This is a genomic window from Veillonella parvula, assembly GCF_018378075.1.
Lineage (GTDB): Bacteria > Bacillota > Negativicutes > Veillonellales > Veillonellaceae > Veillonella > Veillonella parvula_K.
Genome location: NZ_JAGZYE010000001.1, coordinates 519,045 through 576,715, shown reverse-complemented (window position 1 = coordinate 576,715; position 57,671 = coordinate 519,045). Strand labels below are relative to the sequence as shown.

59 protein-coding genes (1 of these 59 only partly in view) are annotated in these 57,671 nt (G+C 38.3%); 53 read left to right on the top strand and 6 right to left on the bottom strand.

What is annotated here, in order from left to right; genetic code table 11:
• Nucleotides 1-170 precede the first annotated feature (170 nt).
• Nucleotides 171-1,214 (top strand): AEC family transporter, encoded by a 1,044-nt coding sequence (locus tag KH286_RS02760; RefSeq protein ID WP_278617561.1) that lies wholly within the window; start codon nucleotides 171-173, stop codon nucleotides 1,212-1,214.
• A 96-nt stretch (nucleotides 1,215-1,310) separates the two neighbouring features.
• Here the strand turns inward: KH286_RS02760 and KH286_RS02755 are convergent, their stop codons facing one another.
• From KH286_RS02755 to KH286_RS02745, 3 genes are all read right to left on the bottom strand, one after another.
• A complete protein-coding gene (locus KH286_RS02755; RefSeq protein ID WP_105086621.1) occupies nucleotides 1,311-2,867 on the bottom strand; it encodes a putative polysaccharide biosynthesis protein in 1,557 nt (518 codons plus the stop codon).
• A 3-nt stretch (nucleotides 2,868-2,870) separates the two neighbouring features.
• A complete protein-coding gene (gene fba, locus KH286_RS02750; protein ID WP_195394676.1) occupies nucleotides 2,871-3,800 on the bottom strand; it encodes a class II fructose-1,6-bisphosphate aldolase in 930 nt (309 codons plus the stop codon).
• 244 nt (nucleotides 3,801-4,044) lie between these two features.
• Nucleotides 4,045-5,019 (bottom strand): RluA family pseudouridine synthase, encoded by a 975-nt coding sequence (locus KH286_RS02745; protein ID WP_278457159.1) that lies wholly within the window; start codon nucleotides 5,017-5,019, stop codon nucleotides 4,045-4,047.
• A 224-nt stretch (nucleotides 5,020-5,243) separates the two neighbouring features.
• Here KH286_RS02745 and KH286_RS02740 point away from each other — a divergent pair, with 224 nt between their 5' ends.
• The 12 genes from KH286_RS02740 to KH286_RS02685 all read left to right on the top strand — a co-directional run bounded on the left by KH286_RS02740 (nucleotide 5,244) and on the right by KH286_RS02685 (nucleotide 16,169).
• Nucleotides 5,244-6,839 carry a WG repeat-containing protein gene (locus tag KH286_RS02740; protein ID WP_278457158.1) on the top strand — a complete coding sequence of 532 codons (1,596 nt, stop codon included), beginning with the start codon at nucleotides 5,244-5,246 and terminating at the stop codon, nucleotides 6,837-6,839.
• Between the two features lie 413 nt (nucleotides 6,840-7,252).
• Nucleotides 7,253-7,747, top strand: a complete 495-nt coding sequence (locus KH286_RS02735) for a YajQ family cyclic di-GMP-binding protein (RefSeq protein WP_004696277.1) — start codon at nucleotides 7,253-7,255, stop codon at nucleotides 7,745-7,747.
• A 71-nt stretch (nucleotides 7,748-7,818) separates the two neighbouring features.
• Entirely contained in the window at nucleotides 7,819-8,937 is a 1,119-nt protein-coding gene (gene cbiD, locus KH286_RS02730; RefSeq protein ID WP_278457157.1) for a cobalt-precorrin-5B (C(1))-methyltransferase CbiD, read from the top strand.
• Entirely contained in the window at nucleotides 8,913-9,539 is a 627-nt protein-coding gene (gene cbiE / locus KH286_RS02725; protein WP_004696273.1) for a precorrin-6y C5,15-methyltransferase (decarboxylating) subunit CbiE, read from the top strand. The genes cbiD and cbiE overlap by 25 nt, the downstream gene beginning before the upstream one ends.
• Nucleotides 9,536-10,123: a precorrin-6Y C5,15-methyltransferase (decarboxylating) subunit CbiT gene (gene cbiT, locus KH286_RS02720; RefSeq protein WP_009351736.1), complete on the top strand. Its 588-nt coding sequence runs from the start codon at nucleotides 9,536-9,538 to the stop codon at nucleotides 10,121-10,123. Before cbiE ends, cbiT begins: the two co-directional genes overlap by 4 nt.
• A gap of 1 nt (nucleotide 10,124) precedes the next feature.
• On the top strand, nucleotides 10,125-10,886 hold the full coding sequence (gene cobM, locus KH286_RS02715) for a precorrin-4 C(11)-methyltransferase (RefSeq protein WP_004696269.1): 762 nt from the start codon (nucleotides 10,125-10,127) through the stop codon (nucleotides 10,884-10,886).
• Between the two features lie 4 nt (nucleotides 10,887-10,890).
• A complete protein-coding gene (locus KH286_RS02710) occupies nucleotides 10,891-12,036 on the top strand; it encodes a cobalt-precorrin 5A hydrolase (protein ID WP_278618161.1) in 1,146 nt (381 codons plus the stop codon).
• Between the two features lie 29 nt (nucleotides 12,037-12,065).
• Nucleotides 12,066-12,755, top strand: coding sequence for a precorrin-3B C(17)-methyltransferase (gene cobJ, locus KH286_RS02705; RefSeq protein ID WP_004696265.1), 690 nt, complete (start codon nucleotides 12,066-12,068; stop codon nucleotides 12,753-12,755).
• Complete coding sequence (cobK, locus tag KH286_RS02700) at nucleotides 12,752-13,540, top strand: precorrin-6A reductase (protein ID WP_278457147.1); 789 nt, start codon at nucleotides 12,752-12,754, stop codon at nucleotides 13,538-13,540. The genes cobJ and cobK overlap by 4 nt, the downstream gene beginning before the upstream one ends.
• A complete protein-coding gene (locus KH286_RS02695) occupies nucleotides 13,527-14,192 on the top strand; it encodes a precorrin-8X methylmutase (protein ID WP_004696261.1) in 666 nt (221 codons plus the stop codon). Before cobK ends, KH286_RS02695 begins: the two co-directional genes overlap by 14 nt.
• A 199-nt stretch (nucleotides 14,193-14,391) precedes the next feature.
• Entirely contained in the window at nucleotides 14,392-15,387 is a 996-nt protein-coding gene (locus KH286_RS02690) for a FecCD family ABC transporter permease (RefSeq protein ID WP_021148283.1), read from the top strand.
• Nucleotides 15,387-16,169 carry an ABC transporter ATP-binding protein gene (locus tag KH286_RS02685; protein WP_278457145.1) on the top strand — a complete coding sequence of 261 codons (783 nt, stop codon included), beginning with the start codon at nucleotides 15,387-15,389 and terminating at the stop codon, nucleotides 16,167-16,169. The genes KH286_RS02690 and KH286_RS02685 overlap by 1 nt, the downstream gene beginning before the upstream one ends.
• Before the next feature lie 68 nt (nucleotides 16,170-16,237).
• Here the strand turns inward: KH286_RS02685 and KH286_RS02680 are convergent, their stop codons facing one another.
• Nucleotides 16,238-17,179: an ABC transporter substrate-binding protein gene (locus KH286_RS02680; protein WP_012864524.1), complete on the bottom strand. Its 942-nt coding sequence runs from the start codon at nucleotides 17,177-17,179 to the stop codon at nucleotides 16,238-16,240.
• A 51-nt stretch (nucleotides 17,180-17,230) separates the two neighbouring features.
• Nucleotides 17,231-18,220 (bottom strand): sirohydrochlorin cobaltochelatase, encoded by a 990-nt coding sequence (locus KH286_RS02675; protein ID WP_012864523.1) that lies wholly within the window; start codon nucleotides 18,218-18,220, stop codon nucleotides 17,231-17,233.
• A 1,192-nt stretch (nucleotides 18,221-19,412) separates the two neighbouring features.
• Between KH286_RS02675 and KH286_RS02670 the strand changes: the two genes are divergently transcribed.
• The 29 genes from KH286_RS02670 to KH286_RS02530 all read left to right on the top strand — a co-directional run bounded on the left by KH286_RS02670 (nucleotide 19,413) and on the right by KH286_RS02530 (nucleotide 49,257).
• A complete protein-coding gene (locus KH286_RS02670) occupies nucleotides 19,413-20,417 on the top strand; it encodes a DUF805 domain-containing protein (protein ID WP_278457142.1) in 1,005 nt (334 codons plus the stop codon).
• 412 nt (nucleotides 20,418-20,829) lie between these two features.
• Nucleotides 20,830-21,711, top strand: coding sequence for a sirohydrochlorin cobaltochelatase (locus KH286_RS02665; protein WP_278457141.1), 882 nt, complete (start codon nucleotides 20,830-20,832; stop codon nucleotides 21,709-21,711).
• Between the two features lie 206 nt (nucleotides 21,712-21,917).
• On the top strand, nucleotides 21,918-22,772 hold the full coding sequence (locus KH286_RS02660) for a sirohydrochlorin cobaltochelatase (protein ID WP_120055323.1): 855 nt from the start codon (nucleotides 21,918-21,920) through the stop codon (nucleotides 22,770-22,772).
• Between the two features lie 86 nt (nucleotides 22,773-22,858).
• Nucleotides 22,859-23,566, top strand: coding sequence for a precorrin-2 C(20)-methyltransferase (gene cobI, locus KH286_RS02655; protein WP_012864519.1), 708 nt, complete (start codon nucleotides 22,859-22,861; stop codon nucleotides 23,564-23,566).
• 29 nt (nucleotides 23,567-23,595) lie between these two features.
• Nucleotides 23,596-24,972 (top strand): cobyrinate a,c-diamide synthase, encoded by a 1,377-nt coding sequence (locus KH286_RS02650; protein ID WP_021148280.1) that lies wholly within the window; start codon nucleotides 23,596-23,598, stop codon nucleotides 24,970-24,972.
• Between the two features lie 88 nt (nucleotides 24,973-25,060).
• Entirely contained in the window at nucleotides 25,061-25,603 is a 543-nt protein-coding gene (gene cobO, locus KH286_RS02645) for a cob(I)yrinic acid a,c-diamide adenosyltransferase (RefSeq protein ID WP_008714156.1), read from the top strand.
• A 139-nt stretch (nucleotides 25,604-25,742) separates the two neighbouring features.
• The gene (locus tag KH286_RS02640; protein WP_004696242.1) at nucleotides 25,743-26,132 is read left to right on the top strand and encodes a class II SORL domain-containing protein; all 390 of its coding nucleotides are present in this window, start codon (nucleotides 25,743-25,745) and stop codon (nucleotides 26,130-26,132) included.
• A 319-nt stretch (nucleotides 26,133-26,451) separates the two neighbouring features.
• Nucleotides 26,452-27,681 carry an aspartate kinase gene (locus tag KH286_RS02635; protein WP_004696945.1) on the top strand — a complete coding sequence of 410 codons (1,230 nt, stop codon included), beginning with the start codon at nucleotides 26,452-26,454 and terminating at the stop codon, nucleotides 27,679-27,681.
• Between the two features lie 7 nt (nucleotides 27,682-27,688).
• Nucleotides 27,689-28,006: a hypothetical protein gene (locus KH286_RS02630; RefSeq protein WP_004696238.1), complete on the top strand. Its 318-nt coding sequence runs from the start codon at nucleotides 27,689-27,691 to the stop codon at nucleotides 28,004-28,006.
• A gap of 140 nt (nucleotides 28,007-28,146) precedes the next feature.
• Nucleotides 28,147-31,056 (top strand): insulinase family protein, encoded by a 2,910-nt coding sequence (locus KH286_RS02625; RefSeq protein WP_278617560.1) that lies wholly within the window; start codon nucleotides 28,147-28,149, stop codon nucleotides 31,054-31,056.
• Between the two features lie 82 nt (nucleotides 31,057-31,138).
• On the top strand, nucleotides 31,139-32,113 hold the full coding sequence (gluQRS, locus tag KH286_RS02620; protein WP_278451675.1) for a tRNA glutamyl-Q(34) synthetase GluQRS: 975 nt from the start codon (nucleotides 31,139-31,141) through the stop codon (nucleotides 32,111-32,113).
• Nucleotides 32,114-32,245: 132 nt separating this feature from the next.
• Nucleotides 32,246-32,620 (top strand): CoA-binding protein, encoded by a 375-nt coding sequence (locus KH286_RS02615; protein ID WP_021148278.1) that lies wholly within the window; start codon nucleotides 32,246-32,248, stop codon nucleotides 32,618-32,620.
• A gap of 9 nt (nucleotides 32,621-32,629) precedes the next feature.
• Nucleotides 32,630-32,950 carry a thioredoxin gene (gene trxA / locus KH286_RS02610; RefSeq protein ID WP_004696229.1) on the top strand — a complete coding sequence of 107 codons (321 nt, stop codon included), beginning with the start codon at nucleotides 32,630-32,632 and terminating at the stop codon, nucleotides 32,948-32,950.
• 403 nt (nucleotides 32,951-33,353) lie between these two features.
• Nucleotides 33,354-33,785 carry a division/cell wall cluster transcriptional repressor MraZ gene (gene mraZ / locus KH286_RS02605; RefSeq protein ID WP_118091313.1) on the top strand — a complete coding sequence of 144 codons (432 nt, stop codon included), beginning with the start codon at nucleotides 33,354-33,356 and terminating at the stop codon, nucleotides 33,783-33,785.
• Nucleotides 33,786-33,794: 9 nt separating this feature from the next.
• Complete coding sequence (gene rsmH / locus KH286_RS02600; protein ID WP_278451674.1) at nucleotides 33,795-34,727, top strand: 16S rRNA (cytosine(1402)-N(4))-methyltransferase RsmH; 933 nt, start codon at nucleotides 33,795-33,797, stop codon at nucleotides 34,725-34,727.
• Between the two features lie 21 nt (nucleotides 34,728-34,748).
• The gene (ftsL, locus tag KH286_RS02595; protein WP_004697156.1) at nucleotides 34,749-35,153 is read left to right on the top strand and encodes a cell division protein FtsL; all 405 of its coding nucleotides are present in this window, start codon (nucleotides 34,749-34,751) and stop codon (nucleotides 35,151-35,153) included.
• Nucleotides 35,154-35,208: 55 nt separating this feature from the next.
• The gene (locus KH286_RS02590) at nucleotides 35,209-36,693 is read left to right on the top strand and encodes a UDP-N-acetylmuramoyl-L-alanyl-D-glutamate--2,6-diaminopimelate ligase (protein ID WP_278471713.1); all 1,485 of its coding nucleotides are present in this window, start codon (nucleotides 35,209-35,211) and stop codon (nucleotides 36,691-36,693) included.
• Nucleotide 36,694: 1 nt separating this feature from the next.
• Nucleotides 36,695-38,053: a UDP-N-acetylmuramoyl-tripeptide--D-alanyl-D-alanine ligase gene (locus tag KH286_RS02585; protein WP_278451672.1), complete on the top strand. Its 1,359-nt coding sequence runs from the start codon at nucleotides 36,695-36,697 to the stop codon at nucleotides 38,051-38,053.
• Between the two features lie 56 nt (nucleotides 38,054-38,109).
• A complete protein-coding gene (mraY, locus tag KH286_RS02580; RefSeq protein WP_004697364.1) occupies nucleotides 38,110-39,096 on the top strand; it encodes a phospho-N-acetylmuramoyl-pentapeptide-transferase in 987 nt (328 codons plus the stop codon).
• An 83-nt stretch (nucleotides 39,097-39,179) separates the two neighbouring features.
• Complete coding sequence (gene murD, locus KH286_RS02575; RefSeq protein WP_004697412.1) at nucleotides 39,180-40,550, top strand: UDP-N-acetylmuramoyl-L-alanine--D-glutamate ligase; 1,371 nt, start codon at nucleotides 39,180-39,182, stop codon at nucleotides 40,548-40,550.
• Nucleotides 40,550-41,659 carry an undecaprenyldiphospho-muramoylpentapeptide beta-N-acetylglucosaminyltransferase gene (gene murG / locus KH286_RS02570; protein WP_004697093.1) on the top strand — a complete coding sequence of 370 codons (1,110 nt, stop codon included), beginning with the start codon at nucleotides 40,550-40,552 and terminating at the stop codon, nucleotides 41,657-41,659. The genes murD and murG overlap by 1 nt, the downstream gene beginning before the upstream one ends.
• Before the next feature lie 14 nt (nucleotides 41,660-41,673).
• A complete protein-coding gene (gene murC / locus KH286_RS02565) occupies nucleotides 41,674-43,056 on the top strand; it encodes a UDP-N-acetylmuramate--L-alanine ligase (RefSeq protein ID WP_004697353.1) in 1,383 nt (460 codons plus the stop codon).
• Nucleotides 43,053-43,985 (top strand): D-alanine--D-alanine ligase family protein, encoded by a 933-nt coding sequence (locus tag KH286_RS02560; protein ID WP_004696208.1) that lies wholly within the window; start codon nucleotides 43,053-43,055, stop codon nucleotides 43,983-43,985. Before murC ends, KH286_RS02560 begins: the two co-directional genes overlap by 4 nt.
• 28 nt (nucleotides 43,986-44,013) lie before the next feature.
• On the top strand, nucleotides 44,014-44,895 hold the full coding sequence (locus KH286_RS02555; RefSeq protein ID WP_004697214.1) for a cell division protein FtsQ/DivIB: 882 nt from the start codon (nucleotides 44,014-44,016) through the stop codon (nucleotides 44,893-44,895).
• Nucleotides 44,896-45,591: a DUF881 domain-containing protein gene (locus KH286_RS02550; RefSeq protein ID WP_004697175.1), complete on the top strand. Its 696-nt coding sequence runs from the start codon at nucleotides 44,896-44,898 to the stop codon at nucleotides 45,589-45,591.
• Nucleotides 45,588-45,932, top strand: a complete 345-nt coding sequence (locus KH286_RS02545; protein WP_004696202.1) for a small basic family protein — start codon at nucleotides 45,588-45,590, stop codon at nucleotides 45,930-45,932. The genes KH286_RS02550 and KH286_RS02545 overlap by 4 nt, the downstream gene beginning before the upstream one ends.
• Before the next feature lie 138 nt (nucleotides 45,933-46,070).
• Nucleotides 46,071-47,111 (top strand): cell division protein FtsZ, encoded by a 1,041-nt coding sequence (gene ftsZ / locus KH286_RS02540; protein WP_004697140.1) that lies wholly within the window; start codon nucleotides 46,071-46,073, stop codon nucleotides 47,109-47,111.
• Between the two features lie 80 nt (nucleotides 47,112-47,191).
• Nucleotides 47,192-47,761 (top strand): outer membrane beta-barrel protein, encoded by a 570-nt coding sequence (locus tag KH286_RS02535; RefSeq protein ID WP_004696198.1) that lies wholly within the window; start codon nucleotides 47,192-47,194, stop codon nucleotides 47,759-47,761.
• A 248-nt stretch (nucleotides 47,762-48,009) separates the two neighbouring features.
• Entirely contained in the window at nucleotides 48,010-49,257 is a 1,248-nt protein-coding gene (locus tag KH286_RS02530) for an aminotransferase class I/II-fold pyridoxal phosphate-dependent enzyme (protein WP_004696196.1), read from the top strand.
• A 129-nt stretch (nucleotides 49,258-49,386) separates the two neighbouring features.
• Here KH286_RS02530 and KH286_RS02525 read toward each other — a convergent pair whose 3' ends face one another.
• Nucleotides 49,387-49,656, bottom strand: coding sequence for a DUF896 domain-containing protein (locus KH286_RS02525; RefSeq protein WP_004697346.1), 270 nt, complete (start codon nucleotides 49,654-49,656; stop codon nucleotides 49,387-49,389).
• Nucleotides 49,657-49,779: 123 nt separating this feature from the next.
• Here KH286_RS02525 and nth point away from each other — a divergent pair, with 123 nt between their 5' ends.
• The 11 genes from nth to glyA all read left to right on the top strand — a co-directional run.
• A complete protein-coding gene (nth, locus tag KH286_RS02520; protein WP_004696192.1) occupies nucleotides 49,780-50,415 on the top strand; it encodes an endonuclease III in 636 nt (211 codons plus the stop codon).
• A gap of 1 nt (nucleotide 50,416) precedes the next feature.
• Nucleotides 50,417-51,862 (top strand): hypothetical protein, encoded by a 1,446-nt coding sequence (locus KH286_RS02515; protein ID WP_278617559.1) that lies wholly within the window; start codon nucleotides 50,417-50,419, stop codon nucleotides 51,860-51,862.
• 104 nt (nucleotides 51,863-51,966) lie between these two features.
• Nucleotides 51,967-52,236 carry a YdbC family protein gene (locus KH286_RS02510; RefSeq protein ID WP_004696187.1) on the top strand — a complete coding sequence of 90 codons (270 nt, stop codon included), beginning with the start codon at nucleotides 51,967-51,969 and terminating at the stop codon, nucleotides 52,234-52,236.
• 79 nt (nucleotides 52,237-52,315) lie between these two features.
• Nucleotides 52,316-52,513 (top strand): 50S ribosomal protein L31, encoded by a 198-nt coding sequence (gene rpmE / locus KH286_RS02505; RefSeq protein WP_004696185.1) that lies wholly within the window; start codon nucleotides 52,316-52,318, stop codon nucleotides 52,511-52,513.
• 57 nt (nucleotides 52,514-52,570) lie between these two features.
• Nucleotides 52,571-53,476: a DUF1385 domain-containing protein gene (locus KH286_RS02500; protein WP_008601206.1), complete on the top strand. Its 906-nt coding sequence runs from the start codon at nucleotides 52,571-52,573 to the stop codon at nucleotides 53,474-53,476.
• A gap of 2 nt (nucleotides 53,477-53,478) precedes the next feature.
• Nucleotides 53,479-54,561, top strand: coding sequence for a peptide chain release factor 1 (gene prfA / locus KH286_RS02495; protein ID WP_004697261.1), 1,083 nt, complete (start codon nucleotides 53,479-53,481; stop codon nucleotides 54,559-54,561).
• Nucleotides 54,554-55,423: a peptide chain release factor N(5)-glutamine methyltransferase gene (prmC, locus tag KH286_RS02490; protein WP_004697198.1), complete on the top strand. Its 870-nt coding sequence runs from the start codon at nucleotides 54,554-54,556 to the stop codon at nucleotides 55,421-55,423. Before prfA ends, prmC begins: the two co-directional genes overlap by 8 nt.
• A gap of 1 nt (nucleotide 55,424) precedes the next feature.
• Complete coding sequence (locus KH286_RS02485) at nucleotides 55,425-56,456, top strand: L-threonylcarbamoyladenylate synthase (protein ID WP_004697150.1); 1,032 nt, start codon at nucleotides 55,425-55,427, stop codon at nucleotides 56,454-56,456.
• Between the two features lie 112 nt (nucleotides 56,457-56,568).
• On the top strand, nucleotides 56,569-57,015 hold the full coding sequence (locus KH286_RS02480; RefSeq protein ID WP_004697098.1) for a low molecular weight protein arginine phosphatase: 447 nt from the start codon (nucleotides 56,569-56,571) through the stop codon (nucleotides 57,013-57,015).
• An 11-nt stretch (nucleotides 57,016-57,026) separates the two neighbouring features.
• Entirely contained in the window at nucleotides 57,027-57,464 is a 438-nt protein-coding gene (rpiB, locus tag KH286_RS02475; protein WP_004696955.1) for a ribose 5-phosphate isomerase B, read from the top strand.
• 46 nt (nucleotides 57,465-57,510) lie between these two features.
• Nucleotides 57,511-57,671, top strand: the 5' end (the start) of a protein-coding gene (gene glyA, locus KH286_RS02470; protein WP_004697326.1) for a serine hydroxymethyltransferase. The gene runs 1,072 nt beyond the window's last position; only the first 161 of its 1,233 coding nucleotides appear in the window; its start codon is at nucleotides 57,511-57,513; its stop codon lies off the right edge, out of view.

Here is a 57,671-nt window from a genome sequence, read left to right as displayed (position 1 = left end):
AGATTTTATGGATAAAAACACTACTAATAGATATAATTATAAGACTTATAATAGAGAAAATATGTTAAAGTTGATACATTTTATTATATTTTCTTTCAAGATATAGTTGTATCTGTTTATTGCGAAACATGGTATGATAGACTACGAATAAACTGTGCGGGAGGCTTACTATGGTTTTTCTAACATCCTTACAAAGTATCATACCAATTGTGCTACTTATTTTGTTAGGATATATATTAAAAGAGCGGGGCATGTTTAATCCTACCTTTAGCGGTAATTTATCGCGATTTATCATGTCGGTTGCATTACCAGCGGGAGTATTTGTATCTGTATTACATCACCTACATACTTCTGATATATGGAATTTACGATATGGCATGTTAGTGGTTGTCCTAACATATGTTATCGCATATATCGTAGCGTTTATTATGATGAAAATGTTGAAAGTTCCTAAAGGACGACGTGGTATTTTTATCAATATGGTAGTAAATGATAACTGCTTGTTTATTGGGTTACCAGTGCAAATTGCACTCTTTGGTCAAGATGCGCTGCCGTATTTCCTGTTATATTACATCGGTAACACTATTTCCGTATGGATGGTGGGAGTATTCCTTATAGAATTAGATCCACTGCCAAATTCTGAAGTAGATTTTAATAATGGCTCCTATAAGATTGATAGTATAAATAATAGTTCAGAATCTACTGAAGGTAAAAGCAAGAAACCTAAATTTGATTGGAAGAAGTTATTACCACCACCATTGATAGTTTTTTTTGTGGCCTTAATCTTCTTGTTTTTTGAAATTCCTTTACTTCCAATTTTGCATACTACCTTGAATTACTTAGGTGATATGGTAACCCCATTATCCTTGATTTATATAGGTATTGTACTTCATGATGCGGGCTTAAAAAGCATGCGTTTAAATAAAGACTCCATCGGTGGGATTGTAGGACGATTTGTCATTTCCCCGATTATCATGTTCTGTTTGATTATGGCTTTACAATATGGAGCAGGCATAGTTCTAGAACCAATTGCAATCATTACCTTTGTTGTACAATCAGCAGGACCTGTCATTGCAGTATTGCCAATCGTAGCTAATGAATCAAAAGCTGATTTGCCATTTGCTACAGGTCTAATTATGATTAGTACCATATTATTTGTTGTAGTAATTCCAATCATAATGGAAATTTTAACAATGATAGGTATACAAGCTTAAAATAAGAAAAAGATTAAAATAAGTAAATAAAAAATAGGTTCCTAATGGTCATATAGGTGACTATTAGGAACCTATTTTTATGTAAGTATATACAGCTTATCTAAAGAATCTACCAACGAGTGGCATGCTAGCACCATCGTTTTTATTAAGGCCTTTTAAAAGAACCATGATAATTACGTATAGTAGTAATCCTTCAATACCTGTGAGTATAAAGTTAGCCCACATTGGTAGGATGTCTATTAAGTAATGGTAACTCATGAAAATAAGTATACCCATAACACCGGCACTGACCACGTTTTTCCAAAGCAGGGAAATATCAAGGAAGTAGCCTGTGTATTTTTTGATATAAATCAAGTTAAGTAATGCGGCAAAGCCAATATCAGCAACGGTTGCCCAAGCGGCACCGCCGATGCCAAGCCAAGGAATAGCCGTCAGTGTCCAGTTAAGGATGACCTTGATTATGAGGGAGATCCCCATATTTATGACTGGAATACGTGGTCTGTTGAGACCTTGTAGAATACCTGTTGTTACTTGATGTACACCTAGGAAGAATATAGAGAATGCCGTGATTTGCGTTGCTAGTTCTGCCTTAGGCGCATTGTAAATCAGTGTAACAGTTGGGGCAGCAAGTACATATAATAGCACTGTAAATGGTACGGTTGCCATAAATGTTAAACGCATAGAGCCAGCAGTGCGATCATATATACCTTGATGATCTCGTTTGGCAAAGGCATGAGAGATAGCTGGTACAATGCTTGTCGCAAGGGCTGCGGTAATAATGGTAGCCAAGTTGATGAGCGGTACTGCCATCCCGGTAAGGTAACCGAAGAGTTCTGTTACTTCGTTCATCGGGAACCCCGCATCTAATAAGCGACGTGGTACGATAAGTAAATCGAGATTCGCCGTCAACGGTAACATGATACTTGCTAAGGAAATTGGAATGGACAATGTTAAGAGTCGTGACAAAATTTCTTTAGCTGATTCACGAGGACCATCATAGCTTTCACCAGTACTACTTGCCTTAGGTAATTTATAGTAGTAGTACAATAGCACCAGGAAGGCTCCAAAAGCACCTACACCTGCACCCAAGCTAGCGCCACCTGCCGCGGCTGGTAAACCGTAAGGTAATAAAATAGCAGCAGCACCTAGCATAACGATAACCCGTAGTAATTGTTCTACAATTTGGCTAATCGCCGTGGGCGTCATCATTTCATAGCCTTGGATATACCCGCGGAAACAGGAAATCCATGTTACAAAGAATACTGCCGGAGCGAGCGCGATGATAGAGTAGTAGGCACGGCTTTCAGCAATGAGACCACTAGAGATTAACCAATCTGCACCAAAGTACATAGCAAGACTGGCGATAAAACCTGTAATAGTCAACATTGTAAAAGAAATATTGAATACTCTCTTAGCACCACTAAAGTCGTGTAAGGCTAATCGTTCTGCCGTCAAAATAGAGATGGCAATCGGCACACCTGCGCTCGAAATTTGCAATAGTAACAAATAGATAGGAAAGGCCATCTGGTAGATGCCGATCCCTTCACCGCCCAAGATGCGGGATAGAAGAATCCAGTTGATACTACCGATGGCTTTCACTACGAAACCGGCAATGGTTAAAATTAAGGTTCCTTTTAAAAATCCACTAGCCATTGATTATAGTTTGTTGGAAGAACCCAATACATTTTTAATTTTGTGAGCTACCATGCCTTTAATAGCATCACGAGCAGGTCCTAAGTATTTACGAGGGTCAAATTCGGATGGGTTTTGAGCCAAGTATTCACGTACAGATGCGGTCATAGCAAGACGAAGGTCTGTATCGATGTTGATTTTGCAAACCGCCATTTGAGCTGCTTTGCGAAGCATTTCTTCAGGAACGCCTTGAGCACCAGGAATGTTGCCACCGAATTCATTACATTTTGCTACGAATTCAGGCAATACAGAGGATGCCCCATGCAATACGATAGGGAAGTTAGGCAATAATTCGCCAACTTTTTTCAAACGATTGAAGTCGAGGTAAGGGTCGCCTTTGAATTTGTAAGCACCATGGCTAGTACCAATAGCGATTGCTAAGGAGTCTACGCCAGTTAGGTGTACGAATTCAGCAGCTTGTTCTGGGTCTGTAAAGCGAGCATCTGCATCGGATACGTTTACATCATCTTCAACACCAGCCAAACGGCCTAATTCTGCTTCTACTACAACGCCATGAGCGTGAGCATATTCAACAACTTGTTTAGTGATTTTTACGTTTTCATCGAAATCATAGTGAGATGCGTCGATCATAACGGATGTGAAACCACCATCTACACAGTCTTTACAGATTTCAAAGGAATCGCCGTGATCAAGGTGAAGCGCAATCGGTAAGTTGCTGTCTTCAAGAGCTGCTTCTACGAGTTTAACAAGGTAAATATGTTTAGCATATTTACGAGCACCTGCAGATACTTGCAAGATAAGAGGGGATTGTTCCTCTTTCGCTGCATCTACGATACCTTGTACGATTTCCATGTTGTTTACATTGAAAGCGCCAACAGCATAGCCGCCTTCATAGGCTTTTTTGAACATTTCTGTAGTAGTAACTAATGGCATGTTGTCCTCCTTGGCCATAGGGCCTGTTATATCATGTTATTAATACCGTGACTGCTAATATTTCTAGCTCGTAAGAACTAGATGCATATCTGTTATTGCAATCATATATCAATTCAAGTTAAGTATATCAAGAAACACTATAAAGGGCCAATATTTTTTGTATAACTTATGCATAAATTTCGTCTTGTTTTGTGACCCATATAAGTTATTTCTGTGTATTAGTATTTATTGGTGTTATATCAGCTTAATCGTTTAGCAATACGTTCATATCTTCTGGCATTTCTGCATGCAGTTCGAGCCATTCATTTGTTATGGGATGATAAAAGTTTATGCGCGATGCATGCAGTGCTTGACGTTGAATAGATTCTAGATGACCACCGTATAAGTCATCACCAGCTAGTGGATACCCTAGTTGAGATAAATGAACTCGAATCTGATGGGTGCGTCCTGTGTGCAATAAGCACCGTACATGGGTAAACTGATTATAAGATGTAAGCGAGCTGTCAGTTGAACATACATTACTATTATTATTCATCGTAATTACATCATCAGAATTAATCTTACCACTACTGATTTTGCTTGTATTTTTACTAATAATAGTTATATCCGTGCGAGCCGGCTTTCCTTGGACTGTACAACAGCGCTCAATGATACTGCCTGGTTTACGACCTATAGGCCAGTTAATGCTTATAGGCACAGCAGGGAGATATCCCTCTACAATGGCGTCGTAGCTTTTGTAAAAATGGGTGTGTTTTTTATCAAAAGCATGTTGGATCACCGATGTTTTAGCAATGATGACAATACCTGAGGTATCCTTATCTAATCGGTGTACGGGATGGAAATCATAATGCTGATTTGTTTCTTGGTAGTAATGAAGTACACCATTTGCCAGTGTATGATCTCGTATGGTAGAAGTAGGGTGCATCAGAATACCAGCCGCTTTATTAATGACTAAAATATATTCGTCCTCATATATGATATCTAGTTCCATAGGGCTTAAACCAAACTCTTGCTCTGGTGTTAACTTCATAACGAGATGATCGCCACCATGAATGAGCGTGTTCCAGGTAGCAAATTTACCATTAACTGTTATGATGCCATCATTTCGTAAACGGCGTCTCATGCGCTGGGAAATATGCTGTTGTTTTATAATATGATTTATAGACTGTGTGTGTACATCAGAGTTTACAATCAAATCGATTATCGTTGCTGTTTTCATACGTATTATTATAGCAAATAAAATAAAAATGAAGAATTTTTCATATTTCGTTGTATTTGTGAAGGTCGATATAGTATAATTTGAATTGCTGAATTTTATACATTATTTATGTGTGAACTTTTTACTATAATACTGTGTGTTTAGTTCTAACAGTATATTTTATGAACTATATATGTATGTTAACGACTATATGGTTATAGCTTATTCTATAAAAGGAGAGGTTTATGAATATTAACAAGAAATCTGTATTAGTCGCATGTGTGTTAGTGGCTATGTCTACAACAACTTTTGCGGCATCTACTACAACATCTATTAGTAGTACAACGGTAACAAACCACGATACACCAACATCTACTAGTACACGTGTAACTCGTGAGGAACATACAACGACTACATCAACTTCTACTGTTCGTACAGAGAGCTCTAGCTCTTCTAAAAGCACAAAAGCTAGTGTAGGCGTTATGACTCCTCAAAAAATTGAAGAGCGTAGTGCACTTTCTGGCTATATCGCAGCTGATGTGGCGAGCGCATTAAACCCTTATCGCAATGCTCCTAAATCTTTAAAATCTGGTAAAGGCACTACTTTCAAAAATGACGAAGTGCTTGAACATGGTGTATTGGCAGCTATGAAACAAGGTGGTAAATGGGGTGTTATCCGTCCAGATGGTACCGTTGCTATTGAGCCTAAATATAAAGAAATTAAAGATGTTGATTATAAAACGGGCAATGTGTTAGCTCAAGTAGATAAGAAAACAGACACTTGGGTTACCCCTAAGGGTGTAGAAATCTCTGAAGAGGAAGCTTTAAAAGAACGTGTAAAACAAGAAGCAACTCAAGAGTATCCAAGCGATTCCTATGTAGAGTTTAAAGAAAAAGGTAAATATGGCTTTAAAACTACTGATGATAAAGTAGTGATTGCTCCACAATTCCGTCAAATCGTGACTGGATTTAGCGAAGACCGTGCTTTTGTTAAAAATGCTAAAGGTAAAATTGTAGCTATTGATGGTACTGGTAAAGAATTATTTAATGCTCCATCTAAAGAGGTATATAGATACCGTAATGGTCTGGCTGAATACCGCCGCTCCGTGAGTGGCTTTAATTTAGGTGGCCTTGTAGGTGGCTTCATCGTGGGCGGTATCCTTGGAGGTGCGCTTTTAGGTGGTCAACATTATCACGTAGGTGGTTTTGCTTATGATGGTGCAAAACGTGGCTATATCGATCGCTCTGGTAATATTGTAATCGACAGCAAAAAAGATAAAGTATGGCCTATCACAGCCTATGGCACAGTAATTAAAGATGCTGGTAACTTATACTTTGTGAACCGTAAAGGTGAAGTTGTTATTCAACCAGGCGATTACGATGCAGGTGAAATGGATAAATTAAATGGTCTATTAGCGTTAAGAGACAATAAGACTGAGAAATGGGGCATTTTCGATGTATCAACAGGTAAGCAAGTAGTAACCTTCAAATATGATTCTATTTCCTTTGCAGGGACTGATCGTTTAGTAGTTGTGAAAGATCATGTTAAAAACCTTATCGATATGAATAGTGGTAAATCCTTGTATTCTGCTCAAACAGAAGCAACTATTGAACCATTCAACAACGATACTGTAACATGGGTTCATACTGGTAAAGAGGGCTATACAATCATAGATAATAATGGTCATATTTTATTTAGAGATACAAACAAACTTATTGAAGACGCTAAGTTCTTTAACCATGGTTTCAGCTCTGTTAAGTCTAAAGGCAAATGGGGAATCATGAACTCCAAAGGTGAATGGCTTGTACAACCTACATATGATGCGGTAAACGTTTTATAATATAATTGGTTGTAGAATTCTTTTGAATTTGTATTGTCTTTAGTTCTGGCTTAATTAGTTTTTTTAGTTATAGTTCTTAGCTATAGACTAAATACAACAGAATAGCGTTATATAGAACTAGCAATGTACATATATTATGTATGTTGCTAGTTTTTTATATTATTTGTCTTACGTATTGCGTTGCATAACCGTATTAGAGAACTTCCACTATACTTATAAAAGCTTCATTAATACATAGCTAACAATTATAATTAAGAAAATCGATTTACCTAGAAAATAAGCCTATTTTAAGGTATAATTATAGAGATGTATTCCGTTTTGGTGTAGTTTTACACTTTCACTTGGAATATGAGGATGATGAAAGTAATGCTATGAACCTTATGCCCAATAGGTTCAGGTGTAGGAGGTATAAAATGGCTAAAGATTGTTCCTTTGACGTTGTGTCTGAAGTGGATATGCAGGAAGTGGATAATGCGGTAAACCAAGCAAAAAAAGAAATTGGTACGCGTTATGATTTTCGTGGCTCTAAAGCGGAAATTAGTCTTGAAGGTGACACTATCAAAATCATCGGTGATGATGAATACAAATTGAATGCCATTATCGATGTATTAAAAGGCAAGATGGTTAAACGTAACGTAGCGATTAAAAATCTTGATTACGGCAAAGTTGAACCAGCAGCAGGTGCAACAGTTCGTCAAATCATTACTATTAAAAAAGGCATTACTAAAGAAAATGCTAAAGAAGTAGTAAAAGCAATTAAAAACATGAAAATTAAGGTACAAGCCTCTATCCAAGAGGATCAAGTGCGTGTATCTGGTAAGGATAAAGATGATTTGCAAGCAGTAATCCAAATGTTAAAACAATTGGATATCCCTGTAGAATTGCAATTCGTTAACTTCCGTTCCTAATAACATATGTTCATAGGATAGGGTTAGTTAGACTCGTTTGAGTCGCTAATACTATCAGTGTAGGAGGCCTTATGAAAGTGGAGGACATGAAGGGTGGCTATACCACAGGTTCATGTGCTACGGCAGGTATGAAAGCTGGTTTATTGGCCCTCTTAGATAAGAATATTGTGGACCAAGTGGTTATTGAGAACCCTCAAGGTCAGTACATTGAGGTTCCTATTAAAGCGGTAGAGGTTATATCCGATACAGAGGCGAAGGTGACCGTTATGAAAGACGGCGGCGATGATCCTGATGTAACCCATGGCAATGATGTGGAAACGACAGTGACCATTGATAATACTGGTGAACTGCGATTCCGAGCCGGCTTTGGCGTAGGGACCGTAACAAAACCGGGTCTTGCTATGCCGCCTGGAGAACCGGCTATCAATCCAGGGCCCCGGGCAATGATGAAAATAGTTTTTGAAGAACATTGTGTCCATGGTCAAGGTGTGACAGTAACCGTTAGTGTTCCTAATGGTAAGGTATTAGCCAAGAAAACATTAAATCATACACTTGGTATCGAAGGTGGCATTTCCATTATTGGTACTACCGGTATTGTTAAGCCTATGAGTGAAGAGGGGTTCAAAAACTCTTTGGTTCCTCAGTTAAAAGTCATGAAGGCCAATGGTTGTGAAACAGCTGTTCTCGTACCGGGACGTATTGGCCAAGATTTAGCGGAGCAAGTACTAGGTATTCATAAGAACCAAATGGCAGAAACTAGTAACTTTATCGGCTTTATGCTAGAACAAGCCGTACAGATTGGCTTTAAGCGCATCTTGATTATCGGTCATATCGGTAAGTTAATAAAACTGGCAAATGGTAGTTTCCACACCCATAACCGGATGAGTGATGGCCGCATGGAAAGTATCGTGGCTTATGCTGCTTTAGAAGGGGCATCCCAAGCGGTGTGTGAAGAGTTATTTAATTGTCAAACTACTGAGTCTACGTTCCCTATTTTGGAGCGAGAAGGCCTTACTGGTGTGTACCAACGTGTTGTAGATCGTGCATCTCTACGTAGTGAGCGCTATATTGCTAACGAAGCTGAGGTAGGGATCATCATTACGACCTTAAAGGGCGAAATCTTGGCAATGGATAAGCATGCAAAAGAGATAGGAGAACTTGAACATTGGCACATACCTTGTATATCGTAGGCATTGGTCCGGGTAATCCTGATTATGTGGTGCCTAGAGGCCTTAATTTAATTAAACATGCTACAGTATTGGTAGGCAGTGAACGTTCTTTAGAGGACTTTCAAGAGCCTGGCCAAATTACATATCCTGTAACGGGTAAGCTCAGCGTATTAGCGGAGCAAATTGAGCGTGAGCTCAACGACCATGACGTTGTAGTTATGGTTAGTGGCGATACAGGCTATTATAGCTTATTGCCATATTTAAAGAAAAAATTCCCTGCTAATCCTATTGAGGTGGTACCAGGCATTAGTTCTATGACCTTTGCCTTTGCCCGTCTTAATGAGGTATGGCATGATGCGGATTTAATGAGCTTTCACGGTCGCCAACCGGCACCAGAGAAACTCGTATATGAAGCAGGTAAAAAGATGGGATTCTTAACGGATCCTGAATATAATCCAGCGCATATTGCGCGTATTTTAATAGATGCAGGTTGGCCAAAAGAAACGAGAGCGGCAGCCCTTGAGCGCTTGAGCTATGATGATGAAAAAATCGTAGACTCTACGCTAGAGGTGTTAACTGAGCTCGAAGGCTTTGGTCATTCTGTAATGGTGGTACTAGGATGAGACATTTTTTCGGAATTCCTGATGAGGAGTTTATCCGCGGCGATGTGCCGATGACGAAATGCGAAATTCGCAAAGCCGTTATGAATGAGGCACGCATCGAGGAGGATAGCATCGTCCTTGACGTAGGTGCTGGTACGGGCTCTATTTCTATTGAAGCAGCCTTGGCAGCTCCTAAAGGACATGTATATGCAATTGAGCGCTTTGATAAAGGCATCGATCTTATCAATGAGAATATGAAGAAATTCAATGTTAATAATATGACTGTCATCAAGTCTAAAGCTCCTGAAGGCATGGAAGAATTGCCTGAGCTTGATGCGGTTATCATCGGTGGTAGCGCTGGTGGCATGACAGGCATCATGGACGAGGCGCAACGTCTGTTAAAAGTAGGTGGCCGTCTAGTTGTAACTGCTGTAACGATGGAAACTGGCTATACAATCCTTAAAGAGTTGAAAGGTCGTCCTTTCACGTATGAAGGTTACCAAATGTCCATCAGTCGTTACCGCAAGGCTGGGCCTTATCATTTGCTAGACCCATTGAGTCCAATTTTCATTGTATCTGCAACGCGTATCGCAGAAGGAGAGTAATATGGTTGACGTACATATCGTAGGTGCAGGCCCTGGGGATCCTGAGTTAATTACTCGCAAAGGGTATCGTTTAGTGCAAGAGGCAGATGTTGTAATTTATGCGGGTTCCTTGGTAAACCCTGCCATTTTAGAGGCTTGTAAACCAGGCTGTGAAATTCATAACAGTGCTACGATGAACCTTGATGAGGTGTTGGCTGTTATGAAAGCTGCCGTTGAGGCTGGTAAACGTGTAGTTCGCCTTCACACAGGTGACCCTGCTATTTACGGTGCTATTCAAGAGCAAATGGATGCATTGGCGGGCATGGGCATTTCTTATGAAGTCGTGCCGGGCGTAAGCTCTTTCCTTGCTACAGCAGCGGCATTGAAACAAGAATATACATTGCCAAATGTATCTCAAACAGTAATTATTACGCGTATGGAAGGCCGTACACCAATGCCTCCAAAGGAAAAATTGCGCATGTTAGCATCCCACGAAGCGACAATGTGTATTTTCCTTAGTGTTCAAATGTTAGATAAGGTTGTAGCTGAACTTATCGAGGGCGGTTATGACAAAACGACTCCAGTGGCTATCGTGGTAAAAGCTTCTTGGCCAGACCAACGCATTATCCGTGGCACATTGGAAACCATTGCGGATATTGTAGCGAAAGAAGGCGTATTGCGCCAAGCTATGATTGTAGTAAGCCATGTATTAGATAGTGAATACGAATTGTCTAAACTCTATGACAAAGGCTTCGCTCACATGTACCGCAGTGCTAAGGACTAGTATGATGAAAGAGCTAGAAACTGTTGTGCCTACGACAGAAGCTAAGAAGAATAGAACGGCTATTCTTTCTGTATCTGAACGAGGGGCCAAGCTGGGTCAACACATCAAGTCTTTGGTGGCACCTCATGCGGATTGCTTTGAAAAAGAAAACCGTCCCTCTGGTGGTGAGGCTATTTATTTTGATTCCCTCAAAAATCATATTGGACAGATTTTCAAGGATTACGACCAAGTATTATGCATTATGGCGCTTGGCATCGTAGTTCGCATGATTGCACCGTATATTGAGCATAAATCTAAGGATCCTGCGGTAGTCGTAATGGACGAAGTGGGGCACCATGTAATTAGTTTATTATCTGGTCACCTTGGGGGCGCCAACGAATGGACGCAGTCCATTTCGCTGGCCATCGATGCGGACCCTGTTATTACAACCGCAACGGATGTAAACGGATTGCCTGCGCCTGACGTGTTGGCGCGCCATGAGCATCTATTGGTAGATGATTTTCAAACCTTAATCAATGTGAACTCTGCCATCGTTGGGGGAGAGCGTATTGATTATTATATCGATGAAAGCTTACCGAATGCAGAGCAACTAGAACAAGCTGCGAAAGCTCATATTGGTGAATATGGCATGGTTCACGTTGTTTCTTTGGATCAACTTGAGTCTATTCCATGTAAAAATGAAAGCGCTGAAGAGGGTTCATCTCGCGTGGTTATTACAGACAAAGTAATTGACGAGTATGGTCATCAATTGATTTTGCGCCCTCGTACGTATACGATGGGCATTGGCTGTCGCCGAGACACACCAAAGGAATTGATTCTTGACGCCATACAACAGTCGCTAGCAGCACATAAGCTTTCACCAAAGAGCCTTGTAACGGCTGCATCGGTCATCGTAAAACAAGACGAAGTAGGCCTCTTAGAGGCTATGCAAATTATGGGGTGGCCTATCGTGTTCTATACACAAGACGAGATGGCACCACTCATTGAAGAAGAAAAATTAAAAGAATCTAATTTTGTAAAAGGAACTATAGGAGTAGGAAACGTATGCGAGACAACAGCATTACTAGCGGCCAAGAGCCGAACACTAATACAGCACAAAACAATTTATCCCAAAACAACGGTAGCCATTGCACAGGTAACATCAAAGTAATTGGCATTGGCCCTGGCGATGAAGAGTTCATGACACCTCAAGCGCGCGAAGCCATCTTAGCGGCTGACCGTGTTGTAGGTTATTTGACTTATCTTGACTTGATTAAAGACCTTATTGAAGGTAAAGAAACTGTAGGCACTGCCATGATGCAAGAAGTAGATCGTTGCCAACAAGCTGTTGATTTAGCAGTAGAAGGTCATCAAGTCGTAGTTGTATCCTCTGGTGACTCTGGCGTATACGGCATGGCTGGTCTTGTGTTGGAACTTGCTAATAAAGTACCAGCAGAAAAACGTCCTTCCGTAGATATCGTACCTGGCCTTAGTGCTGTAAACGTAGCAGCATCTGTATTGGGCGCACCTTTGATGCATGACTTTGCGGTCATTTCTCTTAGTGACTTGATGACTCCATGGGATTTAATTAAAAAACGTGCTGATCTTTGTGCACAAGGTGACATGGTTATCTCCTTGTACAACCCGCGCAGTAAAAAACGTGTTACTCACTTAGACGAAGTTCGTGAAATCGTTCTTAAATATCGCGATCCTAAAACACCTGTTGGTATCGTACAAAAAGCAGGTCGCCCAGGGCAACATATGGTAATTTCTGACCTTGAGAATTTCACAAACGAAGAAGTGGATATGCAAACACTTGTTATTATCGGCAATAGTCAAACCTATGTTGAAAATGGTCGCATGATTACTCCTCGAGGCTACAAATTATGATTTGGGTTATCGCTGGTACCTTAGATGGTCGTACCTTAGCGGTAGACATCCAAGAACGGACAGGTGAAGAGGTTCTCGTTACTGTTGTGAGTCAGTATGGGGCAGAACTTGCTGCCCATAAAGGCATCACTGTTCATACGGGCCGTCTTGATCAAGAGGCTATGCAAAATTTGATTAAGAAACACAACGTACGTTTATTAATCGATGCAAGCCATCCGTATGCTGCTATTGTTACGGCTACGGCTCAAGATGCAGCAAAAGCTGAAGGTATTCCTTTTGTTCGCTTTGAACGTAAAGAGGTACCATTACCAGATTATGATAAATTACATATCGTAGTGGATGAGGTAGAGGCCGCAAATTTAGCTGGCAAATTGGCAAAGGAAAATAACAAACATGTGTATTTGACCACAGGTAGTAAGACAATGCACATCTTTGCTAAATCTGATGCTTTACAAGATTGTGAAGTGTGGACACGTATTTTGCCGACTGCAGAGGTGTTACAAATGATGGAAGACCTCAACGTGAGTCCTAAGCGTATTGTTGCTGTCCAAGGTCCATTTTCTTATGATATGAACCGCATCATGTTCCACGATACACAGGCAAGCGTTGTAGTTATGAAAAACTCTGGCCTTGTAGGTGGTGCTGATACAAAATTACAAGCTGCTATGGATCTTGGTATCCATGTTATTGTTATCGATCGTCCACGTGTTAAACTTGAAAGTCACGTGGTATCATCAAATGATGAATTCTTTAAATTATGGGAGGACACTAATGGATTACGTTAAAAATCCTAAAGCTATTGAAGATAAAAGCATGGAAATCATTTATGATTATGTAAAGGATTTAGGCTTAACAGATGATGAAGTGCGCGTTGTATCTCGTACAGTACATGCGTCTGGTGATGTCGAATATGCTCAACTCGTAAAAATGAGCCCTGATGCTGTTCAAAAAGGTATTGAAGCATTGGATAATGGTGCAGACATTTATACAGATGTAGAAATGGTTCGCACAGGTATTTCTAAGCCAGCTCTTAAAATTCGCGGCAATGAAGTGCACTGCTTAATTAAAGACGAAAATGTAGCTAAAATGGCTAAAGAATTAGGTGTAACTCGTTCCATTGCGGCTATGCGTACCTTTGGTAAACAACTAGAAGGACAAATCGTTGCTATCGGTAATGCACCAACTGCATTGTATGAAGTGTTGCGCCTTGCTCTTGAAGAAGGCATTAAACCAGCTCTTATTATTGGTATCCCTGTAGGCTTTGTAGGTGCTGCAGAATCCAAAGACTATTTGATGGAAGTATCCCCAGTTCCTTACATCACTGTAAAAGGCAACAAAGGTGGTAGCCCAATCGCTGCTTCCGTATGTAATGCATTACTTTACACAGACGTAAAACGCAATGACATGCTCTTCGTAGAAGGCAAAGAATCTAAATAGTACAAAACCCGAATCGTGTTTTAGTAGTTTTGCGATTCGGGTTTTACTGTATATATTTTTCACAATAATTGTTAAACATAAATTAGATAAACACAGTAATTATGCTATATTAAATTTCTTATAATGTAGTATCTGTAAAATAGAGTTCATTTTATAAGAGACTTATATTACATTAGGTAGGTTTTGAGAGGGGGTTCATATGGCATCTAGTAATGAACGAAAATTATTTCGTGTATCAGTGATTTGTATCTTAATCATCGCCGTTATTATGAGCATGATTATATCTCTTATTTGGGGATCAACATCCGTATCATTAGCTGAGATTTGGCATACATTATGGTCTAGTGAGCTAACTGACACATCTTCACAAATTATTTGGAATATTCGATTGCCTCGCAATATTGTAGCTGCGTTAGTGGGGGCTTGTCTAGCTGTATCTGGTGCAATTTTGCAAGCAGTTATGAAAAATCCTCTAGCAGATCCACAGATTGTAGGGGTATCCTCTGGTGCAGGGCTGGCTGGTGTTATCATATTTATTTTATTCCCTGGGTATGATCATATAGTTCCGTTGGTAGCCTTTTTAGGTGCTATGGCTGCAGCACTCATGGTGTATGCATTAGCATGGAAAAATGGAGTGCGACCTAGTCGTATTATCTTAGCTGGTGTTGCGGTCGCAGCCTTTTTAGGCTCAGGTATTTCAGCACTACTTGTATTCTTCGGTGATCGTGTACAAGGGGCATTGCTTTGGATGGTAGGAGGACTCGCTGCACGCAGTTGGCCTCAGGTAGAAGTGCTGTTTCCATATGCTATAGTTGGCCTTATTTTTGCCTGTTTAGGAGCTAAACGACTTACCATTTTAAGTTTGGGTGATGAAACTGCAAAGGGATTAGGCCTTAAGGTGGAACAAACACGGTTTATTATGACTGCAGTGGCTGCTCTTTTAGCGGCTGGTGCTGTAAGTATAGCTGGGCTTATCGGATTTGTAGGTTTGGTTATTCCCCATATGTTACGTCTTATAATCGGTAATGACTATGCATATTTACTGCCTGGATCCGCATTATTAGGCGCCCTAGTTCTTGTTGTTAGTGATACAATAGGACGTGTTATGTGGAGCCCTATAGAGGTACCAGTGGGCATTATTATGGCATTCTTTGGAGCGCCGTTCTTCTTGTATCTATTGAGGAGGGATAACTAATGAATACCGCTATTGATGTAAAACAGTTATCCGTAACTCTTGGCAATCGTCATATTCTACATGACATTAATGTATCGGTTCCTATCGGTAAAATTACGACATTAATAGGGCCTAATGGCTGTGGTAAAAGTACGCTTTTACGATCTATGATCGGATATATTCATAGCCCTCATGAATGTATTACCATATTTGATAAACCGTTACAATCATATTCTCAAAACAATCTGGCACGGCAAATGGCATTTTTGCCACAAGTACCGAATATGCCAAAGGATATGACTGTAGAAGAATTGGTATATTGTGGACGGTATCCATACCAAACATGGTGGAAAAACACGGCTAAAGAAGATCGTGAGATTGTTGACTATGCGTTACATATCACGAAAACGAATCATTTGCGAGAACAATTAATCCCATCCCTATCTGGTGGTGAACGGCAACGCGTTTGGATTGCTATGGCGCTAGCACAGCAACCAAAATTATTAGTCTTAGACGAACCAACAACATATTTAGATATTAATCACCAATTAGAAATTATGGAGTTATTGAAACGATTAAATAAGGAACAAGATTTAACCGTTCTCATGGTACTTCACGAACTAACACAGGCGGTTCAATATTCACATTATATGGCTGTTATAAAAGAAGGCCATTTAGTAGCATCAGGAGAGACAAGTAAAATTATATCGGATGAGTTGTTTAGAGATGTATTCTCTGTAGATGTACAACTTGATACATTTGATAATAAAAAATATGTGCGCGTAATAGGATTAGTTGAGTAGCTTGATACTAATAGAAAAAGAGGGCATTCCCTATTTGGGGGATGCCCTCTTTCGCATGATACAATATGTTAGAATGTAACATTAATACCGTATGCTTCTTTAACTAAACGTGTCATAGCTTCAGGTGTTTGTAGTCCTGGGTTTAATAGGAATAGTTTAGATGGTAAGTATATTACGCGGTTATTTTGTACGGCTTTTAAATTAGCCCATGCAGGATTATCTGTCATAGCTTGTTTCATAGCTTTTGTAATTTCTTCTTCTTTACCCATTGTAACAACAAAGATAATATCAGGGTTATCTGCAGTCAATGTTTCAAGAGAGTAAGGGACAGTTTTATCCTTGGTTGTACCTTCTAAGTGGGAGGCAACAACGTTTGTCATGCCTAGTTCTTTTACCATAGATGCAGTAACTGCTTCATCAGTTTCGGCAGTTACACCTTTTCCTGTGGCACGTAATACGGCAACACGTGCAGGCTGTTGATTCTTAACAGCATCTTTTACCTTGGTAATATTGCTTTCATAGGTATTAATAACAGATTTAGCCTTATCTTGATGATTGGTTAACTCGCCAAGGAATGTTAACATTGGTACATTATCTTTAATACCATCGTAATCAAAAAGTACGGTTGGAATATTATTAGCTTGTAATTGGGATTCATATTTTTTATGTTGATTTACTAAACCCAATACTACATCTGGCTTCAAGCCTAATAGTTGTTCCATGTTGATATTTGCAGTTTGACCAAGAGCGGGTAGAGCTTCTAATTCTGGGGCTAATTTATCCGTTGTATTGGCACGGCTAATGGCTTTACCATCGACAGCATAAAGCATAGATAAAACAGAATTAGATAATACAGCAATTTTTTGTGGATCCTTTGGTACAGTATAGGTTTGACCATTAAAGGTCAACTCCTTCGTAGTAGCAGAAGAGCTGGATGTGGATTTACCACACCCAGCTATTGCTAGTACAACCATGACCAAAGTGAGACTACAAAGTAGTAGTTTTTTCATGATGTACTCCTATGTACGTTATATAACGATACTAGTTAAATTATAAATTGATTATTTTTGTAATGCGTCCCAAGATTCGTTAGCACGTTCAACGAATAAGTTACGGATGTTAGGATTTTCACCTAAGCCATGAAGGTAAGTATCTACTTTGAAGCCTTCTTTTTCAAGGATGGATTTATGGGAATCTGGTTCATTACCAGCCATGTCATTGTTTGCATGGTCGCCTGCAACCATCATGAATGGCATCAATGTAACGTGCTTAATACCATGTAATTTTAATTGAGGGATAACTTGTTCAAGATTTGGAGTACCTTCTACTGTGTAGACGAATACATTTTTCATACCAAGAGTATGGATGCGGTCTTGAATTACAGAATAGTAAGCATTGGAAGGATCTGGAGTACCATGAGCCATGATAAGAAGACCGTCTTCTTTGCCTAATTTAGGGAATTGAGATTGAACAGCTTTTAATGTTTCAATAACTTGGTCAGTTTGGTTTTCTTGACCCATCCAGTACATAAGAGATGTACCAAGTGTCATTTTTTTGAAATTATCTTTGTACAAATTATATACTGCTGCATCGTAGTTGTATTCCATACCAGGAATTACATCAAGGGATGCTAATGCAACGCGAGTGTAACCGTCTTTTTTTAGTTCAGCCAATGCTTCTTCAGGAGTTGGGTATGTAATACCTTCTTTTTGTTGGATACGATCACGAATAATATGGCTTGTGAAAGCTGTAATTACTTTTGTGTTTGGATGAGCTGCTTTAATAGCATCTACAGTTGCATCGATTGTTTTCGCACGAGTATCTTTATAAGTTGTACCAAAGCTCATAACAACCATAGCATCTTTGTTTGGCAAGTTTTGTAAAGCTTCAGTATTGTGTGTACGAACACCGATTGCAGAAGCTTCTTTTAATGCTGGAGTAGGGTCTTTTACTTCAGGATTTAATTGGTATGCAGCATTAGATACAACAGGTGCACCAAAGGATACTGCAAGACCTAGAATAGCGGATGCTAAAGCTAATTGTTTTTTCATTTCTATACTCCTAATTTATAACTATAACTACACTAATATGCAATCATTCACATAGTTCTAATATAATGAGAACTATGGATTTATCGCATATATATAACTTTAAATCAATCGTAGCAGAGGGGCTAAGGAGTGTCAATAAACCCTATACCCCTAGAAGTATAGAAAAAATAAGAAAGTATTAATAAATTAATGTGATGAATATAGTATGATAGTACATTTTATAATTATATTCTTGTTGGTTATAAGGGTATGAATATGTGAATATATAAGTGATTTTATTTGATCTTTATTTAGGCATATTTTGATGGGGCCCCATAACATTACTACAAATATATTAAAAATGATGCCCTATACTTGTTTGCTCCTCGTTCCTGATGTCGCTACACAAGTACAGGTCATCATTTTTATTACTGTAGTTATGTAGGCGTCCCATCAAAATATGATATATAATAAATATAAATATAAAATTTTAGTAAAATAAAATTATCATATAAAAGAGAGAAGGACTATGTTTGTTTTTTTTTTGAGAGAGAACAAATTCTTTTAAAACAGAATGTATACGATCTACTACATAATACTAGGATAGGTAGAAAAGCTTTTTTACTTATTGTTTGGTAAGAGATCTTGGCAATTTGTAAAAGACCTATAGGTTCATATTCTATGAAATAGGAAATAGATTATGATATATGATTTATTAATTTTAGGCATTAGTATATGGTTATTATATGATATTTTTCTTATGTATAAAGCAAAGAATAAATCACAAGTCCTAATAGAGTTTATATTGCTTGCTGTATTAATTGCTGGATACTTAATAAATAAACTGTATGAAACTAACTATTTTGTATCAGATACATATTTTTATTTAGGTATGGTATTAGCGGTTATTATATATTGTTGTATATTATGGTTACATAGGTATAAATATATAAATACTGACGACGAGAGAAAAAAGAAAAATATAATTAATTCAATTCTAACAATTCATGCAATCATATTTTTATATGGATTAGTGATAGTTTGGATAGTATTCTTTTAGATTTTAATATGATTCTTAATTAAAACATGGTGTTGGACTCCTTTGAGTTTAACACCATTGGTAGATATGTTTGAGAATATTGTAAATGGAGGATGGATACCATTGAGTAAATCAGATTTTCAAAATAATTTTACTAAATATAAAGGGTAGATTATGCATCTTAAAATAAATATCCCTAATGACTGTAATTTATTCAAAGCTAATATACGAGCATTAGGAGATTCTAATATTTTTAGAAATAGACGTTTAAATATTATAACAGCAATAACATATTATGCTGCGATAGTATTTATATTCTTAATGACAATGGCTTTAGGTTTTTATGTTAACCCTAGATTATATAGCGTCTTTTTTTATGGGATTGATATGATAACTAATATATTGTTTTTAGTTGTATTGGGATATCGATGTCAAGATTATGGGATTCATAGATATATAGGTATTCTATGTGTTGTTATAATTAGTTCCATTATTACGTTATATTGTGGTGGTGATTTTTTTGTAAGCCCTAGTAATTATATTTTAGCGGTATCAGATACAACTATTTCTCTTAATAAACCCTTTTTTTTCGTAGTAATGAATAGAATGATTTTTTTATTACTTTTAATTCCTGGAAGTCAAAAGAATTCGTATGGTGATAGACCTGCATCTGGATTTTGGGATGGCTCTTATTTAGTAATGGATCCTTTAAATATTAAAATTATAAAGATTAAGATTAGAAAATTATGGAATAATTTAATTGGTAAAAAGGACTATGATGATACATTAAGGTCTGGTAATGCTGTAAAAGAGCAAAAGTTTGAGTTTATGGAAGTTCTCCAAAAAATTCTCATTAAAGATATTTTTAATTTTGAGGGCCGATCTTCTAGAGATGAACTGATGATATTTACTATGCTATTTTCTGTGCTATCAATGTTATTAAGTTATATAAATATATCTGATATATTGAATAGTTATGTTGTTAATATTTTTATAATTGACGTCTTAGTCGCTATTATTATATTAGTACCTTATATAAGTTTACTTGTTCGTCGTCTTCATGATAGTGGAAATAGTGGTTTTTGGCTTTTCTTTATGGTAGTTCCTATTGTAAACGTATATGTTTTATATATGCTATTTTTTAAGCCAACCTATAATGATGAGACAATCAAATGCTGAAATTGATTTTTTATTTATTTTTAGAGAAAATTGATAGGTTGGTATGTTTGAGAATATTGTAATTGGTCTCTTTGGCTTATTAATGGTGAATTATCTCGTCATATTTGAAGTATATTTTAATTATTATTCTTTGTGTTGCTTGTGTCTTTGATCTATGGCGTCATAATCGTTCAGGCAAAATCACAGCTGGCGATAAGAGAATGTATGATACCTTTATAGGTCGAATTAAGTTCATTGTTATGTTTTTACTTGTTTTATGTGGTGTTGCATCGGTTATACATTATTTTGGTTAATTTTGATATTTTTTCTCATTGACTTCTATAGATTAATCTTGTACTATTATTACATAGTAGTTGATAACAGTTTTCAATTGTGAAAATTGTATCATGTATGAGCGATATGGAGGTCACATATGAAAGGCATAATTATTGCATCCTTTGGATCAATTTATCAAGATGCTGTGGAGAAATCCATCGGCAGTATAGAGAAAAAAGTACGTTCCATGTATAGCGATATGGAGGTACGCCGTGTATTCTTGTCTGATGCATTAGTAGAAAAGTGGAATGAGAAATATGATGAAAAGATTTCTTCTTTCACAGAGGCTATGCAGGATTTTGCTCGCATGGGCATCGACGAGGTATACATTCAACCTATTACATTGGTGGCAGATCAGTGCTACCAACAAATGCGCAAACAAGCATTAAAGTTTTTACATAGCAATGAATATGGTTTTAGCCAGGTAAATATCGGTAAACCATTGCTTACCTCTTTAGGTGTAAAAAATTATGCCGATGATTATGAAGCAACATTAGAAAGCATTGTTCGTCACGTTAATACAAAAGCACTTAATAAATCTGTTGTGCTCATGGCGAATGGCCAAAATCAATTAGAGTTCAGTACATTGCAATTAAAGGCGATGTATGGTGCAGCACCAAACATAGTAGTATTTACTACAAATGGCTTCCCTACTTTTAAACAAGCTCTTACTTTCTTGGATCGTATGGGGCATAAAGATTTATTAGTTGTACCATTGGCTCTCATAGGTTCTACACATTTAATGGACTATCTTGGCGGTGAACGCTCCGATTCCATTTATGCTTTACTCGCTGAGGAAGGCTACAATGTTGACATCTGGAATGAAGGGCTTGGGGAAAACCCACATGTACAAGATTTATTCTTGAAACATTTAGGTCAAGCTATCCGCATGTCTGATCGGAAGCGGCCCATGCCTAGAGAATCTGTAAAACCTGTTATGACAAATTCTCGCTTGGAAGCGCAAGGTTTGATTTCTTGATATTTGTTATTACATAATTAGACATACAACACTCCACTCTTTCACATTAATAAAAATCCTCCTTGTTGGATATCCAATGAGGAGGATTTTTACTTTTACCATGAAAGATAAGAATAATTTCCATTTTATACGTACCATGGTATGCCCCTAGAGAATGGTCTATGGTATGATTAAGATACATTATTAGTTAATATAAGGAGACATTCATGAAACAAGCTATCTTAGTTGTTGCCTTTGGGTCCACTGTGGACAGTGCTCGTGTACATAATATCGATTCTGTAGTAGAACATATTCGTAAATCGTATCCGGATTATACTGTAGAATTAGCTTTTTCGTCTCGTATCATCGTTAAGCGCTTACGTGAGCGTGGTATTGAGATTCCTACTGAACAAGGGGCGTTAGAGAAACTGATTCAAGAAGGTTATACACATGTATATGTGCAGCCACTTCATTTCACCGGTGGTGAAGAGTTCGATAAATTAAAAAATAATATCCTTGCTCATGAAGGTGAAGGACAACTCGAAGTGTTGCGTGTAGGTAGACCTCTCGTATACTACATGGGACAAGAAGAGCATCCAGATGATTACCAAATTTTGATTGACCGTTTCATTAAATCTCTTAATATTTCCAAAGATGATGGTTTGTTATTGGTTGGTCATGGAGGTCTTGGTTCTGGCAATTCTTCATATGGTAATTTACAGTTTAAGCTAATCCGTAATGGACTTACGAATGTGCGTATTGCTGTACTTGAAAACGCACCATATGTGTCAGATGTAGCAATGCCTTGGGAATGGCTTGATGGTAAACGCCCAAAAACAATTTATGTACATCCTTTATTATTGGTACTCGGGGATCATGCACAAAATGATTTATTTGGTGACGAAGAGGATAGCATAGTGAATGAACTCGCTGGAGCAGGATATGAGGTTAAACCAATTCATAGTGCTCTAGGTGAATATGAAGCGATTCATGATATTTTCCGTCAACATGTGCAAGATTGTATCGACGATTTGTATGGCAAACGTAGCCCACATCGTCCTGCAATACCAAATATTAAATAGTATCTTTGTATATATTGTATAAATTGGTTATAATAAAAGATATTGCAATTATAAATAGAGTGTGACTATAAGAATAGGAGATACCCATGAAAGGTAAATTATATGGTATTGGCGTAGGCCCTGGCGATTCTGAATTAATGACTGTGAAAGCTGCTCGCATCGTAGGAGAAGCAGATATTATTATCACACCTAAAACAGAAAAGAAAGATGGTTCCGTAGCCCTTGATATCGCATCCCCATATATCCAAGAACATACAGAAATCGTTCCCGTAGTATTCCCAATGGTGTTGGATGATTCTACGCAAGAGGAAGGCTGGCAAGAGGCTAAACGCGTTATCTTGTCTTATTTGGATGAAGGTAAAAGTGTTGTATTCTTAACATTAGGTGATCCTATGTTCTACAGCACATATATGTATGTATACCGTTTGATTGAAAACACAGGGCATGAAATTGAAACAATTCCTGGCGTTACTGCATTCTGTGCTATCGGATCTCACCTTGGCTATCCAATCGTAGAGAAGGAAGAGGTATTGGCCATCGTTCCAGCTACAGCGCCTAAAGAAAAAATCGATGCTGTATTGGCTGTTGCAGATGATGCAGTTATTATGAAGGTATATAAAAACTTTGATGAAGTACAAGAAACCTTGATTAAACATAATATGGCAGATGATGCGGTTATGATTAGCCGTGTAGGTTTGCCTGATGAGCAAGTATTCGTAGGTTTAGATAATATGCCAAAAGATACTAAACTCAACTACTTATCTACAATTCTTGCAAAACGCAAGGATCGTTAACAAACACATCGTATTACGAGGTAATATCTATGAACACAGTACAGATTCCACGTGTTGTCATTGCTGGTACCAACTCTGGTGTTGGTAAAACAACTATCGTAGCGGGTTTATTGGCCGCTTATGCAAATGGTGGACGTACGGTGCAATCTTTTAAAGTGGGCCCGGATTATATTGATCCGGGCTTTCATAAAATTGCATCCGGCCGTGACAGCTATAATTTAGATACGTGGCTTGTGCCACCTCACAAGTTGACTCCTTTCTTTGCTACAATGGCACATGATGTAGACCTTGCCATTATTGAAGGTGTTATGGGCCTTTACGATGGTGGTCGAGAAGGCGTTAGTTCTACGGCTCAAATTGCTAAACAGTTAAATGCACCGGTGGTGCTTGTTATTGATTGTAAGGCTATGGGTGAAAGTGCAGCAGCTATTGCTAAAGGGTTCCGTGACTATGACCCAGAGGTAAACTTTGGTGGTGTCATTTTGAACCGCTTAGGCTCTGCTAATCATGAGCGTATGGTTCGTGAAGGGATGGATAAAATTGGTGTACCTGTTATTGGTGCCATTTATCGTGATGATCGTATGCATTCTCCAGAGCGTCATTTAGGACTTACACCAGTTACTGAAATCGATCCAACAGAGGCGATTAATACGATTCGAGAAGCTGTTGAGAAGATGGTAAATCTCGATGCACTATTGGAAATTGCTACCAATGCACCAACTATCGAACTACCAGATGCTATAGATGTTAAATCCATTGAAAAACGTGTGAAAATCGGTGTAGCTTATGATGAGGCATTCTCTTTTTATTATCCAGCTAGTCTTGCTGCGTTAGAGGAAAAAGGGGCTGAGCTTGTTTACTTTAGTCCGCTTAATGATTCGGTAATTCCCGATGTAGACGGACTTGTATTTGGGGGTGGCTTTCCAGAAATGTTTTTATTCCAGTTATCTAGCAATGAGTCTATGAAGGAATCTATCCGCCAAGCTAATGCACAAGGTATGCCTATTTATGCCGAATGTGGTGGCCTTATGTATCTTTGTGAAAGCATTCATGACTTTGAAGGCTCTGTATATAAAACTGTAGGTATTGTACCTGCCAATTGTGTGATGCAACAAAAGCTTCAAAAGGTGGGGTATGTTACAGCAACTGCAAAGAGAGATACTTTATTAGGCGCTATGAATACAGCTATTCGTGGTCATGAGTTCCATTTCTCTACAATGGAGCCAACTATAGATGACTTCCCATGGGCTTTTCATTTAGAAGGAGGCCGTAAACCTCAATCGTATGACGGCGGCTATGCAACAAAAAATGTATTAGCTTCTTACTTACATTTGAACTTTGCTGGCTCTGATGAAGGGGCACAACATTTTGTTGATACATGTGCTGCTTATAAAGCCCAAAAGTAATAGATGTATAAATGTATTTAATAGGTTTATATGACTATGTGTTATCACAATTACATTCTGTGGGACAGTTCGTATTAAAGGAGCTATTATGGAAGAACGTGGATTAATTCTAGTTAATACAGGGAATGGTAAAGGTAAAACAACAGCGGCATTAGGCGTTGTTTTACGTGCTGTCGGACAAGGTTTCAAGGTTCTTATATTACAATTTATTAAGAGCGGCAATGGCTATGGTGAATTGGCAGGTCTCGCTAAACTAGGTGATCAAGTTGAAATTCGCTCTATGGGAAAAGGCTTTATTTACTATAAACGGGATGAAGTAGGGGAAGCTGAGCTTGCTCGCCACAAAGAAGCAGCACAAGCCGCTTGGCGTACATTAGTAGAGGAAGTAAACTCCGATAAATGGGATCTAATTGTTATGGATGAAATAAATAATGCCATTAATTATGAGCTTATCGATGTGCATTCTGTAGTGGAAATGCTTAACAATAAGCCAAAAAGGCTTCATGTTGTTTTGACGGGGCGTTATGCTAAACCTGAAATCATTGATATGGCGGATACTGTAACAGAAATGAAGGTAGTAAAGCATGCTTATGAAAAGGGCATAAAAGCTGCTAAAGGAATAGAATTTTGATTTAATTCAAAAAAATCGAAAAAAATCGAAAAAGAACTTGCTAAAACTATATCGAAAATGTATAATATAGTCATAAGCACAGAGGTGCTCAATATTCTTGACATTAAGTATGTATATAAGACTAACCAGGAGGTTAACTATGGCTGTACATGATTACATTAAATCTGGCGATTTCGCTACTGAAAAACACGTTCCTGTTATCGAAACAGTTGACACTGTAAAAGCAGGTGAAACATTCCACGTTACTTTATCCGTAGGTAAAGACATTGCACATCCAAACACTGTAGAACATCACATTGATTGGATTAAATTGTACTTCGTAGCTGAGGGCACTCAATTACCATTCGAAGTTGGCGCTATCGAGTTCAACGTTCATGGTGACGGTGCAACTGCAAACGAAGGTCCTGTAGCAGCAGTTTCTGAAGGTACTTTAGCAGTAGCTTTGAAAAAATCCGGTAAATTGATTGCTGTTTCCTACTGCAATATCCATGGCTTGTGGGAATCCGAAAAAGATATCGTAGTTGCTTAATTAACTAAAACAACTAATAAAGACCAGCCCTAGGGCTGGTCTTTTTGTATATCTATGTGTTCACATAGTTTAATAATGAGGCAAAGTTAAACTTTTAATAGTAGATATTTAATGGCATTATGGCTAATACATGTTAGGATTGTTTAATGCATATTCATAATATTATAGACATATTATTTGATTTTTAATGTCCGCATAAAAAGGAGTTTTGTATCACTCCAGTGGATTAATTGCTATACATCCCTTTACAGTGCTATTTGTTTGTGGTAAAGTATATGCATATTGATATTTAGTAAACATAGTTAAATGAGGGATTATTGTGGCCTTAATCGTTAAAAAATTTGGTGGTAGTTCCGTAGCTACACCAGAAAAAATATTTAATATTGTTGATCGCGTTCTTCGTGAGAAGCAAGCTGACGATAAAATCGTTCTTGTTGTATCTGCTATGGGTGATACAACTGATGACTTGGTGGCCTTAGCTAAACAAGTTACATCCAAGCCGTATGGTCGCGAAATGGACCGCTTGTTGTCTACCGGTGAACAAGTAACAATTGCATTGATGGCAATGGCTTTTAACGAACGTGGTCAGGAATCTGTATCCTTAACAGGTGATCAAGCAGGTATTACAAGTAGTGATACGTTTAATAAAGGTCGCATTTTGGGCGTTGATCCTAATCGTGTGTTTGAAGCTTTGGATGAAGGTAAAATTGTAGTAGTTGCTGGTTTCCAAGGTATAACTGAATATGGTGATATGGTGACATTAGGCCGTGGTGGCTCTGATACAACAGCTGTTGCATTGGCAGGTGCTATGAAAGCGGATGTATGTGAGATTTTTACGGATGTAGACGGCGTATATTCTACAGATCCTCGCGTGGCGAAGGAAGCTTTCAAATTAGAAGAAGTAACGTATGGCGAAATGCTTGAAATGGCACGCCTTGGTGCCGGTGTAATGCAACCGCGTGCCGTAGAAATGGGTTTCCGTTATGGTGTACCTATTCATGTACGTTCTACATTTAGTGATAAACCAGGTACTATTATTCGGGAGGATTATACTGTGGAAGCAAATAAACACGTAATTACTGGCGTAGCTGATGATACAAATACAGCAAAAGTAGCCCTTGTAGGCGTTGAAAATAAACCAGGCGTTGCAGCGACTGTATTCAAAGCATTAGCTGCTAGAAACGTTGACGTAGATATGATTGTTCAATCTATCCGTTCCGTGGGAGAACCAAAAACTGATCTTATCTTTACAGTAGCTATGGATGATGTGGTATTAGCTCGAGAAGTATTAGAAGAATTACAAAAAGCAGTAGATATTGAAGCTGTTAATATTGACGAAAAAATGGCGAAAGTTTCCATTATTGGTGCAGGCATGTTAGGACAACCTGGTGTAGCTGCGCAAATGTTTGATATCTTGAGCCAAGAAGGTATCAATATTGAAATCATTTCTACTTCTGAAATTAGTATTTCTTGTCTTGTTGCTGAAGATCGCGTAAAAGATGCTGTTCGTGTAATTCATAATGGCTTATTGTTAGATCAACGAGGTTAATCACTGCATGGATAGTCTACGTAGTTTTATGGATGAAATGCTCAATGACCAAGGTCGTAAGGAAGGTTTCATTAGCGATCTACTAGGAAATCTAAAAAATCAGCCTATTCCAACATTGGAACAAGCTCAAACTGGTTATACAACAATGAGTAATTTACATGGTATCTTCTATGATTACGATAAGTCTGAGGTTACTATTACTTACAAGGTTGTACCAGATATGTATCAACCATATACATTGAGTTTTATACAATTCGAAGCCGTGTTAGAAGGCTTATTAACCTTGCGTCGTAATCAAAAGTGGCAGATGCAACATAATAAATAATATGAACCCCATGGGTATACTTGCCTATGGGGTTTTGTAATTCGATAATTATTCTTAACATCTATATATAGAGTCATCGATATGATATAATAAATTATTCAGAGAGAAATCATTATATTAGTATAGAAAGAAGGGACAGCATGGAAATAAATAAGGTTTATTCTGGCTTTCGCCTTGACCGCATTGAGCGCATTGATGAGATCAATGGTACCGCTTATGAAATGAAACATGAAAAGTCTGGTGCTCGTTTAATTTATATTGATTCACCAGATTCTAATAAAGTATTCAATATCGCTTTTAGAACAACACCACATAATAGTACTGGTGTAGCACATATTATGGAACATTCCGTTTTATGTGGTTCTCGTAAGTTTCCTTTAAAAGAGCCATTTGTTGAGCTTGTTAAGGGATCTTTAAACACGTTCTTAAACGCTATGACTTACCCTGATAAAACAATGTATCCTGTAGCCAGCAAGAATGATAAAGACTTCCACAACTTAATGGACGTATATCTTGATGCTGTATTGTATCCACGCGTTCGTGAAGATGCAGAAATCGTAATGCAAGAAGGTTGGCATTATGAATTAGATCGTGCGGACGATGAACTTACCTATAAAGGTGTTGTATTTAATGAGATGAAGGGGGTTTATTCCTCTCCGGATTCCGTTCTAGAACGCCAAATGATGCGTGAACTTTTCCCAGATACCACTTATGGTGTTGATTCTGGTGGAGATCCTGACCATATTACAGACTTAACTTATGAAGAGTTCCAAGAGTTCTATCGAGTTCATTATCATCCGTCCAATAGCTATATCTTCCTTTATGGTGATATGAATATTGAAGAGCAATTGGCATTCTTGAATGATGAGTACTTAAGTCATTTTGATGCTATTGAGGTTAATACAGAGGTTGGTATACAAACGCCATTTACGGAAGGTAAAGTGGTAAGTTATCCATATAGCGTAGGTTCTGAAGAGCCAACAGACAACCGAACTTTACATTCCTTTGCCTATGTGTTACCTGATGTAACTCCTGAGCATAGCTTGGCTTTTGAGGTATTAACACATGCATTGTTGACATCTCCTGCGGCTCCTCTTAAACAGGCTTTGGTGAAAGCCGGTATCGGCTCTGATGTGAGTGGTTATTATCTTGATAGCATTCGTCAACCTTTGTGGACCGTGCAAGCAACTGGTTCTAATCTCGATAAACAAGCTGACTTGCAGCGTATTGTGGAATCTACATTGCAAGAACTTTGTGATAACGGTTTAGATAAAGAATTATTAGAAGCTTCCTTGAATAGCATTGAGTTTGCTCTTCGTGAAAGCGACTTTGGTGGTCGCCCAATTGGTCTTGCTTATGTTATCCGTATGATGGATAATTGGCTATATGACAATGACCCACTTGAGTTATTACACTACGAAGAAGCATTAGTGAATATTCGCAAGGGCTTATCCGGTACGTACTTTGAAGATTTGATTCGTCAATCTATCTTAAATAACAATCATAAAGTGCTTGTTTCTATTTATCCTGAACGGGGTCTTCAAGAGCGCAAGGATGCAGAGGTTAAAGAATATTTAGCTTCTGTAAAAGCTAAGATGACTCCAGAAGAAATCGAAGCGATTGTAGAGCAAACAAAACGACTTAAACTTCGTCAAGAAGCTCCAGATAGCGACGAAGCATTAGTGTCGATTCCATTGCTTGAATTATCAGATTTAAATCCTAATATTGAAGAAGTAGAACGTCGTGAAAGTAAAATTGGCAATACTACAGTACATTTTGTACCTACTTTCACAAAAGGCATCAACTATGTAGGTCTTTACTTTAATTTAAGTTGTCTTACAGAAGATGAGTTGTTCTATGCCGATATTCTAAGTGATATTATCGGTCGTATCAACACATCTGAACGTGGCTATGAAGCATTGGCGAAAGATATCAATATGAATCTTGGTGGTTTAAGCTCAGATATTACGGCTATTAGCAAAGATGGTAAGCGAGATGAATTTACACCTCTCATGATTGTTCGAGCTAAAGCTTTGCATTCTAAATTACCTGACTTATGCCGTTTGATTAATGAAGTAGTACAAAAAGCAGATTATAGTGACCATAGACGCTTGACTGAACTTGTTCAAGAAAGCAAAGCTATTTGGGATAATGAAGCATTCCGTCGTGGCAACTCCATTGTAAGTCAACGTGTTATGGCACAAGTATCTGCCGTTGGTAAATTTAGAGATAATGGTAACTTTGGTTACTATCAAAAGATTAGCGAATTGGCTTCTAATCCTGCGGCATTACCATTATTGCCGGAAAAATTAGCTGATGTGGCTCGTAAGATTTTCCGTGCTAATAATGTGGATATCATGTTCGTTGGTGAAGAAGGCGAATTAGAAGCCTTTGAAAATCTCATGAAACCATTGATTGAAACCTGGGATACTACTGACTTAAGTAATGATACATTAAAGATTACACGTTTGTCTGGTAATGATGGTATCGTTACAGCTGGTAAGGTTCAATACGTAGCTCAAGGTGGTAACTTTGTAGACCATGGGTATAAACACGTAGGCCCAATGAGTGTATTGGAAACGATTTTACGCTATGAATATCTATGGATTCGCATTCGTGTACAAGGCGGTGCTTACGGTGCCTTTGCAAACTTCTATGACGATGGTAATATGATTTTCTGTAGCTATCGAGATCCAAACTTGGTAGAAACATTAAATGTATATAAAGAGTTACCTCAATACCTTCGTGAGTTTACGTTGACTGATCGTGAAATGCGTAAATATATTATCGGTACTATGAGCTCCTTGGACTTGCCTATGACTCCTGCGTTGCGTGGTCCACGTGCGATGGGAATGTATTTTAGCGGTGCTAAACTAGAGGATAAGGTAGAGTTTCGTAAACAAGTTATCGCTTGTAAGCCAGAGAATATCGTTGCTTTAGCAGATGTGGTTGAATCAGTATTGAAGGACAATCATATTTGTACAATGGGGAACGAACAAAAAATTAAAGACGCTGGTAAGGTATTTGATAACATTATTTCTCTAGGATAATCGTTTTATATTATTTATAGTGGCATATTCTGTGTAAGTTTACGGGATATGCCACTTGTTTTGCACTATAGGAGGGTGCGTTATGAAAGGACGATTTGCTCCAAGTCCAACAGGATATATTCATCTCGGAAATGTATGGATAGCCCTCTTATCTTATGTTTCTACGAAGCAACAAAAAGGGCAGTATGTTGTGCGAATGGAGGATATAGACATCCAACGCTCTAAACGTGAGTTAGGGGAAGCTCTATTAGATGATTTAGAGTGGCTAGGATTTGAATGGGATGAAGGGCCTCGCGTTGGTGGTCCAGAAGCAACATATTGGCAAAGTGAACGACAAGCATTTTATGGAGATATATTAGAACATCTTGCATCAGAAAAACTAATTTATCCTTGCTTTTGTAATCGCACGAGATTGCATTCTATTGCTTCGGCGCCCCATGTAGGAGAGGTAGTACATCGATATGATGGCCATTGCCGTCATCTAGAGGATAAATTGATAAAAGAGTTTATGATGTCTAAGGAACCATCTTTACGTTTAGCCGTTAATTCCTGTGATATAGATTTCGTAGATCGTTGGCAAGGCTTTCAACATATTCATTTGGAAGGTGAATTAGATGATTATGTATTGCGTCGTGGTGACGGTATGTATGCCTATAATTTAGCTGTTGTACTGGATGATATTGCTATGGGGATAACAGAGGTCATTCGTGGAGACGATTTACTAGAGACTACAGGGCAGCAAATATATTTATATAGAACATTACAAACCAGTTTCAAATCTAAAAATATACAACTACCTTCTTATGGGCATGCTCCATTATTAATTGATTCTGAAGGGCATAGATTATCTAAGCGACAAAAGAGTATTACTATTCGTGAATTACGTGAAAATCAATGGTCTCCTAATAGAATTTTAGGTGAGCTGGCTATTGTAGGGGGGGTAGTTGAGGCTCATACATTAAGTCGTAGAGAAATTAGTTTATCTGAATTAATTGAGATTGATTTAAATGTACCTAGTCTTAGTCAGAAAACGATTGAGATACAAATTAAAGAATAGAGTAGTAAAATAGTATTGATTTATGTTATAGGATGTTTGCTAAAAGAGAATAATTCTTTAACTATATAATTCGATATAATATATTGACAATATTCGATATTTATTTATAATAGTATATAAGAGGTGGTCGAAATGACAATTCAACAAGCTTTAGATCAAAAAGTATGGGCCGTTATTGGAGCTACCCATAAAACCGAGAAGTTCGGTTATAAGATTTATAAATGTCTTAAAGATCACGGATATGAAGTATATCCAGTCAATCCTAATATTGCAGAAATAGATGGAGACACTTGTTACTCTAGTCTTTCTGCACTTCCCGTTGTGCCTGCTGTGGTAGATTTTGTTGTACCAGAAGCAGCGGGGTTAGCTGCACTTGATGAATGCAAAGAACTTGGCATTTCTGTTGTGTGGTTGCAACCGGGGGCGGATAAACCATCTGTTGTTGAAAAAGCACATGCTTTAGATCTGCATGTCATTCAAGATTGTGTATTAGTTCAATTACCGTAGGAGGGTACAATGAGCGAATTAAAAGATTTAAAAACTGCTGAATATCAAGATTTAGTAAACCAAGGTGGTGTTACTGTTGTTGACTTCTGGGCTCCATGGTGCGGTTATTGCGTACGTATGATGCCAATCATTGAAGAAATTGCAGGTGAGCTTGAAGGTAAAGCTAACTTTGTAAAAGTAAACGCTGATGAAGAACCAGAATTAGCACGTAACTTACAAGTTGAAGTATTGCCTACATTCGTTATCTTAAAAGATGGTGAAGTAGTAGACCGTAAAATCGGTTTCTTGCCTAAAGGCGATCTTCAAGCGGCTATCGAATCCAAATTCTAATACTATAATTAAAACTATATAAATAGAGGAAAACCTCATCAATGTATGATTGTACATTGATGAGGTTTTTTTGTGCTTTTTTTATATAGACCTAAATATATTTAACATTTATAAGTTATTAAACATAATACATTGAGTTCCTAAACATAATACATCTAAAAGTGGGGATTGTGTCCGTCTAAGGAGTAGTATTTCACCATTGTGGTGGAGAGTGGTTAAATTAATTAATTTTGAATATTTAATCGAACATATGTATTGTAGAAAAGAGGAGAAAAATAGAGATTAAACAAGAAAAATATAAAAAAGTGGGATAAAAATGGATTTTTTGTTGTGAAAGGTGGGGAATTGTGGTAGAATTTACCATATAGTGGTGGATAAGAAATAGTAAAGGGCGGTGATACATATGTTCATGGGCGAATATAATCACACTATTGATACAAAAGGGCGGATGATTATACCTGCTAAAATACGTGAACAACTAGGCGATTTGTGCATCGTTACAAAAGGTCTAGATAACTGCTTGGCTATTTACACCGAAGAGGCATGGAAGAAAATTTCTACTGCTTTACAATCCCAATCTTCCACTAAAGCTAGCGTACGTGCCTTGAAACGTTTTGTTTTTGGTAGTGCTGCTGAGCTTGAATATGATAAACAAGGTCGTGTCCTTATTCCTGTACCACTACGTGAATATGCAAGCCTTGATAAACAGGCTGTTATTGTAGGTGCTGGAGACCACGTTGAAATTTGGAGCCGTGAAAAATTCGATTTCTATGATGAACAAGTGGCTGAAAGCATGGAAGAGTTAGTTGAAGGGCTTGAAGGGATTATGTTATAGGAGGCTATGATGGAATTTAATCATACTAGCGTACTCTTACGTGAAACAGTGGACTCCGTCGTAACTAATCCAAAAGGCATTTATGTGGACTGTACCCTTGGTGGGGCAGGACATGCTCACGCAGTGGGTGAGATGCTAGATCCAGAAGGCATGATTATAGGTTTAGATCAGGATGAAGATGCTTTGAGTGTAGCTCGACAGCGTTTATCTGATTTGAAATGTCAGGTGTTAACGATACCTACAAACTTTTCTAACTTAAAAGAAGCTCTCCAAAATGCGGGCATTTATGAAGTCGATGGTTTTATATTTGATCTTGGTGTATCCAGCTATCAACTAGATACTCCTGAACGAGGTTTTTCATATATGAATGATGGACCTCTTGATATGCGAATGGATAAAGATGCACCTCTCACAGCAGAGGAAATTGTCAATGAATATGACAGTGAACAATTACTACAAATTATCCGCGATTATGGGGAAGAACGATGGGCTAAAAGAATTGTCGAGTTTATTGTTGAAGCACGTCAAGAAAAAAGAATTACTACTACTGGCGAGTTAGTTAGAATTATTAAGAATGCAATACCTGCAAAGGCGCGACAAGATGGACCTCATCCGGCAAAACGGACGTTTCAGGCCATACGTATTGAAGTAAATAGAGAGTTAGCAATTTTGCATGATAGTTTTGTAGATGCTGTATCGATGTTAAAACCAAAGGGAAAGATTGGAGTTATTACATTCCACTCCTTGGAAGATCGAATTACAAAGCAAACTTTTAAAGAGTTAAGTACTGCATGTATATGTCCTCCACTATTGCCTGTGTGTGTTTGTAATCACAAGGCAGTTGTAAAGGCAAAGAATAAGGCTATAGAGCCAAGTATAGGGGAGATTGAAGTTAATCCGAGAGCTAGAAGCGCTAAATTGCGCGTAGCAGTAAAGTTGTAGATTTGGAAGGGGTTAAGTGTTATGTTAGCGAGAAAGGCTGTTGTGGGCCAAGTAAAAGGTGATATGTTGGTTATTGCACAAGGGAGAAGACGTAGTGCAAACGTAGCTTTAGATTTAAGCCCTATGATGTGGCAAGTTGTATATGGCATTGCTGCATTAGTTGCATGCTTACTTATTATGATGGTTATGAATGCATACAGTACAAAGTTGGGCTATGAGGTAGTTAAAACACAGCAAGCTGTAGTACAATTAACAAAAGATAACGATGCATTAGACGTTGAAGTGGCTTCCTTGAAGTCTCCTGTACGTATCCAACAAATCGCAGAAGAACAACTAGGAATGGTTTTGCCTGATTCTTTTGTTTATAGCACAAAAAGCGCTGTTACTGAACGTAATGTACAAGAGAAACAGCAAATTATAGACTAGCAGGCGAAGCAGCTCGTATTGGGCTGCTTTCCTTTGCGTGTAAAGGAGATTGTATATGAAACACTTACAAGATATAGTAAAAACCTTACATGCACCGCATGTAGAAGGTAATACAGCTGTTGAAATTTTAGATGTAACCGCTGATTCTCGTGCTGTAAAAGCAGGTAGTTTATTTATTGCTTTAGATGGTGCTACTGTCGATGGACATGACTATGTTAATAAAGCTGTTGAGGCTGGGGCAGTAGCCGTATTAGTATCTAAACCTGTTGAGGTAAATAGTGATGTTTGTGTTATCACTGTTGAAGATACACGTGCGGCTATGATGGCCTGTGTGCCATACTTTTTTGATTATCCAGCCAATTCCATGCGCATGATTGGTGTCACTGGTACTAATGGTAAAACGACTACAACTCATATGATTCGTCATATTTTGAAAGCTCAAGGTCATAAGGTCGGTGTGATTGGTACTGTTCATATCATGATTGGTGATACATCATATCCGATTCATAACACGACCCCTGACGTAGTAGATTTACAACATATTTTGCATCAAATGGTAGAAGAGGGGGTTACACATTGTGTAATGGAAGTATCTTCTCATGCGTTGGCTTTAGGACGCGTATCTGGTGTTGAGTATGATACGGCTGTATTCACAAATCTTACACAAGATCATTTAGACTTTCACAAAACATTTGAAAATTACTTGGCAGCTAAATGTAAACTATTTGAACAGGTTAGCAAACCAAACCAAGTAAAATCTGGTAAGGGTGCTGTCATCAATATTGATGATGCCTATGGACATCGGGTTGTTGAAAAAACTACAGCCCCTATCATTACCTATAGTATTGATGGTAGCGGCACATTGAATGCTCATGACGTTGATATGACGCCAAAGTCTAGCCGTTACACGGTATCTTATGATGGTCATGACTATACAGTTGCAATGAATACGACTGGCTTGTTTAATGTGTATAATACATTAGCAGCTATTGGTGCCTGCTTATTAGAAGGTATTTCCATGGAAGACATCGATAAAGCGTTGAAAACATTTAGTGCTGTACCTGGTCGTTTTGAATTGATTGAAGAAGGTCAACCATTTGCTGTTGTTGTAGACTATGCACATACACCAGATGGGTTAGAAAATATTTTACAAACAGCAAAGGCTATTCAAGAAAATCGTATTATTGTAGTCTTTGGCTGTGGCGGTGACCGAGATGCAACCAAACGTCCTATTATGGGACGCATTGCGGCACAATACGGTGATGTTGTGTATGTTACATCTGATAATCCGCGTACAGAGGATCCTGTACAAATTGTTAAAGATGTGGAAGTCGGCGTTAAAGACGGCCTTCGAGAAGGAACTCACTATGAAGTTATCGTTGATCGTCGAGAAGCGATTCAACATGCAATACAACATGCAAAATCTGGGGATATTGTACTCATTGCAGGTAAGGGGCATGAGGATTACCAAATCTTAAAGGATAAAACGATCCATTTTGATGATCGTGAAGAGGCGCGAGCAGCCCTCAAGGAGATCTAATATGGCAGAATTTACATTGTCTCAAGTACTGGAGGCCACAAAGGGGACGAGTGCACATACCGATAATATTAAGTTTTTAGATGTGTCTACTGATACAAGAACTATTGAATCAGGCTTTTTATTTGTAGCCTTAAAAGGTGATACCTTTGATGGCCATGATTTTATCAATGCGGCTATCGAAAAAGGTGCTACAGGGGCTATCGTTGAAAAAGGACGTTCTGTAGAAGGTATTGCTTGCATCGAGGTAGACAATACTTTGGTAGCATATCAAAACTTAGCACGATATCATCGTCGCCGCTTTGATATTCCTGTAGTTGCTATTACTGGTTCCTCTGGTAAGACTACGACAAAGGAAATGGTGGCAGCCGTACTTGGCACAGAATTTAATGTATTAAAAACTGAGAAAAATTTTAATAATGAAATTGGCTTACCAAAAACACTATTGCGCTTAACTGCTGAGCATGAAGCCTGTGTTGTTGAAATGGGTATGCGTGGGCTCGGACAAATCGAAGAACTGGCCTTGATTGCAGAACCAACGATGGGGATTATTACTAATGTTGGTACTAGTCACATCGAGCTTTTAGGTTCTCGAGAAGCCATTGCCGAAGCGAAAGGTGAATTGATTCGTTGCTTGCCTGAAAACAGCGTGGCTATCCTTAATGAAGATGATCCATATGTAAAAGCTATGGATCGTTTAGCTAAGGGTAAAACAATTACCTATGGTATTGAACGGAATGCTACTTGTATTGGTAGCCATTTGCGCTATAAAAAAGACGGTATTAAGTTCACTTGTAAGTGTTATGATGAAGTTTTTGATATCTTCTTGCCTATGATTGGTGAACACAATGTATATGATGCATTGGCGGCTATTGTTGCAGGCCGAGTGCTAGGCATTAAATCTAACACAATTCGCAAAGGTTTGAGTGAGTTTAGTGGAACTCCAATGCGTCAAGAAATCGTTCCATTTGAAGATATTGTTATCTTAAATGATGCTTATAATGCAAACCCTTCATCCATGGCAGAAGCTATTAAAGCACTTGGCCAATTAGAAGGTAAGCGTAAAATTGCGATGCTAGGCGATATGCTCGAGCTCGGCGACTTCTCTGAAGAAGCACATCGTGAAATCGGCCATTTGCTTGCTGAAGAGGGTTATAGTGTTGTATTCACCTTTGGTGATGCTGCTGCTTTCATTGCAAAGGAAGCAAAAAAAGCGGGTTTAACTACATTCCGTTGTAACAGCCATTTAGAAATGGCCAACGCATATAGTGATATTCGTGAAAAAGGGGATGTTATCCTTGTGAAAGGTTCCCGTGGTTTACGAATGGAGCGCGTTGTTGAAGAATTAAAGGGTCGAGAATAATAGGTAACGGCTAGTTATATCTAGCCGTCCTATTTATTAATAAGTAGAGGATTCATATGATAAATCACATTCTATTAGCCTTCGTAGCGACTTTCATCATTACGGTAGTGCTAGGTAAAATTGCTATTCCTATGTTGCGTTCTTTGCACGCACAACAAAGTATTCGTGAAGAAGGCCCTGAAAGTCATCAAGCAAAAGCCGGTACGCCAACAATGGGTGGTGCTTTCATGATGGTGGCCCTTGTTATTGGCGTGGCATTGTTTGCACCATGGAATGTGGGCACAGGAATGTTATTATTTTTAACACTGGGTCATTGTTTATTAGGTTTTTTTGATGATTTTGTAAAAGCTGTAAAAAAACGCAATCTTGGATTAACAGCGAAGCAAAAATTACTTGGACAATTTATATTGGCTGCTGTATTCTGTTATTGCATTACTGAGATTATGGTTGTTCCTACCACATTATGGATTCCTGTTGTAGATACACAATTACAATTGGGATGGGGTTATTATGTATTGGCATTTTTGATTATTGTAGGAGCTACAAATGCAGTAAATTTAACCGATGGTCTTGATGGTCTTGCTGGTGGTACATCAGCAGTGGCGGCGATAGCATTCTCTGTTATTGGTCTGATGGCTGCATCGATGACAAATTCTATTGGTGCTGAAAGTGTTGCGTACTTCGGCGCTATAATAGCAGCTGTATGTCTTGGCTTTTTGGTATATAATGTGAACCCTGCAAAAGTATTCATGGGGGATACAGGCTCTTTGGCATTAGGTGGTGCCTTTGCAGCAATGGCTATTTTAACTAAAACAGAATTGCTACTTGTGGTGATTGGTGGCATTTTTGTTATGGAAGCATTATCTGTTATTATTCAAGTTATTTCTTTCAAAACACGTGGTGTGCGTGTTTTTAAGATGAGTCCTATTCATCACCATTTTGAACTTTCCGGATGGGCAGAACAAACAGTTGTTAATCGCTTCTGGTTTGGTGGAGCTGTTTTAGCCATTATTGGTGTACTTTTAGCGACTATAACTTTATAAGATAATACTTAACGGAAGTTGTAAATAATGGTATGCTTATTAGATAGGATACATTAATTTTATAAATAGTTTAGGTGATATAGATGGAATATGGAGATAAACATATACTTGTTCTTGGAGCTGGAGCCAGCGGTATAGGTGCATCCTGGGTATTAGCCCAAGTGGGTGCGCATGTTGTGTTAAATGATTATAAGCCTATGACACTGCCTACGGCTGAGGAGAAACGACTCGTTGCGGCAGGGGTAAATATTATTACAGGACGTCAAGATGAATCCTTGCTAGATGGCGTGGATCGTATCGTTATTTCTCCAGGTATTTCTTTAGACATTCCGATTGTAAAAGCAGCACATGCCCGTGGTATTGACGTGGTCAGTGAAGTAGAATTAGCTTATGAAGTATCTAAATCACCTATCGTAGCTGTTACTGGTACAAATGGTAAGACTACGACAACAACCTTATTAACTAAAGTACTAGAAGGCTCTGGAAAACCAGTTCACGTCGGTGGAAATATTGGGGATTCCCTTAGTGAAGTGGCGTATTCTATGCCTGCAGGCGGTTTTTTGGTAGCTGAATTATCTAGTTATCAATTAGAGACAATCAAGTATTTTAGGCCTATTGGGGCTATTATGCTCAATATTACTCCAGATCACTTAGCTCGTCATAAGACGATGGAAAACTATATTGCTGCGAAGGAACGCATCTTTGAAAATCAATTAAGTACAGATTATTTAGTGTTGAATATAGATGATCCCGTTGTAGCTGATATGGAACATCGTTCGCCTAGTCATATTCTAAAAATTAGTCAAAAAAAAGCCGTAGAGAATGGCGCTTATTATGCTGATGGGCAATGTTATATTGCTAAAGATGGGGTAGCAAAATTTGTTATTGGAAATGAAGATATTCATATTCCAGGCAGTCATAATATTGAAAACATATTGACCGTTATTGCTTTATCTCATGCATTGGGCGTACCTGTAGAAACAATTCATCGTATTATTAGTGAGTTCCATGGCGTTGAACATCGTTTAGAACGCGTTAAGACGATTGATGGTATTACATTTTATAATGATTCTAAAGCGACTAATGTAGATTCTGTGGTTAAAGCATTAGAATCCTTTGATCAACAAGTTATTCTATTAGCTGGTGGTCATGATAAAATGACGCCTTTAGAAGACTTCATGGAGTTAGTTAAGGAGAAGACTAAAGCTGTTATTTTCATGGGGGAAGCAGCAGATCGTTTTGAGACGGCTGCAAAAGAGGCTGGTGTGAAGCCGATTTATCGTGCTTTATCCATGAAAGAAGCCGTAGAACAAGGCTATAAATTGGCAGAGACTGGCGATATTGTGCTATTATCTCCGGCTTGCTCAAGCTTTGATTGGTACAGCTGTTTTGAAGAGCGTGGAGATGACTTTAAACGTTGTGTTCATATGTTGCAAGAGGGAGGACACCATTAATGAAACGTGTTATTATTTCAGGTGGTGGCACTGGTGGACATATATATCCAGCAATAACTATATATAAGGAAATTATGAAACAAAATCCTGATGCAAAGGTGTTATATGTTGGTACCAAGCAAGGTCTCGAGGCTACATTAGTTCCTAAAGAGGGGATAGAGTTTACTACGATTTCTGTGCAAGGCTTGCAGCGTCAATTATCGTTAGGTACATTAGTTACATTAGGTAAAACTGCTTTAGGCATTGTAAAAGCTAATGCTATAGTTTGTAAGTTTAAACCTGATGTGGTTATTGGTACTGGTGGTTATGTATGTGGGCCTGTTCTCTTGGCTGCAGCATTACATAATATTCCTACTATAATTCAAGAACAGAATGTCATAGCAGGTATTACTAATAAAATTCTGAGCCGTTTTGTTGATGTGGTAGCCCTAGGCTATAAGGATGCAGAAGCATCGTTTTCTAAAGCAAAGCGCGTAGTCTATACAGGGAATCCTGTTCGTCCAGATGTGCTAGTTGATTCGAGAACAGAGGGACGTAACTATTTCAACTTAAGTGATGATACTTTTACAGTACTCATAGCTGGAGGTTCTCGAGGGGCGAGAACTATTAACAATGCTATGATAGATGTACATAAACACTTCCAAGGTGTGAAAGGTATTAAATTAATCCATATTACGGGAAACGGAGAATATGAATCTGTTTTATCCCAATTGGGTATTACCGATGGGGATGGTTTAGGTAGTTCATCTTTGATTTTGCCGTATTTACATGATATGCCAAAAGCACTAGCAGCAGCCGATTTAGCAGTATTTAGATCTGGTGCTATAGGTCTAGCAGAATTAGCAGTTCGCGGTATTCCATCCGTATTGATACCGTATCCATACGCAGCGGAAGATCATCAAACCTATAATGCACGTATCTTTGTACAAGAAGGGGCGGCTCATATGATTGTAGATAAAATGTTGAGTGCTCACGATTTAATAGGGGAAATCGAGATGTTTATGGCCAACCGTGATTTGTTGGCACAAATGGGAGACCGAGCATTGCAATTGGGGAAACCGAATGCGGCTCATGATATTGCAAAATTAGCTTTATCTATTGCAAAGTAACAAGGAGAGGTTTTATGTTAGACGGTATTCACAAAATTCACCTTATCGGTATTGGTGGATCTGGTATGCGTGCGATAGCGAATATTTTGATTCAAAAAGGTTATGATGTATCTGGTTCAGATATTGCTGAATCTGCAGTGATTTCTAAGTTTAGAGATATGGGTGCCACGGTGCATATCGGTCATAATAAAGAATATGTAAATGGTGTTGATGCCATAGTTCGTTCTACAGCGATTCGTGAAGACAATCCTGAAATTGTTGCCGCTAAAGAGCAAGGGATTACCATTTTACATCGTTCTGATATTGTAAAGGCTGTATTAGATGTAACAGATGGTATCGCAGTAGCTGGTGCGCATGGTAAAACATCTACAACTTCAATGATTGGACAAATTTTAGTGGAGGCTAATGCGGACCCTACGGTAATTATCGGTGGCGAAGTAGATTATCTCAAAGGTAGCAGTTGTCTTGGGAAAGGACATTTTTCCGTTGTGGAAGCGGATGAGAGCGATGGTTCATTTTTAAAATTGCGTCCACATACTATCGTTATAACTAATATTGAAGATGATCATATGGATCATTATAAGACTATGGATAACTTGTTAAACGCTTTCTGTGAGTTCGTCGAAACGTTACCAGAAGCGGGCAAGGCTATCGTATGTGGTGATAATGAAAATATTCGTTATATTATGAGCCGCGTAAAACGTACTTTTATTACATATGGTTTAGAGGATAATAATGATTATGTAGCAAAAAATATTCATTATGTGGACTCTTCCTTGGTATATGATGTATATCATAAAGGTATTAATATAAGCCGTATCAGCTTGCGCGTGCCTGGAGAACATAATGTATTAAACTCATTGGCAGCCTTTATTGTGGCTCATGAATGTTGCGGTGTAGAAAATCGCTTTATTACAAAAGCGTTAGGTAAATTTATCGGTGCAAAACGACGTTTTGAAACAAAAGGTCATGTTGCTGGCGTCTGGGTTGTCGATGATTATGCGCATCATCCAACAGAAATTAAAGCGACCTTAAGAGCAGCAAAAGAACTTGAAAAACATCGCGTTATTTGTGTGTTTCAACCGCATCGGTATACACGTACAAGCTTGTTGAAAGATGAATTTGCCACTGCTTTTACAAGTGCTGATGAAATATATATGACAGATATTTACAGTTCTGGTGAAGATCCGATTGCAGGTATCGATGGACGTACTATTCCTGACGCTGTTGAAGCTGCTACACATAAGGTTGTACATTATGTACCATCTGTTGATGATATACCGGCTGTATTGGCAAAAATTGTGCGACCTAACGATCTGGTTATAACAATGGGGGCTGGTTCTATTAATCAATATGGACCAAAATTATTAGCTATATTGGAGGAAGGCTTACAATGAAAGATAGAAAAATAATCGTATTGATGGGTGGCCCTTCCAAAGAGGCTGAAGTATCTCGCCGTACTGGCGCTGCTATTGCGGAAGCACTCGAAAGTAAAGGGTATAATGCCCAAACATTAGAACTTAATCCTCGTACGGTTTTAAAAGACATTGAATCCTTAGGTGGAGAGATTGTATTTAATGCAATTCACGGTCGTTATGGTGAAGATGGTGCATTACAAGGCTTACTTGAAATGGCTGAAATTCCATATACTGGATCGGGCATCATGGCTCATGCGGTAGGAATGAATAAAAAAGTAAGCAAAGATGTTTTCAAAGGGGCTAATATTCCAACAGCTACTTCTGAATCCTTTAATGGTAATTTAGAATCTGCAGAAGCTATTATAGGACATATTCGTAAACAGTTTACGATTCCTGTAGTGGTGAAATCTGCTACTCAAGGCTCTAGTATTGGCGTTACCATCGTTCGTGATGAGGCACAATTGGAGGCTGCTGTTACAGAAGCGCTAAAATATGATCCGATTCTTGTAGTAGAGCAATTTCTTGATGGTCGCGAATTTACAGTATCCGTTCTTGACGGAAAGGCATTGTCAGTAATTGAAATCCGTCCACATTCTGGGGAGTATGACTATACCAGTAAATATACTGTAGGTGCTACAGAATATTTAGTACCTGCGCCTATTAGTGAAGAAATGACTGCTGAGATGCAGCGCATAGGGGAACTTGTGTATCGTGAAGTACAAGGCAGTGGGGTTATTCGTGTTGATATTATGACAGACCATGCAGATAATATGTATGTTCTAGAATACAATACTGTGCCAGGTATGACAGCAACGTCTTTAGTACCAAAGGCAGCTAAGGAAATGGGAATTGACTTCCCAACATTATGTGAAAAGATTCTATTAACAGCTAGTATAGGGAAATTTTAAAGGCTGAATAGAATATAAGGAGTTATCTATGGATGATAAGCAATACCATCCATCCAACTCTGGGGAGATGCAGTCTTCTACACCTGTTCAAGATGAACGGGCTGTATTTAGAAAACGAGTGTTAAAAATCGGTGGTGCAGTTACTCTCGTGTTGGTGGGATTGTTTACACTACCTATTCCTTTTGGATCCTTAAAAATTGTAGGATCGGATAAGGTAACTGTACAAGATGTAATGGTAGCAGGGGATATTCATGAACCTGTAAATATATTGCAAATTAGTACAGAGAAATTAAAAAATAGATTGGCGAAAGACTTACGGGTTGAAGAGGCTCAAATTAGTTATCAATTGCCATTTACAATGGTCGTACGTGTCATAGAACGCAAAGCTGTTGCAGTTGTACCAGCTCAGTTTGGCTATCTAACACTTGATAGTAAAGGTCAAGTGATTGCATCAGAGCCTGCTATACAAGATACGTCGGTACCAATGATATCAGGAGTTAAGGCGGGAAATATTTTATTAGGTGATACCGTTGTGGATAAACCTATTTTAGCGGCTCTTGAATACTTGAACTCTCTTGATGAAAGCACCTTCAAGAATATTGCAGAAGTCAATATAGGAGACCCTGATGCAATAATGGCGTATACCGTATCGGGGGTACAAATTCGATTAGGAGATAGTAAAGACTTACCTAAAAAAGCCGAGTTAACTCAGTCTATGTTACAAGATATTAAGACAACACATAGCAATGTACAATATATAGATGTTAATGTTTCATCGCCATATATAAAAACTGATGTAATACCGGAAGTTAAAAAGCATCAGTCTGGAACAAAGAATACAGAAGATTCATCTACTAAGAAGGATGATACAAAACAAGATAAACAAGGTCATGTTGAAGATAAAAGGTAGATGATTGTCGTGAGACACGAACGGTGGGCAATAGCCTTAGTCAGCTGTATATTGGGCTTCATGGTTGTTACTCAATATAAGATGACTCAAGATAATATAGAAGAAAATATCCGTTTACAACGGGCTGGTGATTTAGCCGTACAATTGCGAGAGGCTCAAAGTGAACGTGATGCATTGTTAAAACAAATAGAAGAACTTAAACAGTCTGGTGCTAGTAGCAATGTTAAAGCAGATGAACAGTTGATGATGAAAGCAGCTTTAACTAATGTTAAAGGTACGGGTGTTAGTGTATTAATTGAGGATAGCTTAAAGCCAATTCAAAGTGGTGAAAATCCTAATTTATATGTAATTCATGATGAGGATATTTTACGTATTGTTAATGAATTGCGAGCTGGTGGGGCTGAGGCGATAGCTATCAATGACCAACGTCTCATAGGGACTTCTGAAATACGATGCTCTGGTCCGACTATTACTGTGAATGGTAAGGTTTTTGGGGCTCCTTTTACAGTTAAAGCGATTGGTGATCCAAAAACATTAAATTCTGCGCTCACTATGCGAGGCGGTGTGGTGGATTCCTTGAAACACTGGGGCATAAAGGTAACCATAAAGGAAGAAAATGAAATAGCTATTCCAGCTTTTACAGGAACCTTTAGAGAAGAGCATATAAAGCCTAATGAAACAGGAGGTAAAGAATGAATATTTATATCTTTGCCATTGTTGGTTTAATTGTAGGTACTACATTAGGGTGGCTTTCACCATTTCATATACCTATAAGTTATGCGAACTACACATCAGTTGCTGTTCTGGCTGCACTAGATGCTGTATTTGGTGGTAGCCGTGCTGCATTGGAACGAACCTTTGATCTTAGTAATTTTGTGCTTGGGTTCTTTTCAAATGTTGTGTTAGCTGTTATTCTTGTATATGTAGGTGACCTCATAGGAATTAACCTATATTACGTAGCTCTTATTGGCTTTGGATTGCATGTATTTATTAATGTAGGCGCTATACGAAAGATTATTATGACTAAGCGATTCTAATAAATCACATTCTATATAGTGGAAAGTTTTTAAATTTTAGTGTAAAATAAATGTAATTGTTATAAGATTGTCAGTATATAAATCGATACATTGGGACGTATATTGATACGATAGATAACGATAAGAGGAGGAAGTTCAATGTCTGATTTTGCAAATATTAAAGTTATCGGTGTTGGTGGCGGCGGTAATAACGCTGTTAATCGCATGGTAGATAGCGATCTTAAAGGTGTTCAATTTTTATCCGCTAATACTGAAAGCCAAGTGCTTGAATTATCTAAAGCGGATGTAACGATTCAAATTGGCGAGAAGGTTACAAAAGGTCTTGGTGCAGGCGCAAATCCACAAATCGGTGAAGAGGCTGCTCAAGAAAGCCGCGAAGAAATTATAAAAGCTCTTGAAGGTGCTGATATGGTATTCGTAACTGCTGGTATGGGTGGTGGTACTGGTACAGGTGCTGCTCCTATCGTTGCAGAATGTGCTAAAGAAATCGGTGCATTGACAGTCGGCGTCGTTACTAAACCGTTCGCATTTGAAGGTAAACGCCGTCGTGCACAAGCGGAAAAAGGCATTGAATTCTTGACTCAAAAAGTAGATACTATTATCGTTATTCCTAATGATAAATTGTTGCAAGTTGTAGATAAAAAATGTTCCTTAAGCGATGCATTCCGTACAGCTGATGATGTACTTCGCCAAGGTATCAAGGGCATTTCAGACTTGATTCAAGTTCCTGGCTTGATCAATCTTGACTTTGCAGATGTTAAAACTATCATGACTGAACAAGGCGAAGCATTGATGGGGATTGGCGTTGGCGAAGGTGAAAACCGCGCTGCTGACGCAGCTAAAATGGCTATTAATAGCCCATTGTTGGAAACATCTATCGATGGTGCAAAAGGCATCTTACTCAATATTTCCGGTAGTGCTAACTTAAGCTTGTTTGAAATTAATGAAGCTGCCGAAATTATTTCTGAAGCGGCGGATCCTGATGCAAATATTATCTTCGGTTCCGTTATCGATGAAAGCTTAGGCGATACAGTTCAAATTACTGTTGTGGCAACTGGTTTTAATTCAAATACTAAGAATGTACCTGAATTCGGTAAAACAACAACTACATCCCGTCCGGCATCCACTACAAATACTAACAGTGGTATCCCTGATATCCCTGTATTCATGAAACGCTAATTTATAGATTGTATAATTACTATACCTATCGATTAGTAACTTATTAAGACATACCGTTGGTATGTGTATAGGAGGTAAAAATGAAGAAATTAGTATTATTAACTTTAGCAGCTACAGTTGTAGCCGGTAGTGCATTTGCTGCAGCTCCTGTAACGAAAATTAGTGATGGATCCACTAAGGTACAAGCTGATTATGCTTTTAAACAACACGTATCTAATGGTGGTGGCAATAGTAATGATGGTTTCGGTGTTTCTTTACAACACGACCTTTCCAATAAAGCCGCATTACAATACTCTTACGATAAATTAAATGCAAAAAATGGTGATATTAAAGATCATCAATTAGCATTGGTTTATAAAGTACATCCAAATGTAAATTTATATGGTGCAGGTACTGCGATTCGTACAAATGATACTGAACTTGGTTTCCAAGCTGGTGTTATCGGTCATGTACCTTTGACTAATAAAGTAAACGGCTTTGCTAAGGCTGGTTGGGGTAATGATATTAAGCAAACTTATCAAGTAGGTGCTCAATATGAAGTACGCCCTGATGTAGATTTGAATGTATACTATGGCTATGATAAATATAGTGTAGATAGCAATGATAAAACTGCAAAAGGTTTACACGCTGGTGTAGGCTATTCCTTCTAAGGATGATGATGACCACTCTTTTGAGTGGTCTTTTTTTATATATTTACTGTTTTATTGTATATTTGTTAATTATTTTTCCTAAATAAGGTACTTAATATATTCTATATATATTTAATAAGTGGTGAGTTACTAATAGTTAGTTAAATCTTTTATGTATACAATATATTTACTGAATATACGTTGTATATTTAAATTAGTTTAGGTATGATAAATATGTAATATTCATTTCAGATAGGATGGTGCTAGTTATGACAAGTGTTGCTGCAAAGCATGCAAAAGGAAAAAAATTAAAAGACGTAATCTTCGTAACTGCTGGCCAAGCTCAAGCCGATGCTAAAGAAAATGGCCGTGAGAATGTTGTAAATGGTACTTTGGGTGCTATTCATGATGAAGAGGGAAACTTAGTTTTTCTTAAGACCGTTAAAGAAGAATATTTGAGTCTTTCGGATTCTGAACATGTTGGTTATGCACCAATTGCGGGCATTCCAGATTTTTTGTGTGCTGCTGAAAAAGAATGTTTTGGTAATTTCCGCCCAGAAGGACATATTCGTAGCATTGCTACCGCAGGTGGCACTGGTGGCATTCATCATTTGATTCATAACTATACAGAGCCTGGTGATGAAGTATTAACAGCGGATTGGTACTGGGGTGCATACCGTGTTATTTGTAGTGATACTGGACGTACACTAGTTACGTATTCCTTATTTGATGAACATAATAACTTTAATCATGAAGCATTCCAAAATCGTGTAAACGAATTGGCGGCTAAACAAACAAATGTGGTTGTTATCTTTAATACACCTGGTAATAACCCAACCGGCTACTCTATTGAGGATAAAGATTGGGATTCTATCCTTAATTTCCTGAAGGATTTAGTTGCTATTGGTCGAAATAATGTGATTATTGGTATTGATGTAGCATATCTTGATTACTCTGGTGAAAAAGATGAGGTACGTGCGTTCTTCAATAAATTTAGTCATTTACCAAAAGAAATTCTCACCTGTGTGTGTTATAGCTTATCTAAAGGATTTACTATGTATGGTCAGCGTGTTGGTGCGATGATTGGGATTTCTGACGATGAAGAAATAGCTGATGAGTTTTTCGAAGTTAACAAATCTACAAGTCGTGCCACATGGTCCAATATTTGTCGTCCCGCAATGCGTACAATGGCTAATATTGTGGCTGATCCAGCTAAGTTTAAGGAATATGAAGCTGAACGCAATTGCTATTATCAATTAATTCGCGATCGTGCTGATATCTTTAAACAAGAAGCAGCACAAGTAGGACTTCCTATGTTACCTTATCGCGGTGGCTTCTTTATTACAATTCCTACAGACTCTGCGAATGCTATCTGTGAAGAATTGAAAAAAGAGCACATCTATGTGATTGCATTAGCAAATGGTATTCGTATAGCAGCATGTGGTATTCCTAAATGTCAAATGACAGGTCTAGCTGAAAAAATTTATAATGCCATGAAACGTCTTGGTAAATTATAATACATAAGTAAATTATACTAAAAACCACTTGATACATGTATCAAGTGGTTTTTAGTATGTAGATATAAATTTGATTGAATAAATATAAAAGGATATTAGTAATGTAATCAATTTTGTTTATTTGTTACATTAGTGAATATCTTTATGCTCTTTAATGTCTTTATCAGCTTCTTTTGCCAAGTATTCAAGCGCTCGTTTAGGAGCGGTTCTTTCACCTGTTTCTGGGTCTATAAATTCAACGCGGTCCAAGGTGCTTGTAATTTGACCACGAATGAAGCTTAAGTAGATTTCGTATAGTTCTTTTTTTTCTGCTAACTCTTCTGGCATTAATTCTTGACCAGATTTTTTCTTTGCAGCTAGTTCATTTATTCGTTTTAATGTATCGTTAATATTACTCATATGCGCCTCCTGTATTCTATATTAGAATAGTATGTTTTATTATAACATAGAACTTAATGAATACGTATGGTAAGATATAAGTTGTACGCGTCTGTACTTTCACAGGTGAGAAAGGAGAACTGTATGCGTGTAACAAAAGCGATAAAGGCAGAGCAGTTGAAATTGTTACAAGAGCATTATTTTGATGCAAAACCTGCCCTTGAGTATACAAATGAATTTGAATTATTAGTTGCTGTAGTTTTGTCAGCACAATGTACGGATGAACGGGTTAATATTGTTACTAAACGACTGTTCCCAGAACTTAATCATCCTGCAAAGATGCTTGAAATCGGAGTTGCTAAGTTAGAGACTCTCATTAAAGATTGCGGTCTTTATAAGTCCAAGGCAAAAAACTTAATTGCTACTTGTCAAATTTTAGTTGACCGATATCATGGAGAGGTACCTCGTGAGTTTGATCAACTCGTTGAATTGCCTGGTGTGGGGCGTAAAACAGCAAATGTTGTGGTATCCGTTTTATTTGGTACACCAGCCATTGCGGTAGATACACATGTATTTCGCGTGTCTAACCGATTAAAATTAGGTATTGCTAAGACGCCAGAAGAGATGGAACAAAAGTTACAAAAGGCAATTCCAAAAAAGGACTGGGCTGCTGCACACCACTGGTTAATCTATCATGGCCGTAGATTGTGTAAGGCTCGTAAGCCTTTGTGTAATGAATGTTTTTTAAATCATCTATGTCCTTCTGCAGGAAAGGTTTAATATGAAAGTAAACAATGAAGAATTTATTACCCTTTGTGCCGCACATGGTATTGAGGGAATTGATATTGTAAATGAGTTAATGCGTTTTAAAGTGCTAGATCAATTGATTTCTAGTAATGCTAGCTCCCGTGAGTGGGGTGTAACGGCAGATGATTTATATGCGTTAGCAGAAAAATCCACAGTAGAATCCTTTGGTCCTGTACCATATGATTTGAATACATTCCAAGCTCTTTATGGACCATCCTTTAGAGTGGAATTGTTTGATTTTATTAGTGACACAGGCATTTTAGAAGGTCTAGATGTAGGAACTATTTGGGAAACTCCTGTTCGTGAAAGTATCGAAGCTCATAGTAAAACGGGAGAATTGGTTCTGTATGCTTATGTAGAAGAATATGCAGGCATGGTTGAAGAGATTCTTCAATCTTATGAAGATAAAAAAGTCGTTCTGTATACGGCATCTCCCGTGTGTTATAGCATTTTGACACGTTTATATCCAATGGCTCAAATCATTAATCAATGGCCTCATCGTAGCTATTTTGACCATATCTTTACAGGCACAGTTGGTATGTTCCAATCCTCTGAAGATATTGTGGAAGAGGTCGCTAACGGATTACATAACTTGGTTCCAGAAGGGACTGCTCAATTATTCTTATCTGCTACAATGGCACAAAATCAATTGGGCTTAAATAATATGGCGTTGCAATTTTTCTTGAACCAAAAACGAGTAGAAGCTATACGGGAATGGACTCCATTAGGGGCTTATGAAATCGTATATGGTAAATACGATGTAAAAAAAATGCGTGTTGGTCTTCGTGAACGTGTAGGGGATGAGTGGAAAACAATTAATTATATTCCATTACCTCATGGCGTATTTGCGCAATTGCCAGTATTTACGGTATTAAATTATGGCTTGTCCTTGCGTTCTATTTTGTTGCCCGGCAGTCAAACGGACGTAGCCTTAGGTCAAGATGGTATTTATTGCATTGATAGCCGTGTATCTGAATTAGGTCGCACTGCTCTTATTGAAAGTGGAGCTTATTTTCTTACTTTTAAACGTCATACTGATCATATTGATGTAGATATTGCGACAGAAGCGCCTGTAGATGATATGTACTGGATGCTCCCAGATGCTGAATTAGCATATATGTGGTATGCCTATTTCTGCAGCACTACGGGTCAAACATTGATTCAAGAAATCTCCATGCTCGTTCAAACAGATGAATCCTTTGGCTATATGCTTAGTAGCGTACGTCGTCGCGTATTAGATGTAAAGGATGAGACCCAACTAATTGAATCTGTACAGGCTGCTGACGAGGCATATATTAAGGCTGTTACGGAGGCTACAACGAGTTGGAAAGAGACCGTAGATTCATTAGGTGCACAAGTTATGCCACCTACAGCTTCTATTGATATTGAAGATTATAGTGACTATAAAAAAGAATTGTAAATCATATAATTTTGGTTTAAAATATATCGTATCCTAAAAAATATAAACTACTAAATATAGTAGATACGAAACATAGCATATGAATATGTAAGAAAGGAGGACCTATGGCAGTTATTAATTTTGAAATCTTCAAGGTTATTGGTACTTTATCTGAAGATAAAGATGGTTGGAAAAAACAATTAACATGTACTAGTTGGGGAAAATACAATCCTAAGTTTGATCTTCGTGCTTGGGATAGTGAATATACAAGCATGAAAAAAGGTATTACCCTTTCTTTAGAGGAGCTTATTGCATTGCGTGACATCCTCAACGAAAGCGACTTGGAAGCTATTTTAGCTGAGGCTATTGAAGAAAAGCAAGCATCCAAGGAATAGTATTGGTTACTTGCATTTGTGCAGGTGTCATGCTATAATCTATAAGAATAATATTGATTGCTGGAAAGAGGTGTATAGAATGAAACAAGGTATTCATCCAGACTATAAAGAAGCTACAGTAACTTGCGGTTGTGGCAACACATTCAAAACTGGCTCTGTAAAAGAAGACCTTCGTGTAGACGTTTGCTCCAAATGCCATCCGTTCTTCACTGGTCAACAACGTGCGGCTCAAGCTCGTGGTCGTATTGAACAATTTAACAAACGTTACGGCAAATAATTTGTATTGTAATGTAACATGTATTGGCAGGGCTGTTGGCTCTGCCTATATTTGTTTATGAGAGGAGATCTTGTGAACAGAGAACGTATAAAAAAGTTTGTCGGAGGACAGGCTGTGATCGAAGGTGTCATGATGAGAGGCCCTGGCTATACGGCAACTGCCGTACGTGAGCCTGCGGGAACTATTGTAGTTCAAAAAGAGGCTACAAAGTCCATTGCTGACACATATCCAATATTGAAAAAACCATTTCTTCGTGGCTGTGTAGCTCTCTATGAATCTCTAGTGATAGGCATGAAGGCTTTATCCTTCTCTGCTAAGGCTGCTGGCGATGAAGAGGAAGAAATGTCTAATAGTGAAATCGCCATTACCATGGTTATTTCTACACTATTTGCGATAGCTGTGTTTTTGGCATTGCCTACATTTATCGTAAAATTCATTCCTGGTGTACAGGATAATCATATAGTATTAAATCTCATTGAAGGTGTCATTCGTTTAGTACTTTTCTTACTTTATATTTGGGGGATTGGTCTTACGAAGGATATTCAACGAGTTTTCCAATATCATGGGGCAGAGCATAAAACGATTCATACTTATGAATTAGATTTGCCTTTAACTGTAGAAAACGTTCGCCAACAAAGTCGCTTGCATGCGCGATGTGGTACAAATTTCTTACTTATTGTTATGGTAGTTAGTATCTTTGTATTTGCTTTCTTGGGTTGGCCCAATTTGTTGGAACGTATCGTGAGCCGCGTACTCCTTATGCCTGTAGTAGCTGGTATTGCGTACGAGGTAATTCGTCTTGCTGGACGTAGCGATCATTCTTTTGTGAAAGCTCTTATTAAACCAGGTCTTGCGTTACAATATATGACAACGCGTGAACCAGAAGATGATCAAATTGAAGTTGCTATACGAGCTTTAGAAGAGGTCCGTCCGCCTGAGAGTGACGCATATGAAGAGGAATAAACATGTTAGTTGATAAATTACAAGTTATTGAAGATAAATTTATGGATCTTGAGCAGCGCATTAGTGACCCAGAGGTCATTGCTCGCCAAGATGAATGGCGTAAATTGACCCGTCAACATGCTCAATTATCTGAAACCGTTGAAACGTTCCGTACTTACAAAAAAGTTTTATCTGGTATTGATGAAGCTATGGAAGTTATTGAAGATAAATCCATGGACGAAGAATTCCGCGAAATGGCACAAGAGGAATTGAAAGAGTTGAAACCTCAAAAAGAGGAATTGGAAGAAAAGTTGCAAGTTCTATTATTGCCTAAGGATCCTAATGATGATAAAAATATTATCATCGAAATTCGCGGGGGCGCTGGCGGTGATGAAGCTGCATTATTTGCAGGTGACTTGTTTCGCATGTACACAAAATATGCGGAAAGCCAAGGCTGGCGTTGTGAGATTATCGATGCTAATGAACCAGAGCTTGGTGGCTTTAAAGAGGTTATTTTCTCTGTGGATGGTGAAAATGTATACTCTAAGATGAAATTTGAATCTGGTGTACATCGTGTACAACGTGTACCGGCTACAGAAACACAAGGCCGTGTACATACATCTACAGTTACAGTAGCCGTATTGCCAGAGATGGAAGATGTTGATATTGAAGTTAATGAAAAAGATTTAAAAATTGATACATATCGTGCGAGTGGTGCCGGTGGTCAGCATATCAATAAAACTGAGTCTGCTGTTCGTATTACACACTTACCATCTGGTATCGTTGTAGCGTGTCAAGATCAACGATCTCAATTACAAAACCGTGAAAAAGCTATGCGTGTATTGCGTGCTAAGTTACAGGATCAAGCTGAACAAGAGGCCATTTCTAGTATGGCTGCAGATCGTAAGAGTCAAGTCGGCACAGGTGATCGTAGTGAACGTATTCGCACCTATAACTACCCACAAGGTCGCGTCACAGATCATCGTATTAATTTAACATTATATAAATTAGATGCTATTTTAAATGGCGATCTTGATGAAATTATTCAAGCCTTAAATGCTGCAGACCAAGCGGCAAAAATGCAGGAGGCTAATACAAATGCATAAGGAGATTTGGACAATCGGTCGTATTCTCCAGTGGACAGAGCAGTACTTTCAAAGCAAGGAGATGGATACACCTCGACTTGATGGGGAAGTACTGCTTTCTCACGTTTTAGGTAAAAATCGGATTTATCTATATACCCATTATGACCAACCGCTTATTCAAGACGAGCTCGATGCCTTTAGGCCTCTCGTTCAACAACGGGCTAAGGGGCATTGTGTAGCGGCTATCATTGGGGAAAAGGACTTTATGGGGTTGACCTTTAAGGTGAATGATAAGGTATTGATTCCACGACCTGATACGGAAACCTTGATTGAGCATGTACTAGGTACTTATCCAAAAGATAGTAATGTGCGTATTCTTGATGTATGCACAGGCCCTGGGACAATATTATTAAGTCTATTACATTATTTGCCAAATGCTAGTGGTGTTGGTTTAGATATCTCCACAGATGCTTTACCGGTGGCACGCGAAAATGGTGAGTCCTTTAATTTAGCTGACCGAGTACAGTTTATGGAATCAGATATGTTCTCCACTTTATATGGAAAAGAGGAGAAATTTGATCTTATTGTTTCTAATCCTCCATACATTCGAACTGGTGATTTAAAGATGTTGTCTCCAGATGTATTAAATGAGCCTCATATTGCATTATTTGGTGGAGAGGATGGGCTTCAATTTTATCGAATCTTAGCTAAAGAATGTAGAAATTATTTAAACGCTAATGGCCGTGTGGCGTTTGAAGTAGGCTTTGACCAAGCAAAAGAGGTAGGTGCTTTATTGCAAGAAACAGGTCAATATTCGAATATTCAATTTATAGCTGACCTCGGTGGTCATAACCGGGTAGTGACAGCTGTATATGAGGGCTAATATGGATACTAAAATCATTACAAATCCATCAGAACAAGATATAGATACGTTAGCCCGTGCTTTGCGCAATGGTGAATTGGTGTCTATTCCTACAGAAACTGTATATGGATTAGGTGCAAATGGTCTAGATCCAGAGGCGATGGATAAAATCTATGCTGCCAAAGGACGGCCTTCTGATAATCCACTTATTTTGCATGTTCCTAATAGTGAAAGCATAAAACCTTTGGTAACAGAAATTTCTGCTACGGCGCAAGCCTTAATGGATACATTCTGGCCAGGGCCATTAACGATTACATTGCCTAAATCTGATTTAGTGCCAGATCGTGCAACAGGTGGTTTATCTCGTGTGGCGCTTCGGTGTCCTGATCATGAGGCATGTCGAGTATTATTAGAGCGTGCAGGCATACCTATAGCGGCACCTAGTGCCAATATTTCAGGGCGCCCAAGTCCAACTACTGCAGAAGATGTATATAATGATATGAATGGTCGCATTTCCTATATCTTAGATGCTGGTCCATGTACGATTGGTGTAGAGTCTACTGTTGTAGAAGTCCATGATGATAAGGTCATTATATTAAGACCTGGTGGAATTACAAAAGCACAGCTTGAACGTGTGGTGTCTACTGTTGAGTATGATACTGCGTTAGTTAATGCAACCACTATACCAAAGGCTCCTGGCATGAAGTATACGCATTATGCGCCTGATGCACCTATGACGGTTGTTGTAGGTAGTCCAGAAGGTGTAGCACACACTTTCAAAGAGCTTTCAGAAGGCATAGAAGGTCCCATAGGGTGTTTGGTAAGTCATGAAACGTATAACTTGATTAAAGAGGATGGACGATTTATGTGCCATTGTTTTGGCCATCATGGAGATGCGTTAGCATTGGGGCACGACTTTTATAAAAGTCTATTACATTTTAATGAAAATCATGTTACGCTAATCCTAGCAGAAGGTGTTGATGATGATGGTTTCGGTGTTGCCATTATGAATCGAATGGAAAAAGCATCGAGTCATCATATCATTTATAAGTAAATTTAATAGCATAAAGATGTCCACTGATAATAGAAAAATGTCTTTACATATTGGATAGATTTGCTATAATGTATAAAGTAATCACAAAATGTGATTGAGTAAGGATGTTATTATGAATATTTTATTTGTATGTACCGGTAACACTTGCCGCAGCCCTATGGCTGAAGGTATTACACGGGCCCTTGCAGCGGAGAAACATAAGGATGTTACAACTGTATCAGCTGGTTTATTTGCCGCTTATGGAGCAAAACCAACTGAACAAGCCGTAGTAGCTGTCCGTTCCATTGCAGATATTTCCAACCATGAATCGAGACCCTTAACGATGGAACTCGTAAATGCAGCAGATCTTATTCTTGGTATGACGAAAGATCACAAATCTGTACTACTTCGCCAATTCCCCTTTGAGGAAGGTAAAATTAAAACAATTTCCGAGTGGGGTGGTCTAGATGGTGATGTTACGGACCCATATGGATCTGACCAAACCGTATATAATCAATGTGCGGAACAAATTTATCACTTAGTAGAGGCCGGTCTTACATCAGTGCCTCAGAAGGCGTAGGAGATGAAATTATGAAAGTTGCAATCGGTTGTGATCATGGCGGATTAAATCTGAAGGAATCTGTTAAAGAAGTATTGAGTGCATTGGGACATGAAGTAGAGGATTTTGGTTGTTATTCAGCTGAGTCTTGCGACTATCCTGATATTGCAGTACCTGTAGCAAATGCAGTTGTATCTGGTCAAGCAGATCGCGGTATTTTGATTTGTGGTACAGGTATCGGTATCGGTATTGCAGCAAATAAGATAGCGGGCATTCGCGCTGCTCTTTGTCATGATACATTTTCTGCTCACGCATGTCGTGAACATAATGATGCGAACATCCTTACTATGGGTGAACGCGTTATTGGACCAGGCCTTGCTAACGATATTGTAACCATTTTTATGGAAACTGAGTTTGAAGGTGGACGTCATGCACGTCGTGTAGAGAAAATAAAAGCATTAGAGAAATAATACATCATTACTTTATAGATAGTTGTTCTATATGAGGAGGATACTCATGAGTTTCTTAGAAAAACAAGACCCTAATATTCAAGCTGTTATCAACCAAGAGTTAGCACGCCAACGCGATAAATTAGAAATGATTGCTTCTGAAAATTTTGTTTCTCAAGCTGTAATGGAAGCTCAAGGTAGCGTATTGACTAACAAATATGCAGAAGG

What these genes read in the sequence shown, in the direction of transcription:
- KH286_RS02675 (WP_012864523.1), bottom strand. Translation starts at nt 18,220, where the DNA reads ATGAAAAAACAATTAGCTTTAGCATCCGCTATTCTAGGTCTTGCAGTA.
- KH286_RS02695 (WP_004696261.1), top strand. Translation starts at nt 13,527, where the DNA reads ATGGATTACGTTAAAAATCCTAAAGCTATTGAAGATAAAAGCATGGAA.
- nth (WP_004696192.1), top strand. Translation starts at nt 49,780, where the DNA reads ATGCGTGTAACAAAAGCGATAAAGGCAGAGCAGTTGAAATTGTTACAA.
- cbiT (WP_009351736.1), top strand. Translation starts at nt 9,536, where the DNA reads ATGAGACATTTTTTCGGAATTCCTGATGAGGAGTTTATCCGCGGCGAT.
- KH286_RS02665 (WP_278457141.1), top strand. Translation starts at nt 20,830, where the DNA reads ATGAAAGGCATAATTATTGCATCCTTTGGATCAATTTATCAAGATGCT.
- trxA (WP_004696229.1), top strand. Translation starts at nt 32,630, where the DNA reads ATGAGCGAATTAAAAGATTTAAAAACTGCTGAATATCAAGATTTAGTA.
- rpmE (WP_004696185.1), top strand. Translation starts at nt 52,316, where the DNA reads ATGAAACAAGGTATTCATCCAGACTATAAAGAAGCTACAGTAACTTGC.
- KH286_RS02485 (WP_004697150.1), top strand. Translation starts at nt 55,425, where the DNA reads ATGGATACTAAAATCATTACAAATCCATCAGAACAAGATATAGATACG.
- KH286_RS02625 (WP_278617560.1), top strand. Translation starts at nt 28,147, where the DNA reads ATGGAAATAAATAAGGTTTATTCTGGCTTTCGCCTTGACCGCATTGAG.
- KH286_RS02480 (WP_004697098.1), top strand. Translation starts at nt 56,569, where the DNA reads ATGAATATTTTATTTGTATGTACCGGTAACACTTGCCGCAGCCCTATG.
- KH286_RS02535 (WP_004696198.1), top strand. Translation starts at nt 47,192, where the DNA reads ATGAAGAAATTAGTATTATTAACTTTAGCAGCTACAGTTGTAGCCGGT.
- KH286_RS02670 (WP_278457142.1), top strand. Translation starts at nt 19,413, where the DNA reads ATGCATCTTAAAATAAATATCCCTAATGACTGTAATTTATTCAAAGCT.
- KH286_RS02660 (WP_120055323.1), top strand. Translation starts at nt 21,918, where the DNA reads ATGAAACAAGCTATCTTAGTTGTTGCCTTTGGGTCCACTGTGGACAGT.
- mraY (WP_004697364.1), top strand. Translation starts at nt 38,110, where the DNA reads ATGATAAATCACATTCTATTAGCCTTCGTAGCGACTTTCATCATTACG.
- cobK (WP_278457147.1), top strand. Translation starts at nt 12,752, where the DNA reads ATGATTTGGGTTATCGCTGGTACCTTAGATGGTCGTACCTTAGCGGTA.
- KH286_RS02615 (WP_021148278.1), top strand. Translation starts at nt 32,246, where the DNA reads ATGACAATTCAACAAGCTTTAGATCAAAAAGTATGGGCCGTTATTGGA.
- cobJ (WP_004696265.1), top strand. Translation starts at nt 12,066, where the DNA reads ATGACACCTCAAGCGCGCGAAGCCATCTTAGCGGCTGACCGTGTTGTA.
- cbiD (WP_278457157.1), top strand. Translation starts at nt 7,819, where the DNA reads ATGAAAGTGGAGGACATGAAGGGTGGCTATACCACAGGTTCATGTGCT.
- KH286_RS02500 (WP_008601206.1), top strand. Translation starts at nt 52,571, where the DNA reads ATGAGAGGAGATCTTGTGAACAGAGAACGTATAAAAAAGTTTGTCGGA.
- prmC (WP_004697198.1), top strand. Translation starts at nt 54,554, where the DNA reads ATGCATAAGGAGATTTGGACAATCGGTCGTATTCTCCAGTGGACAGAG.
- murD (WP_004697412.1), top strand. Translation starts at nt 39,180, where the DNA reads ATGGAATATGGAGATAAACATATACTTGTTCTTGGAGCTGGAGCCAGC.
- KH286_RS02680 (WP_012864524.1), bottom strand. Translation starts at nt 17,179, where the DNA reads ATGAAAAAACTACTACTTTGTAGTCTCACTTTGGTCATGGTTGTACTA.
- KH286_RS02630 (WP_004696238.1), top strand. Translation starts at nt 27,689, where the DNA reads ATGGATAGTCTACGTAGTTTTATGGATGAAATGCTCAATGACCAAGGT.
- ftsZ (WP_004697140.1), top strand. Translation starts at nt 46,071, where the DNA reads ATGTCTGATTTTGCAAATATTAAAGTTATCGGTGTTGGTGGCGGCGGT.
- KH286_RS02735 (WP_004696277.1), top strand. Translation starts at nt 7,253, where the DNA reads ATGGCTAAAGATTGTTCCTTTGACGTTGTGTCTGAAGTGGATATGCAG.
- KH286_RS02650 (WP_021148280.1), top strand. Translation starts at nt 23,596, where the DNA reads ATGAACACAGTACAGATTCCACGTGTTGTCATTGCTGGTACCAACTCT.
- cobI (WP_012864519.1), top strand. Translation starts at nt 22,859, where the DNA reads ATGAAAGGTAAATTATATGGTATTGGCGTAGGCCCTGGCGATTCTGAA.
- mraZ (WP_118091313.1), top strand. Translation starts at nt 33,354, where the DNA reads ATGTTCATGGGCGAATATAATCACACTATTGATACAAAAGGGCGGATG.
- KH286_RS02740 (WP_278457158.1), top strand. Translation starts at nt 5,244, where the DNA reads ATGAATATTAACAAGAAATCTGTATTAGTCGCATGTGTGTTAGTGGCT.
- KH286_RS02760 (WP_278617561.1), top strand. Translation starts at nt 171, where the DNA reads ATGGTTTTTCTAACATCCTTACAAAGTATCATACCAATTGTGCTACTT.
- KH286_RS02555 (WP_004697214.1), top strand. Translation starts at nt 44,014, where the DNA reads ATGGATGATAAGCAATACCATCCATCCAACTCTGGGGAGATGCAGTCT.
- ftsL (WP_004697156.1), top strand. Translation starts at nt 34,749, where the DNA reads ATGTTAGCGAGAAAGGCTGTTGTGGGCCAAGTAAAAGGTGATATGTTG.
- prfA (WP_004697261.1), top strand. Translation starts at nt 53,479, where the DNA reads ATGTTAGTTGATAAATTACAAGTTATTGAAGATAAATTTATGGATCTT.
- KH286_RS02560 (WP_004696208.1), top strand. Translation starts at nt 43,053, where the DNA reads ATGAAAGATAGAAAAATAATCGTATTGATGGGTGGCCCTTCCAAAGAG.
- fba (WP_195394676.1), bottom strand. Translation starts at nt 3,800, where the DNA reads ATGCCATTAGTTACTACTACAGAAATGTTCAAAAAAGCCTATGAAGGC.
- gluQRS (WP_278451675.1), top strand. Translation starts at nt 31,139, where the DNA reads ATGAAAGGACGATTTGCTCCAAGTCCAACAGGATATATTCATCTCGGA.
- KH286_RS02755 (WP_105086621.1), bottom strand. Translation starts at nt 2,867, where the DNA reads ATGGCTAGTGGATTTTTAAAAGGAACCTTAATTTTAACCATTGCCGGT.
- KH286_RS02585 (WP_278451672.1), top strand. Translation starts at nt 36,695, where the DNA reads ATGGCAGAATTTACATTGTCTCAAGTACTGGAGGCCACAAAGGGGACG.
- KH286_RS02690 (WP_021148283.1), top strand. Translation starts at nt 14,392, where the DNA reads ATGGCATCTAGTAATGAACGAAAATTATTTCGTGTATCAGTGATTTGT.
- KH286_RS02530 (WP_004696196.1), top strand. Translation starts at nt 48,010, where the DNA reads ATGACAAGTGTTGCTGCAAAGCATGCAAAAGGAAAAAAATTAAAAGAC.
- cobO (WP_008714156.1), top strand. Translation starts at nt 25,061, where the DNA reads ATGGAAGAACGTGGATTAATTCTAGTTAATACAGGGAATGGTAAAGGT.
- KH286_RS02745 (WP_278457159.1), bottom strand. Translation starts at nt 5,019, where the DNA reads ATGAAAACAGCAACGATAATCGATTTGATTGTAAACTCTGATGTACAC.
- KH286_RS02525 (WP_004697346.1), bottom strand. Translation starts at nt 49,656, where the DNA reads ATGAGTAATATTAACGATACATTAAAACGAATAAATGAACTAGCTGCA.
- KH286_RS02685 (WP_278457145.1), top strand. Translation starts at nt 15,387, where the DNA reads ATGAATACCGCTATTGATGTAAAACAGTTATCCGTAACTCTTGGCAAT.
- cobM (WP_004696269.1), top strand. Translation starts at nt 10,125, where the DNA reads ATGGTTGACGTACATATCGTAGGTGCAGGCCCTGGGGATCCTGAGTTA.
- KH286_RS02590 (WP_278471713.1), top strand. Translation starts at nt 35,209, where the DNA reads ATGAAACACTTACAAGATATAGTAAAAACCTTACATGCACCGCATGTA.
- KH286_RS02640 (WP_004696242.1), top strand. Translation starts at nt 25,743, where the DNA reads ATGGCTGTACATGATTACATTAAATCTGGCGATTTCGCTACTGAAAAA.
- murG (WP_004697093.1), top strand. Translation starts at nt 40,550, where the DNA reads ATGAAACGTGTTATTATTTCAGGTGGTGGCACTGGTGGACATATATAT.
- KH286_RS02515 (WP_278617559.1), top strand. Translation starts at nt 50,417, where the DNA reads ATGAAAGTAAACAATGAAGAATTTATTACCCTTTGTGCCGCACATGGT.
- KH286_RS02710 (WP_278618161.1), top strand. Translation starts at nt 10,891, where the DNA reads ATGAAAGAGCTAGAAACTGTTGTGCCTACGACAGAAGCTAAGAAGAAT.
- rsmH (WP_278451674.1), top strand. Translation starts at nt 33,795, where the DNA reads ATGGAATTTAATCATACTAGCGTACTCTTACGTGAAACAGTGGACTCC.
- KH286_RS02550 (WP_004697175.1), top strand. Translation starts at nt 44,896, where the DNA reads ATGATTGTCGTGAGACACGAACGGTGGGCAATAGCCTTAGTCAGCTGT.
- murC (WP_004697353.1), top strand. Translation starts at nt 41,674, where the DNA reads ATGTTAGACGGTATTCACAAAATTCACCTTATCGGTATTGGTGGATCT.
- rpiB (WP_004696955.1), top strand. Translation starts at nt 57,027, where the DNA reads ATGAAAGTTGCAATCGGTTGTGATCATGGCGGATTAAATCTGAAGGAA.
- KH286_RS02510 (WP_004696187.1), top strand. Translation starts at nt 51,967, where the DNA reads ATGGCAGTTATTAATTTTGAAATCTTCAAGGTTATTGGTACTTTATCT.
- KH286_RS02545 (WP_004696202.1), top strand. Translation starts at nt 45,588, where the DNA reads ATGAATATTTATATCTTTGCCATTGTTGGTTTAATTGTAGGTACTACA.